70 protein-coding genes, 1 tRNA gene and 4 pseudogenes (1 of these 75 cut by a window edge) are annotated in these 53,335 nt (G+C 53.6%); 52 read left to right on the top strand and 23 right to left on the bottom strand.

Annotation, left to right across the window (positions count from 1 at the left end):
• A protein-coding gene (locus U8U68_RS14510; protein ID WP_322201994.1) for a response regulator crosses the window boundary here: on the top strand, positions 1-121 show its end. 2,351 nt of this gene lie to the left of the window's left edge; only the last 121 of its 2,472 coding nucleotides appear in the window; its start codon lies beyond the left edge, outside the window; its stop codon occupies positions 119-121.
• Between the two features lie 496 nt (positions 122-617).
• On the opposite strand, the gene U8U68_RS14505 is transcribed toward U8U68_RS14510, so the two are convergent.
• The 3 genes from U8U68_RS14505 to U8U68_RS14490 form a co-directional block, all read right to left on the bottom strand.
• Positions 618-2,147: a recombinase family protein gene (locus U8U68_RS14505; RefSeq protein ID WP_322201992.1), complete on the bottom strand. Its 1,530-nt coding sequence runs from the start codon at positions 2,145-2,147 to the stop codon at positions 618-620.
• Between the two features lie 287 nt (positions 2,148-2,434).
• Positions 2,435-2,590: a hypothetical protein gene (locus tag U8U68_RS14500; RefSeq protein WP_322201990.1), complete on the bottom strand. Its 156-nt coding sequence runs from the start codon at positions 2,588-2,590 to the stop codon at positions 2,435-2,437.
• A 799-nt stretch (positions 2,591-3,389) separates the two neighbouring features.
• A complete protein-coding gene (locus tag U8U68_RS14490; protein WP_322201989.1) occupies positions 3,390-5,729 on the bottom strand; it encodes a SpoIIE family protein phosphatase in 2,340 nt (779 codons plus the stop codon).
• Between the two features lie 714 nt (positions 5,730-6,443).
• Here U8U68_RS14490 and rpsJ point away from each other — a divergent pair.
• The 42 genes from rpsJ (at position 6,444) to U8U68_RS14280 (ending at position 30,559) form a co-directional block, all read left to right on the top strand.
• Positions 6,444-6,755, top strand: coding sequence for a 30S ribosomal protein S10 (gene rpsJ / locus U8U68_RS14485; RefSeq protein WP_016405529.1), 312 nt, complete (start codon positions 6,444-6,446; stop codon positions 6,753-6,755).
• A 110-nt stretch (positions 6,756-6,865) separates the two neighbouring features.
• Complete coding sequence (rplC, locus tag U8U68_RS14480; protein ID WP_322201984.1) at positions 6,866-7,498, top strand: 50S ribosomal protein L3; 633 nt, start codon at positions 6,866-6,868, stop codon at positions 7,496-7,498.
• A gap of 17 nt (positions 7,499-7,515) precedes the next feature.
• Positions 7,516-8,139 (top strand): 50S ribosomal protein L4, encoded by a 624-nt coding sequence (gene rplD, locus U8U68_RS14475; protein WP_322201982.1) that lies wholly within the window; start codon positions 7,516-7,518, stop codon positions 8,137-8,139.
• Entirely contained in the window at positions 8,139-8,429 is a 291-nt protein-coding gene (gene rplW, locus U8U68_RS14470; RefSeq protein ID WP_322201980.1) for a 50S ribosomal protein L23, read from the top strand. Before rplD ends, rplW begins: the two co-directional genes overlap by 1 nt.
• Before the next feature lie 49 nt (positions 8,430-8,478).
• The gene (gene rplB, locus U8U68_RS14465) at positions 8,479-9,312 is read left to right on the top strand and encodes a 50S ribosomal protein L2 (RefSeq protein WP_322201978.1); all 834 of its coding nucleotides are present in this window, start codon (positions 8,479-8,481) and stop codon (positions 9,310-9,312) included.
• Between the two features lie 24 nt (positions 9,313-9,336).
• Positions 9,337-9,609, top strand: a complete 273-nt coding sequence (gene rpsS / locus U8U68_RS14460) for a 30S ribosomal protein S19 (RefSeq protein WP_120426061.1) — start codon at positions 9,337-9,339, stop codon at positions 9,607-9,609.
• A gap of 21 nt (positions 9,610-9,630) precedes the next feature.
• A complete protein-coding gene (gene rplV, locus U8U68_RS14455) occupies positions 9,631-9,966 on the top strand; it encodes a 50S ribosomal protein L22 (protein ID WP_322201975.1) in 336 nt (111 codons plus the stop codon).
• 13 nt (positions 9,967-9,979) lie between these two features.
• Complete coding sequence (gene rpsC, locus U8U68_RS14450) at positions 9,980-10,735, top strand: 30S ribosomal protein S3 (RefSeq protein WP_322201973.1); 756 nt, start codon at positions 9,980-9,982, stop codon at positions 10,733-10,735.
• The gene (gene rplP / locus U8U68_RS14445; RefSeq protein ID WP_322201971.1) at positions 10,736-11,158 is read left to right on the top strand and encodes a 50S ribosomal protein L16; all 423 of its coding nucleotides are present in this window, start codon (positions 10,736-10,738) and stop codon (positions 11,156-11,158) included.
• On the top strand, positions 11,155-11,358 hold the full coding sequence (rpmC, locus tag U8U68_RS14440; RefSeq protein WP_322201969.1) for a 50S ribosomal protein L29: 204 nt from the start codon (positions 11,155-11,157) through the stop codon (positions 11,356-11,358). Before rplP ends, rpmC begins: the two co-directional genes overlap by 4 nt.
• 20 nt (positions 11,359-11,378) lie before the next feature.
• Positions 11,379-11,636: a 30S ribosomal protein S17 gene (gene rpsQ / locus U8U68_RS14435; RefSeq protein WP_367575833.1), complete on the top strand. Its 258-nt coding sequence runs from the start codon at positions 11,379-11,381 to the stop codon at positions 11,634-11,636.
• A 46-nt stretch (positions 11,637-11,682) separates the two neighbouring features.
• Positions 11,683-12,051, top strand: coding sequence for a 50S ribosomal protein L14 (gene rplN, locus U8U68_RS14430; RefSeq protein WP_066861783.1), 369 nt, complete (start codon positions 11,683-11,685; stop codon positions 12,049-12,051).
• Between the two features lie 16 nt (positions 12,052-12,067).
• Complete coding sequence (gene rplX / locus U8U68_RS14425; protein WP_322201966.1) at positions 12,068-12,388, top strand: 50S ribosomal protein L24; 321 nt, start codon at positions 12,068-12,070, stop codon at positions 12,386-12,388.
• Positions 12,389-12,401: 13 nt separating this feature from the next.
• Positions 12,402-12,941 carry a 50S ribosomal protein L5 gene (rplE, locus tag U8U68_RS14420; protein WP_322201964.1) on the top strand — a complete coding sequence of 180 codons (540 nt, stop codon included), beginning with the start codon at positions 12,402-12,404 and terminating at the stop codon, positions 12,939-12,941.
• Between the two features lie 16 nt (positions 12,942-12,957).
• Positions 12,958-13,143: a type Z 30S ribosomal protein S14 gene (locus U8U68_RS14415; RefSeq protein WP_066537781.1), complete on the top strand. Its 186-nt coding sequence runs from the start codon at positions 12,958-12,960 to the stop codon at positions 13,141-13,143.
• 69 nt (positions 13,144-13,212) lie between these two features.
• Complete coding sequence (gene rpsH, locus U8U68_RS14410; RefSeq protein WP_322201960.1) at positions 13,213-13,611, top strand: 30S ribosomal protein S8; 399 nt, start codon at positions 13,213-13,215, stop codon at positions 13,609-13,611.
• Positions 13,612-13,630: 19 nt separating this feature from the next.
• Positions 13,631-14,176 (top strand): 50S ribosomal protein L6, encoded by a 546-nt coding sequence (rplF, locus tag U8U68_RS14405; RefSeq protein ID WP_322201958.1) that lies wholly within the window; start codon positions 13,631-13,633, stop codon positions 14,174-14,176.
• A 376-nt stretch (positions 14,177-14,552) separates the two neighbouring features.
• The gene (gene rplR, locus U8U68_RS14400; protein WP_322201956.1) at positions 14,553-14,912 is read left to right on the top strand and encodes a 50S ribosomal protein L18; all 360 of its coding nucleotides are present in this window, start codon (positions 14,553-14,555) and stop codon (positions 14,910-14,912) included.
• Positions 14,913-14,969: 57 nt separating this feature from the next.
• Positions 14,970-15,437 (top strand): 30S ribosomal protein S5, encoded by a 468-nt coding sequence (gene rpsE, locus U8U68_RS14395; protein WP_322202009.1) that lies wholly within the window; start codon positions 14,970-14,972, stop codon positions 15,435-15,437.
• Between the two features lie 13 nt (positions 15,438-15,450).
• Entirely contained in the window at positions 15,451-15,618 is a 168-nt protein-coding gene (gene rpmD / locus U8U68_RS14390) for a 50S ribosomal protein L30 (protein ID WP_322201954.1), read from the top strand.
• 20 nt (positions 15,619-15,638) lie between these two features.
• Positions 15,639-16,079: a 50S ribosomal protein L15 gene (rplO, locus tag U8U68_RS14385; RefSeq protein ID WP_322201952.1), complete on the top strand. Its 441-nt coding sequence runs from the start codon at positions 15,639-15,641 to the stop codon at positions 16,077-16,079.
• A gap of 1 nt (position 16,080) precedes the next feature.
• Positions 16,081-17,394, top strand: coding sequence for a preprotein translocase subunit SecY (gene secY, locus U8U68_RS14380; RefSeq protein WP_322201950.1), 1,314 nt, complete (start codon positions 16,081-16,083; stop codon positions 17,392-17,394).
• Positions 17,395-17,492: 98 nt separating this feature from the next.
• A complete protein-coding gene (locus U8U68_RS14375) occupies positions 17,493-18,131 on the top strand; it encodes an adenylate kinase (RefSeq protein WP_322201948.1) in 639 nt (212 codons plus the stop codon).
• Entirely contained in the window at positions 18,128-18,880 is a 753-nt protein-coding gene (map, locus tag U8U68_RS14370) for a type I methionyl aminopeptidase (RefSeq protein ID WP_322201946.1), read from the top strand. The genes U8U68_RS14375 and map overlap by 4 nt, the downstream gene beginning before the upstream one ends.
• Positions 18,881-18,890: 10 nt before the next feature.
• The gene (locus U8U68_RS14365; RefSeq protein ID WP_322201944.1) at positions 18,891-19,193 is read left to right on the top strand and encodes a KOW domain-containing RNA-binding protein; all 303 of its coding nucleotides are present in this window, start codon (positions 18,891-18,893) and stop codon (positions 19,191-19,193) included.
• Positions 19,194-19,212: 19 nt separating this feature from the next.
• On the top strand, positions 19,213-19,431 hold the full coding sequence (infA, locus tag U8U68_RS14360) for a translation initiation factor IF-1 (protein WP_066862280.1): 219 nt from the start codon (positions 19,213-19,215) through the stop codon (positions 19,429-19,431).
• 325 nt (positions 19,432-19,756) lie between these two features.
• On the top strand, positions 19,757-19,870 hold the full coding sequence (rpmJ, locus tag U8U68_RS14355; RefSeq protein ID WP_016404088.1) for a 50S ribosomal protein L36: 114 nt from the start codon (positions 19,757-19,759) through the stop codon (positions 19,868-19,870).
• Positions 19,871-19,933: 63 nt separating this feature from the next.
• Positions 19,934-20,302 carry a 30S ribosomal protein S13 gene (rpsM, locus tag U8U68_RS14350; RefSeq protein ID WP_322201942.1) on the top strand — a complete coding sequence of 123 codons (369 nt, stop codon included), beginning with the start codon at positions 19,934-19,936 and terminating at the stop codon, positions 20,300-20,302.
• An 18-nt stretch (positions 20,303-20,320) separates the two neighbouring features.
• Positions 20,321-20,719 (top strand): 30S ribosomal protein S11, encoded by a 399-nt coding sequence (gene rpsK, locus U8U68_RS14345; protein ID WP_322201940.1) that lies wholly within the window; start codon positions 20,321-20,323, stop codon positions 20,717-20,719.
• Between the two features lie 30 nt (positions 20,720-20,749).
• Entirely contained in the window at positions 20,750-21,376 is a 627-nt protein-coding gene (gene rpsD / locus U8U68_RS14340) for a 30S ribosomal protein S4 (RefSeq protein ID WP_322201938.1), read from the top strand.
• 108 nt (positions 21,377-21,484) lie between these two features.
• Positions 21,485-22,438, top strand: coding sequence for a DNA-directed RNA polymerase subunit alpha (locus tag U8U68_RS14335; RefSeq protein WP_322201936.1), 954 nt, complete (start codon positions 21,485-21,487; stop codon positions 22,436-22,438).
• 22 nt (positions 22,439-22,460) lie between these two features.
• The gene (rplQ, locus tag U8U68_RS14330; RefSeq protein ID WP_322201934.1) at positions 22,461-22,802 is read left to right on the top strand and encodes a 50S ribosomal protein L17; all 342 of its coding nucleotides are present in this window, start codon (positions 22,461-22,463) and stop codon (positions 22,800-22,802) included.
• Positions 22,803-22,923: 121 nt separating this feature from the next.
• A complete protein-coding gene (locus tag U8U68_RS14325) occupies positions 22,924-23,685 on the top strand; it encodes an SDR family NAD(P)-dependent oxidoreductase (protein ID WP_322201932.1) in 762 nt (253 codons plus the stop codon).
• A gap of 9 nt (positions 23,686-23,694) precedes the next feature.
• Positions 23,695-24,243, top strand: a complete 549-nt coding sequence (locus U8U68_RS14320; RefSeq protein WP_322201930.1) for a GNAT family N-acetyltransferase — start codon at positions 23,695-23,697, stop codon at positions 24,241-24,243.
• Between the two features lie 257 nt (positions 24,244-24,500).
• Positions 24,501-25,793, top strand: a complete 1,293-nt coding sequence (locus U8U68_RS14315) for a YcxB family protein (RefSeq protein WP_322201928.1) — start codon at positions 24,501-24,503, stop codon at positions 25,791-25,793.
• Between the two features lie 262 nt (positions 25,794-26,055).
• The gene (locus U8U68_RS14310) at positions 26,056-26,766 is read left to right on the top strand and encodes a 5'-methylthioadenosine/adenosylhomocysteine nucleosidase (protein ID WP_322201926.1); all 711 of its coding nucleotides are present in this window, start codon (positions 26,056-26,058) and stop codon (positions 26,764-26,766) included.
• 218 nt (positions 26,767-26,984) lie between these two features.
• On the top strand, positions 26,985-27,482 hold the full coding sequence (locus U8U68_RS14305) for a hypothetical protein (RefSeq protein WP_322201925.1): 498 nt from the start codon (positions 26,985-26,987) through the stop codon (positions 27,480-27,482).
• 23 nt (positions 27,483-27,505) lie between these two features.
• A complete protein-coding gene (locus U8U68_RS14300; RefSeq protein ID WP_322201923.1) occupies positions 27,506-27,646 on the top strand; it encodes a hypothetical protein in 141 nt (46 codons plus the stop codon).
• Complete coding sequence (locus U8U68_RS14295; protein ID WP_322201921.1) at positions 27,633-28,211, top strand: cyclase family protein; 579 nt, start codon at positions 27,633-27,635, stop codon at positions 28,209-28,211. The genes U8U68_RS14300 and U8U68_RS14295 overlap by 14 nt, the downstream gene beginning before the upstream one ends.
• 9 nt (positions 28,212-28,220) lie before the next feature.
• Positions 28,221-28,931, top strand: a complete 711-nt coding sequence (locus U8U68_RS14290; RefSeq protein WP_322201919.1) for a hypothetical protein — start codon at positions 28,221-28,223, stop codon at positions 28,929-28,931.
• Positions 28,932-29,158: 227 nt separating this feature from the next.
• Complete coding sequence (locus U8U68_RS14285; protein WP_437124437.1) at positions 29,159-29,722, top strand: HD domain-containing protein; 564 nt, start codon at positions 29,159-29,161, stop codon at positions 29,720-29,722.
• Between the two features lie 12 nt (positions 29,723-29,734).
• Positions 29,735-30,559, top strand: a complete 825-nt coding sequence (locus tag U8U68_RS14280; RefSeq protein WP_322202007.1) for an NYN domain-containing protein — start codon at positions 29,735-29,737, stop codon at positions 30,557-30,559.
• A gap of 437 nt (positions 30,560-30,996) precedes the next feature.
• Here the strand turns inward: U8U68_RS14280 and U8U68_RS14275 are convergent, their stop codons facing one another.
• A complete protein-coding gene (locus tag U8U68_RS14275; protein ID WP_322201915.1) occupies positions 30,997-31,752 on the bottom strand; it encodes a zf-HC2 domain-containing protein in 756 nt (251 codons plus the stop codon).
• A gap of 15 nt (positions 31,753-31,767) precedes the next feature.
• Entirely contained in the window at positions 31,768-32,256 is a 489-nt protein-coding gene (locus U8U68_RS14270; protein WP_322201912.1) for an RNA polymerase sigma factor, read from the bottom strand.
• Positions 32,257-32,625: 369 nt separating this feature from the next.
• Between U8U68_RS14270 and U8U68_RS14265 the strand changes: the two genes are divergently transcribed.
• On the top strand, positions 32,626-33,111 hold the full coding sequence (locus tag U8U68_RS14265; protein WP_322201910.1) for a sporulation initiation factor Spo0A C-terminal domain-containing protein: 486 nt from the start codon (positions 32,626-32,628) through the stop codon (positions 33,109-33,111).
• 593 nt (positions 33,112-33,704) lie between these two features.
• Here U8U68_RS14265 and U8U68_RS14260 read toward each other — a convergent pair.
• The 9 genes from U8U68_RS14260 to U8U68_RS14220 form a co-directional block, all read right to left on the bottom strand.
• Positions 33,705-34,139: a methyltransferase domain-containing protein gene (locus tag U8U68_RS14260; protein ID WP_322201908.1), complete on the bottom strand. Its 435-nt coding sequence runs from the start codon at positions 34,137-34,139 to the stop codon at positions 33,705-33,707.
• Positions 34,140-34,147: 8 nt separating this feature from the next.
• Positions 34,148-34,405: a hypothetical protein gene (locus tag U8U68_RS14255; protein ID WP_322201906.1), complete on the bottom strand. Its 258-nt coding sequence runs from the start codon at positions 34,403-34,405 to the stop codon at positions 34,148-34,150.
• 31 nt (positions 34,406-34,436) lie between these two features.
• A complete protein-coding gene (locus U8U68_RS14250) occupies positions 34,437-34,622 on the bottom strand; it encodes a hypothetical protein (protein WP_322201904.1) in 186 nt (61 codons plus the stop codon).
• Between the two features lie 169 nt (positions 34,623-34,791).
• Entirely contained in the window at positions 34,792-35,787 is a 996-nt protein-coding gene (locus tag U8U68_RS14245; protein WP_322201902.1) for a cyclophilin-like fold protein, read from the bottom strand.
• 22 nt (positions 35,788-35,809) lie between these two features.
• The gene (locus U8U68_RS14240; protein ID WP_322201900.1) at positions 35,810-38,164 is read right to left on the bottom strand and encodes an ABC transporter permease; all 2,355 of its coding nucleotides are present in this window, start codon (positions 38,162-38,164) and stop codon (positions 35,810-35,812) included.
• The gene (locus U8U68_RS14235; RefSeq protein ID WP_322201898.1) at positions 38,158-38,895 is read right to left on the bottom strand and encodes an ABC transporter ATP-binding protein; all 738 of its coding nucleotides are present in this window, start codon (positions 38,893-38,895) and stop codon (positions 38,158-38,160) included. The genes U8U68_RS14240 and U8U68_RS14235 overlap by 7 nt, the downstream gene beginning before the upstream one ends.
• A complete protein-coding gene (locus tag U8U68_RS14230; protein ID WP_322201896.1) occupies positions 38,892-39,743 on the bottom strand; it encodes a hypothetical protein in 852 nt (283 codons plus the stop codon). Before U8U68_RS14230 ends, U8U68_RS14235 begins: the two co-directional genes overlap by 4 nt.
• Positions 39,703-40,557 (bottom strand): DUF3737 family protein, encoded by an 855-nt coding sequence (locus U8U68_RS14225; protein WP_322201894.1) that lies wholly within the window; start codon positions 40,555-40,557, stop codon positions 39,703-39,705. Before U8U68_RS14225 ends, U8U68_RS14230 begins: the two co-directional genes overlap by 41 nt.
• A 21-nt stretch (positions 40,558-40,578) precedes the next feature.
• Positions 40,579-40,809, bottom strand: coding sequence for a hypothetical protein (locus U8U68_RS14220; RefSeq protein WP_322201893.1), 231 nt, complete (start codon positions 40,807-40,809; stop codon positions 40,579-40,581).
• Positions 40,810-41,034: 225 nt separating this feature from the next.
• On the opposite strand from U8U68_RS14220, the gene U8U68_RS14215 reads away from it, so the two are divergent.
• On the top strand, positions 41,035-41,913 hold the full coding sequence (locus U8U68_RS14215; RefSeq protein WP_322201891.1) for a LysR family transcriptional regulator: 879 nt from the start codon (positions 41,035-41,037) through the stop codon (positions 41,911-41,913).
• 179 nt (positions 41,914-42,092) lie between these two features.
• Positions 42,093-42,833 carry an alpha/beta hydrolase family protein gene (locus U8U68_RS14210; protein ID WP_322201889.1) on the top strand — a complete coding sequence of 247 codons (741 nt, stop codon included), beginning with the start codon at positions 42,093-42,095 and terminating at the stop codon, positions 42,831-42,833.
• A 483-nt stretch (positions 42,834-43,316) separates the two neighbouring features.
• Here U8U68_RS14210 and U8U68_RS14205 read toward each other — a convergent pair whose 3' ends face one another.
• The 3 genes from U8U68_RS14205 to U8U68_RS14195 form a co-directional block, all read right to left on the bottom strand.
• Entirely contained in the window at positions 43,317-43,790 is a 474-nt protein-coding gene (locus tag U8U68_RS14205; protein ID WP_322201887.1) for a hypothetical protein, read from the bottom strand.
• A gap of 325 nt (positions 43,791-44,115) precedes the next feature.
• A tRNA-Gly gene (locus tag U8U68_RS14200) sits at positions 44,116-44,189 on the bottom strand.
• A 152-nt stretch (positions 44,190-44,341) separates the two neighbouring features.
• Positions 44,342-44,947, bottom strand: a complete 606-nt coding sequence (locus tag U8U68_RS14195; protein WP_367575832.1) for a DUF4368 domain-containing protein — start codon at positions 44,945-44,947, stop codon at positions 44,342-44,344.
• On the opposite strand from U8U68_RS14195, the pseudogene U8U68_RS14190 reads away from it, so the two are divergent.
• Positions 44,886-45,113, top strand: a pseudogene (locus U8U68_RS14190) (DNA cytosine methyltransferase); the annotation flags it as partial. The gene U8U68_RS14195 and the pseudogene U8U68_RS14190 overlap by 62 nt on opposite strands.
• Positions 45,114-45,187: 74 nt before the next feature.
• Positions 45,188-45,940, top strand: a complete 753-nt coding sequence (locus U8U68_RS14185; protein ID WP_322201885.1) for a DNA cytosine methyltransferase — start codon at positions 45,188-45,190, stop codon at positions 45,938-45,940.
• A 227-nt stretch (positions 45,941-46,167) separates the two neighbouring features.
• Here the strand turns inward: U8U68_RS14185 and U8U68_RS14180 are convergent, their stop codons facing one another.
• From U8U68_RS14180 to U8U68_RS14165, 4 genes are all read right to left on the bottom strand, one after another.
• A complete protein-coding gene (locus U8U68_RS14180; RefSeq protein ID WP_322201883.1) occupies positions 46,168-46,974 on the bottom strand; it encodes an alpha/beta fold hydrolase in 807 nt (268 codons plus the stop codon).
• Between the two features lie 11 nt (positions 46,975-46,985).
• Positions 46,986-47,612: a TetR/AcrR family transcriptional regulator gene (locus U8U68_RS14175; RefSeq protein ID WP_322201881.1), complete on the bottom strand. Its 627-nt coding sequence runs from the start codon at positions 47,610-47,612 to the stop codon at positions 46,986-46,988.
• Positions 47,613-48,371: 759 nt separating this feature from the next.
• Positions 48,372-48,608 (bottom strand): hypothetical protein, encoded by a 237-nt coding sequence (locus tag U8U68_RS22660; protein WP_437124436.1) that lies wholly within the window; start codon positions 48,606-48,608, stop codon positions 48,372-48,374.
• A gap of 971 nt (positions 48,609-49,579) precedes the next feature.
• Positions 49,580-49,762, bottom strand: a complete 183-nt coding sequence (locus U8U68_RS14165) for a hypothetical protein (RefSeq protein ID WP_322201879.1) — start codon at positions 49,760-49,762, stop codon at positions 49,580-49,582.
• Positions 49,763-49,846: 84 nt separating this feature from the next.
• Here U8U68_RS14165 and U8U68_RS14160 point away from each other — a divergent pair, with 84 nt between their 5' ends.
• The 4 genes and pseudogenes from U8U68_RS14160 to U8U68_RS14145 all read left to right on the top strand — a co-directional run bounded on the left by U8U68_RS14160 (position 49,847) and on the right by U8U68_RS14145 (position 52,181).
• Positions 49,847-50,677 carry a helix-turn-helix domain-containing protein gene (locus tag U8U68_RS14160; protein ID WP_322201877.1) on the top strand — a complete coding sequence of 277 codons (831 nt, stop codon included), beginning with the start codon at positions 49,847-49,849 and terminating at the stop codon, positions 50,675-50,677.
• Positions 50,670-51,582 (top strand): annotated as a pseudogene (locus tag U8U68_RS14155) (DMT family transporter). Before U8U68_RS14160 ends, U8U68_RS14155 begins: the two are co-directional and overlap by 8 nt.
• Positions 51,572-51,994: a DUF2000 domain-containing protein gene (locus U8U68_RS14150; RefSeq protein ID WP_322201875.1), complete on the top strand. Its 423-nt coding sequence runs from the start codon at positions 51,572-51,574 to the stop codon at positions 51,992-51,994. The pseudogene U8U68_RS14155 and the gene U8U68_RS14150 overlap by 11 nt, the downstream one beginning before the upstream one ends.
• A gap of 16 nt (positions 51,995-52,010) precedes the next feature.
• Complete coding sequence (locus tag U8U68_RS14145) at positions 52,011-52,181, top strand: cysteine-rich KTR domain-containing protein (RefSeq protein ID WP_322201871.1); 171 nt, start codon at positions 52,011-52,013, stop codon at positions 52,179-52,181.
• A 605-nt stretch (positions 52,182-52,786) separates the two neighbouring features.
• Here U8U68_RS14145 and U8U68_RS22225 read toward each other — a convergent pair.
• Both U8U68_RS22225 and U8U68_RS22220 read right to left on the bottom strand, forming a co-directional pair.
• Positions 52,787-52,981, bottom strand: a pseudogene (locus U8U68_RS22225) (transposase); the annotation flags it as partial.
• 42 nt (positions 52,982-53,023) lie between these two features.
• Positions 53,024-53,335: pseudogene (locus U8U68_RS22220) on the bottom strand (hypothetical protein); the annotation flags it as partial.

Below are 53,335 nucleotides of genomic sequence, written 5' to 3'. Positions count from 1 at the left end.
GACGGCTGACGCGTTTTCAGAGGATATTCAAAAATGTTTAGAGTGCGGTATGAACGATCATTTGGCAAAACCCATTGATGTGCAGGCCGTTGCCTACAAGTTAAAAAAGTATCTAAAATAGGAACGATTGGGCAGGCGCTAACAAAGGAAGCGGGTATAGCGGGCCGCTTGCTGGTGGCTGAACGCCCCAAGTTCCTGTAAATCCGGGCGCGGCTTGCGCCCGGATTTTTAGTAGCCTCGGGCGTTTGTTGCTGCCCGTAGGGAGAGAAAAACGTCCTTGTGTTCTTTCTTGGCCCCATAGTTCATGTGGACGCTGGGTTTCATAGTGTTTTGCCATAAAAAAGGCGATTTCAGTTTGTTCGATACCTCGCTATCGGTTGATTTACTACAAAATCAACGGAAACGCTAAGGTAATACCGCACAATTCTAAGTACCGTATTGGGCAGTCAGATTTTTCGTGAGAGAGTACAGATCGAGCGCCGTCCATCTCACCATTGACAAGCGAAAGCTGTGCGCTATCACGGAAAATCTGCAAGCAAGACGGTGCTTAGAATGGTGCGGTGTTGCCCTAAATCATCACGAAAGAAAGAACGCTAGGAATTTCCCAGGCGTTCTTTTTATATATTCCATAATATCTTCACTCCGCCGTCTTGGGCGAACACGATTTTATGGATCATGATCCCCGCCACCGCTTTCTTGCGGTTGTAATCAACAGACCGCCAAGATTTTGCCAAATTCGCCACCGCGCCCGTCTGATCCTCCCGGCTTTTCCAATCTTTCAGCCGGTCATATAGAGCCTGTTTCTCTTTTTTCAGCTGAGCGGACCTTTGATTCGCCAATGACAGAAGAGCATCGTTAAACGGACTGGTTAGCAGGGCGTCTACCAGCTTATGCTCCAATTTTTCAATGGCCTTAATCTGTAGCTTCAGTGCGTTTACCTCAGGGCAATCGGCCTTCTTAACCGTTGGGCCCACGTCCTTCAGATCGGCCAGCTTTTCGAGGATGCAGTCATAGACCATGTTCTCTAGATCCTCGGCATAGATGGTCACTTTCGGTCCAGTGCAGGTGCGCTTGTGGGTCTTTCCAGTGCAGTTGAAGTACCGCCGGGCCTGGCCGTTCTTGTTAGGCCTCCCCTTGACGGTGGTCATGGTATGCCCGCATTTCTCGCAGACCACCTTCCCGGCCAGCCAACTGGTGCGGTTGCTGAAGCTGTTTCCAATCTGGCGGTTCTTCTCCAGCTTCCGCTGGCATTTCAGCCAGATATGGGAATCCACCAGGCCCGGATGGGACAGTAGAACCAGCTTCATGTCCGACCAATCCGGGCTTTCTGGGTCATGCTTGGTATGGCCGTAGAGCTGCGCCCCATACTTGCCGGTGAACAGGGATAAGTCCGCCGTTATTTGCGCGCCGTGGCGGTCGTAGTAGTCATACACATCGGCATCCGCTTTGACATAGATGGGGTTCTTAAGCATTGCGGACAGCTTCGCAGTGGTCCAGCTGCTGCCGTTTAATGGCTCTTTGCCCTCTGCCAGCAAGATTTTCAGCAGCTGCCGTAGAGATATGTTTTCCTGGGCATAGTTCTCAAAAATGTAGCGAACCTGCTCTGCCTCTCCGGGGCTAGGCTCCAGCTTCTTGGTCTTGACGCTGTGGATCATGGTTGGCACCAGGAGAAAACCATAGGGCTGGCGGCCACCCATGTAGAATCCCATTTCGCTGCGGTGGGCATATGCCTGAGTGACCCGGCTGATAATGGATGTCCGCTCAAACTCGGCGAACACCATCAGCAGTTTTACCAGCATTTCCCCATAAGGCGAGGATGTATCAAAGGATTCCTGGGAGGACAGGAACTCTACACCGTATTCCTTAAACTCCTGTAAGATGTTTACAAAGTCGGACAGAGAACGGCTAATCCTGTCCAGCTTGTAGACAATCACCTTGCCAACCGTACCCTGTCGGATCAGCTTCATCATTTTCTGAAAACCATCCCGGTTGACGTTGCCGCCGGAAAAGCCGTTGTCCACAATGGAAATTATTTTCTCGTCCCGCTCGTCAGGCCTGAGCATAGATTTGCAGTACTCTAGCTGAGTATCGCAGCTAATACTATTTTCCCGCTCTACGGACTTACGGGCATAGAGTACAATGGCCATTTTGACACCCTTCCCTTCTTTATGGTAAAGTGCCAGCAAAGTGGACGTCCTACTTTTTCTTTATGGGAAGGGTCCATTTTGCTCCGCAAAAATCCAGCAAGAACTCTTGGGACTAGGGCTTGTTGGAACATAGAGGAAATGACGGATTTTTGACCAGAAGTGGTCCGCTTCCAGGAGAAAACCGCAAGGAATCCTTGCGGTATTACGAGGATTTCCGGCGCGGAAGAGGGCCGCTTCTGGGTAAAAAGACGGCGTTTTCCATGTTTCAAACCAGCCCTAAGTCGGCCTTAGGTAGGAAGTTTCTTAGTGGATTTGGTGAGCAGAATAATCAATTCCCGCACAAGCTGTTCCCGGTCAGAGTTCTCCTGCTCCGGGATTGTAAGATGCTCCACGTGGTGTTTCACATCTTTTATGTCAATGTATTCTTGCTTCAAATTTGCCATGGTAATGCCTCCTAAAATTGACCCGCAGAGGGGCGTGGCGGTAGAATCCAGGTCCATTCCGCTTATTATGATGATATGCGTAAAGCCGCTGCGTATTTCCTGGTCGAGCAGATTTATGGCAAACCGTATATTGGGCTGTCAAGAATAACCTGGAAAAGGACAACTGGATAATTTCTTTTTATTTCCGCCGGGTTGAATCTTCACAAGCCCTAGAAAGTATAAGGAAAATTCGCACCTACTTAAATGGCCCATTTCGGCGAGGGACTGCGTATTCTCACCGACCGGCTGGACAGCAAAAATTTCTACGCCTTCAACCCTTCCTTCGACAAAGGATAATCCAGAAAAGAGCCATGCCCCACAAAAGGGCATGGCTCCTTTTTTTGTAAACCTACTTAAGACAACACCGCACAATTCTAAGCACCGTCTTGCTTGGACATTTTCCGTGATAGCGCACAGCTTTCGCTTGTCAATGGTGAGATGGACGGCGCTCAATCTGTACACTCTGAAGAAAAATCTGACTGTGCAATACGGTACTTAGAATTGTGCGGTATTGCCTTAAAAATGTTCTGGCTGGGGTTTGGTTAAAAATAGGGGAAATGAGGTGTTTTTGCCCAGAAGAGGTGAACTTCAAGGAGAAAACCACAAGGGGTACTGTCATTTTCGACACAGAAAGCGGCCGCTTATAAGCAAAAAACGGTAATTTCAATTTTTCAAACGAGCCCTCGTTTTGAAGCAAATAGTTTTGCTGTTGGTCCAAAAGAGGCGCAGTCCCTTTTTGAACCGCAGGAATGGATACCTCTTATTGCAGTGTCAAAACCAGCACCGTCACATCGTCCTCGTGGCCGTCGCTTCGCCGCTTTTTGGCCTCATCCGCCACCCGCTGGGCCAGCAGGTTGGGGTTTTCGTCTTCCTCCCAGGCCATCACCTGGTCGACCAGCCATTCATATCCTGTGGCTACTACGCCGTCAGACACCATCACGATCAAGTCCCCGGCGGAAAGATCCCGCTGACAGCGGACGAACTCCACCCCTGGCATAATGCCCACCGGCACGCTGCTGGCCTCGATTACCTCGCTGCGCCTTCCTCTGCGCACCACTGTGCAGGCGGCCCCCGCTTTGCGGAACTCGGTCCGGCCTGTAAACAGATCAATGCTGGTCACGTCCATAGTGGCTAAAGACTCATCCCCGGACTTGGCGATCAGGGCCGAGTTCACGGTTTGCAGCATACTGTCAAAACCAATGCCGGCCTTCAAAAGGCTCTCTGCCATAGCCGAGGTCATAGCCCCGTCCACAGCGGCCCGTCCCCCGGTGCCCATGCCGTCGCTAAGTACCGCAATCAGCCGGCCGCAGCCATCATAGAACACATTGGTACTGTCCCCGCAAAAGGCTCCTCCCCCAGCGCAATATTGGGCAAATCCCCGGCCTACCTCTAAAAGGGGCCGCTGGCACATCTGGATGCGGCAGGCGTCCGCTGTATTGCTGACACAGGGGGGCGAGAATACCCGCCCGCAGGCAGCGGAAATCTCCCGGGTAAAAGCGGAGCGGTTCAGGCGCTTTTGGCGCTCCCGGCTGATTTCCGCCTCTATCGACATACGGCCGAACTTGTCTACCCGGCAGCAGACCTCCAGGGGCGTCACCCCGTTTTCCCGCAGGATGGTGGCCACCCGGCTGGCAGCCTCCTCGTCAAAATGCTGGTACATGGAAAATTCCCCCGCCATCTCTTCCAAAATACCGGCTGTGGTGTGGAAATGCCCTTCCACCACCTCCCGCACCTGGGCGGAACGCAGCTCGGCGGATTCTTTCATTAAGTAACGGGCATAGTTTTTGTTCAGCTCGTCCCGCATCTCTCCCACCCGGCAGCAGCGGCCAGAAAATTCCTTGGTAAAGTCGCAGGTCTCCAGGCGCTCCTTTTCCTTCAGGGGCCGGGAGAGCTGGGCAAAATTTTGCAGGGTTTCGTCCTTGTACTTCCGCCAACAGACCGTGCTCATGCCGCAGCCAGCGCAGATGGTCTCGGTAGAGCGGTTGTAGACCCCCTGTAGGTTGGGGGCGCAGATATTGCTAAGCTTTTTAGAGATCTCTTCCACCGAGGCGGATACGCTGGTCAGGGCCTGAGCGGCGTACTTCAGCCGCATGACAATGTTCCCCCGCAGGGCCCCGCCGGAAAGAGAATCTGCCCGCAGGCCGAAGAGTTCTCCAATCCGGCGGCTTTTGGGTAGAAACATGTACAGCACCGTGGCCACGGCTACCTCAATGGCGCCGGTGAAAATTTGGGCGTCCCCGGCCCCCACTTGCAAAGACGCCACTCCATGAGATATAATAAAGGCCACAGCCGCGGCCACTTTGCCCATGGGCGCGAACACCCCGGCCATAAGCCCGCCCAGGCCATAGGCCCCCGAAAGGTAAGAGAGGCCGGCGGTGGAGAGCCCCTGTATGGCCCCGGCGGAGACCCCGGCCACGGCGCCCCCGGCAATCCCCCCAGCCCGGGCGCAGTATACGACCAAAAGCACCATTAAAATGCGGCCCACCGAAACCCCAAAAACGTTCACCTGAGAAAAAGCCAGCACCACAATACCCAAGCTGACGGTTAGGCAGGCCACATCGCCGCTGTCGAATACTCCCCTGCGGGCCCGGCCCTCTGCGGAAAAGCCCAAAAGCAGATTTCCCGCCCGGGTAAGAAAATAGGCGCTGCCTGCCCCCAGGAAGGACTCCGCCAGGTACAGGGCCGCGGTGTAGGTCACAGAGCCGTTAAGGAACACCATGGTCATACCCGTCAACAGTAGTGGAAGAAAGGCTGCCAGGGGCGCAAAGAGGGGGTGGGTGTTGATATTTTTCAGCTCCGAAAGGGACCAGCGGATGGCCGAAACCGCCACCAGGGCGGCCACATAGCGCACGGGTACATACACCGGCGAGGGCAGCAAGTAGCCCAAAAAAGCCCCCAGCGCTGCCGCCCATAGGCCCTCTCGGGGCACACTGGCAGCCACAGCTACCCCAAAAGGGGCGTATTTGCCAAACATCAGCCCCCGGGAGCAAACCATCCCTGCCGCAAAACTGCCTGCCGAAATCATAGCCTTGTGGGCATAGCCTGTCCGCAGCTGCCCGCCCAGGTTTAGCAGGTTTTCCTTAATTTTTGTCAATTCCATCAATGACACCGCCTCACATTAAAATAGGGTTATGGGAAACCACCTATGCTGGTAGCCTAGAAATTATACCTCTATAAAAGAGAAATAAATGTCGCTTGCCGGGTGAGAGAAATCCACAGTTTCTCAGGAAAAATGCGGGTTGTGGGAAAAGAGGCGCGGGGAAAGGAGTGGTTCTGGCGAAAGAAGAAGATGAAAATTTATGTTAAGTTGGGAACCTGGCGGCTCTGCCCCGGGCAAGAGCTCTGGAGAGAACCCCACAGGATAAAGGAAAAAATTCAAAAAAACACTTGCAAAACACCGCCGGTTGTGGTAATATACACTGGTACGACTGCTAAAGGGCGATTTCCATCTAAAAAGTGGGGAGGTCCTTACAAAAATCCCAAGAATTGGGTACGGCGGCATGCCGTGGCGTTGAAGCGGGAGGTTGCGGCTTCATGGGTTTGCTAAGCAAACCCGGCCGGTTTTTCCGTGGAGTATGTCCGATTTTAAACCGGGCGAAGGGAATCTGAATAGCGGGAACCGCTGGGACTGCTCCCAGTAGGCCGGGTTGTGCTGTTTGGAGGATCATGTGGTTTTTGAACTCTGTCCCCGGGTTCCGTGCTTTGGCGCGGTTCGCCGGTTTTTCTATGTCAAAGGGTGAAACACCCGGGACAGTGGTGAAAAACTTAATCTTACAGAACGCCCAAAAGTACTATTTTAGGAGGCGGTAATAAAGTGGCAGTCAAAGAAAAAATCCGGATCAGAATTAAGGGGTACGACCACCAGCTGGTGGACCAATCGTCAGAGAAGATCGTAGCTACCGCAAAGCGCACGGGCGCCAGGGTTTCGGGCCCGGTGCCGCTGCCCACGGAAAAGCAGATCATTACCATTCTGCGGGCTGTTCATAAGTATAAGGACAGTCGTGAGCAGTTTGAGATGCGTACCCACAAAAGGCTGATCGACATCCTAAGGCCCAGCAACAAGACCGTGGAAGCCCTGATGGGCCTGGAACTCCCCGCCGGCGTTGAGATTGAGATTAAGCTCTGATCCCAACCAACCGAGAAAGCGGAGGGTCACGTCGGTAGGCGCGGGAAAGCTTATCGACCAATAACCTAGCGGGGCAAACTGCCCCGGGAGCAGAAAGGAAAGAATAGGCAATGAAAAAAGGCATCATTGGCAAGAAGATCGGCATGACCCAGATCTTCGACGACAAGGGAAAGGTGATCCCCGTCACGGTGGTAGAGGCCGGCCCCTGTGTGGTCACCCAGAAGAAAACGGTGGAAAACGATGGCTATGACGCGGTGCAGGTGGGCTTTGGCGATCAGAAGCCCCAGCGGGTGAACAAACCCATGACCGGGCATTTTAAAAAGAGCGATGTAGCCCCCAAAAAGACCCTGAAGGAGCTGCGGCTGGAGGACACCAGCGCCCTGAATGTGGGCGACCTGATTAAGGCGGACGCTTTTGCCGCGGGTGAGCGGGTGGACGTGACGGGCCAAAGCAAGGGCAAGGGCTACGCGGGCGTGATTAAGCGGTGGAACTTCCACCGGCTGAAGGAGACCCACGGCAGCGGCCCTGTGGCCCGCCACGGCGGCTCTAACGGCGCGTGCTCGTCCCCTTCCAGGGTGTTTAAGGGCCTGAAGATGGCCGGCCACCTGGGCGCCGAGACGGTCACCGTGCAGAATCTGACGGTGGCCAAAGTGGACGCCGAAAACAATTTGATCGCCATCAAGGGCGCGATCCCCGGCCCCAACGGCGGTATCGTCATTGTGCGCGACAGCGTGAAAGCATAAGGGGAGGAGGAAGTAGAATGGCAAGCGTAGCAGTTTTAAATATGCAGGGCAAGGAAGTGGGCCGGCAGGAGCTTTCTGACGCGGTCTTTGGCATTGAGCCGAATGTCCCTGTGATGAACGATATGGTCAAGAACTATTTGGCCAACCAGCGCCAGGGCACCCAAAGCGCCCTGACCCGCAGCGAGGTCTCCGGCGGCGGCCGCAAGCCTTGGCGTCAGAAGGGCACCGGACGGGCCCGCCAGGGCAGCACCCGGTCCCCCCAGTGGACCCACGGCGGCATTGTCTTTGCCCCGAAGCCCCGGGAGTACCGCTATACCCTAAACAAAAAGGTGCGGCGGCTGGCAATGAAATCCGCCCTTTCCTCCAAGGTGCAAGACGGCGAGATGGTGGTCATCGATAAGATCGCCCTGGACGCCTACAAGACCAAGGAGATCGCGGCCATGCTCAAGGCCATTGGCAGCGAGAAAAAGGCCCTGATCGTGCTGGACAGCGTGGACGAAAAGGTGATCGCCTCCGCCAGGAACATTCCCGGGGTAAAAACCGCCCAGGTGAATACCCTGAACGTATACGATATTTTGGGCGCCGATAAGTTCATTGTAGTACAGGGCGCCGTAGCGAAGATAGAGGAGGTGTACGCGTAATGGAGGCCCATGACATCATTATCCGCCCCATCATCACCGAAAAGACCATGGACGGCAACACCCAGAAGAAATACACCTTCGAGGTAGATAAAACCGCCACCAAGATCGATGTAAAGCGGGCCGTAGAGGCCGCCTTTGGCGTAAAGGTGGGCAAGGTGAACACCCTCCATGTGCGCGGCAGGCTGCGCAGGCAGGGCCGCAACCAGGGCTATACCAAGAGCTGGAAAAAGGCTGTGGTAACCCTGACCGAGGACAGCAAGACCATCGAGTTCTTTGAGAGCATGGTCTGATAAAAGGCCGCGCCAGTTATCTTAATTACCAGGAGAGTGAACAGTAGACATGGCAATTAAAAATTATAAGCCTACTACCGCGGCCAGGCGGAACATGTCCGTCACGGACTACACCGTCCTCTCTAAGGACGGGCCGGAGAAGAGCCTTTTGGCCCCTCTGAGCAACAAGTCCGGCCGCAACAGCTATGGCAGAATCACCGTGCGCCACCGGGGCGGCGGCAACCGGAAAAAGTACCGGATTATCGACTTTAAGCGCCAGAAGCATGATGTGCCCGCCACTGTGCTGACCATTGAGTATGACCCCAACCGTTCGGCGTTTATCGCCTTGGTGCAGTATGAGGATGGCGAGAAGCGCTACATCATTGCCCCCAACGGCATTAAGGTAGGGGACAAGGTGGTTTCCGGCGCCGAGGCGGACATTAAGCCCGGCAATGCCCTGCCCCTAAAGAATATCCCCACAGGCACCTTTATCCACAATGTGGAGCTGTATCCCGGCAAAGGCGCCCAGCTGGCCCGGGCCGCGGGCATTATGGCCCAGCTGATGGCCAAAGAGAACGGCATGGCCCTGCTGCGCCTGCCCAGCGGCGAGCTGCGCAATGTGCCGGAAACCTGCATGGCCTCTATCGGCCAGGTGAGCAATATTGACCACGAGAATGTGAAAATTGGCAAGGCTGGCCGTAAGCGCCACATGGGCTGGCGGCCCACCGTGCGCGGCAGCGTGATGAACCCCAACGACCACCCCCACGGCGGCGGCGAGGGCAAGAGCCCCGTGGGACGCCCGGGCCCCGTGACTCCCTGGGGCAAGCCGGCCCTGGGTTACAAGACCCGCAAGCACCATAAGGCCAGCGATAAGTTTATCGTTCGCCGCAGAAACGGCAAGTAAGCACGGGAAAGGAGCATGGAATAAATGAGCAGAAGTCTGAAAAAAGGACCTTTCGTACAGCCCGTGCTGCTGAAAAGGATCCAGGCTATGAACGAGGCTGGGGAGAAGAAGATTGTAAAGACCTGGAGCAGGGCCTCCATGATCTTCCCGGACTTTGTGGGCCATACCATTGCGGTGCACGATGGACGCAAGCATGTGCCGGTATATATTACCGAGGACATGGTGGGCCACAAGCTGGGCGAGTTCGCCCCCACCAGAACCTTTAAGGGCCACACTGGCAGCAAGACCGGCAAGTAAGAGAAAGGAGAGTGCAAGATAATGGAAGCGAAAGCAACGCTGAACTATGCCCGCATCTCTCCCCGCAAGGTGGGCCTGGTGCTGGACCTGATCCGCAATAAACCGGTAGATTTGGCGGAAGCGATTTTGGCAAACACCCCTAAGGCCGCCTGCGAGGACCTGCAAAAGCTTTTGAAGTCCGCTGTTTCCAACGCGGAGATTAATAACCAGATGGACAAAGGCAGCCTGTATGTCTCCAAGTGCTTCGTCACCCCGGGGCCTATTCTTAAGAGAATCCGCCCTGTGCGCAAGGGCCAGGCCAACAGGATTTTGAAGCGGACCAGCCACATTACCATTGTGGTGGCGGAGAAAGAGTAAGAGGAGGAAAATCATGGGTCAAAAAGTCAATCCCCACGGCCTTCGCGTGGGTGTTATCAAAGACTGGGATTCCCGCTGGTTTGCCAAGGACAACGTGTTTGGAGACACGCTGGTGGAGGACTACAACCTGCGCAAGACCTTGAAAAAGCAGCTGTACCAGGCGGGTATTCCGAAAATAGAGATTGAGCGCGACGCCTCTAAGGTGCGCATCCACATTCACTGTGCAAAGCCCGGCATGGTCATTGGCAAGGGCGGCACAGAGATTGAGAAGCTGCGCCAGCAGTGTGAAAAGATGCTGAAGAAGCCCGTGGTCATCAACATTGTAGAGGTGCGCCAGCCCGACATGAACGCCCAGCTGGTGGCAGAGAACATCGCCTCTCAGTTAGAGCGCCGCATCTCCTTCCGCCGGGCCATGAAAGGCTGCATTGGCCGCAGCATGCGCCTGGGCGCCAAGGGTATTAAGACCAAGGTTTCCGGCCGTTTGGGCGGCGCGGAAATTGCCCGCAGCGAAGAGTACCACGACGGCACCATCCCCCTGCAAACCCTGCGGGCGGACATTGACTATGGCTTTGCCGAGGCAAACACCACCTATGGCCGCATTGGCGTAAAGGTGTGGCTGTATAAGGGCGAGGTGCTGAATGACAACCGGGGCGAACGTGCACCCCGCAGCGAGCGGCCCGAGCGTCCCCGTAGGGATCGGGACGACCGCGGCCCCCGGCGCGACCGGGGCGACCGCCGCCAGAACAACAGGGAAGGGGGGCGCAGGTAAATGCTGATGCCCAAGCGCGTGAAATACCGCAGAGTGCAGAGAGGCCGCATGAAGGGCAAGGCCATGCGCGGCAACAAAGTGACCTATGGTGATTTTGGCTTGCAGGCCCTGGAGCCCGGCTGGATTACCAGCAACCAGATAGAGGCAGCCCGTGTGGCTATGACCCGTTACTGCAAGCGTTTTGGTAAGGTCTGGATCAAGATCTTCCCCGATAAGCCTGTAACCCAGAAGCCCGCCGAAACCCGCATGGGTTCTGGTAAAGGCTCGCCCGAGTACTGGGTAGCTGTGGTAAAGCCCGGCCGGGTGATGTTTGAGCTGGGCGAGGTGCCCGAGGCCACCGCCCGGGAGGCCCTGCGGCTGGCCAGCGCAAAGCTGCCCGTAAAGTGCAAATTCGTAACAAAAGAAACGGAGGCGCAGTCATGAAGGCTACAGAGATCAGAGAACTTACAGCCGACGAGCTGAACAGCAAGCTCCGGGACCTTAAGGCTGAGCTTTTCAACCTTCGTTTTCAGCTCGCTATCAATCAGCTCGACAACCCCATGCGTATTTCGGCAGTGAAAAAAGATATAGCCCGGGTCAAGACGGTTATCCGCGAGAACGAGCTGCATGCCGGCAACGCCTAAGGGAAGGGAGGATATAAGAAGTGAGCGAACGGAATATGCGAAAGACAGCCGTGGGCCGGGTGGTCAGCGACAAAATGGATAAAACCGTGGTGGTGGCCATTCAGGATAGCGTGAAACACGGCAAGTATGGCAAGGTCATTAAGCGCACCGTAAAGCGCAAGGCCCACGACGAAGAGAACACCTGCGGCGTAGGCGACCGCGTGCGCATTATGGAGACCCGTCCCATTTCCAAAGACAAGAGATGGCGGCTGGTAGAGATTATCGAAAAGGCAAAATAAAGCCGGGCCGATCTATGTTTGGTCTTAGATAAAGGAGGAACACACTGTGATTCAACAGCAGTCTTACCTCAAGGTGGCCGACAACACCGGCGCGAAAGAGCTGATGTGCATTCGCGTTTTGGGCGGCACTGGCAGGAGGTATGCCAATATAGGCGACGTGGTGGTGGCTTCCGTAAAGAAGGCCGCCCCCGGCGGTGTGGTGAAGAAGGGCGATGTGGTGAAGGCCGTCATCGTGCGGTCCGCCTCCGGCGTGCGCCGGGACGACGGAACCTACATCCGCTTTGATGAGAACGCCGCCGTTATCATCCGCGACGATAAAAACCCCAGGGGCACCCGCATTTTTGGGCCCGTGGCCCGCGAGCTGCGCGACAAGGAATACCTGAAGATCCTGTCGCTGGCCCCGGAAGTTCTATGATGGAGGTAAACGGGCAATGAGCAACAAGATGCACGTGAAAACCGGCGACACCGTAATGGTGATCAGCGGTAGGGACCGGGGCAAGAAAGGCAAGGTTATGCAGGTGAGCCCCAAAGAGGGGAAGGTTATTGTAGAAAACGCCAACTTTGTGCAGAAGCACGTGAAGCCCCGCAGAATGGGCGAGCCCGGCGGCATTATTAAGGCCGAGAGCGCCATTTACGCCTGCAAGGTGCAGGTGGTCTGCCCCCGTTGCGGCAAGCCCACCCGGGTGGGCCACAAGCTGCTGGAGGACGGCACCAAAGAGCGCGTTTGCCGCAAATGCGGCGAGGCGCTGTAAGGGAGGAAAGAAAATGGCGAGACTGAAAGATATGTATAAGGCCGACGTGGCCCCCGCGCTGATGAAGAAGTTCGGCTATAAGAGCGTAATGGAGATTCCGAAGCTGGACAAGATTGTCATTAACGTGGGCGCGGGCGAGGCCAAGGAAAATGCCAAGGCCATTGACGCGATCAGCGGCGACCTGATGAAGATTACCGGCCAGAAGCCGGTGGTATGCAAGGCCAAAAAGAGCGTGGCCAACTTTAAGGTGCGCGAGGGCATGCCCATTGGCGTAAAGGTGACCCTGCGCGGGGAGCGGATGTACGAGTTTTTGGACCGCCTGTTTAACGCGGCCCTGCCCCGTGTCCGCGATTTCCGGGGCATTAACCCCAACTCTTTTGACGGACGCGGAAACTACAACATGGGTATCCGCGAGCAGCTGATTTTCCCCGAGATCGACTACGACAAGATAGACAAGGTGCGGGGCATGGACATCTGCTTTGTAACCACTGCCAAGACCGACGAAGAGGCCCGGGAGTTTCTGACCCTGATGGGCGCTCCGTTCACACGATAATAGGGAGGGATATTTTGTGGCAAAGACATCTATGAAGATCAAGCAGCAAAGGCCCGCGAAGTTTTCCACCCGGCAGTATAACCGCTGCAAGATATGCGGCAGGCCCCACGCCTACCTGCGTAAGTACGGCATCTGCCGTATCTGCTTTAGGGAGCTGGCCTACAAAGGCGAAATCCCCGGCGTAAAAAAGGCCTCTTGGTAAATAGCGGCAAAAAGTTTGGAAAACCTGCTAGATCTGAAAGATTAAGCGAGAAAGGAAAGTGGCATACTCATGCAAGTTACTGATACAATCGCCGACCTGCTGACGCGCATCCGCAACGCACAGTCTGCGAAGCATGATACCGTAGAGGTGCCGGCCAGCAACATGAAAAAGGCCATCTGCCAGATTCTGGTGGACGAGGGCTATGTGCGGCACTACTCTGTTAAAGAGGACGGCAAGCAGGGTATTATCACCATTACCCTGAAATATGCCGAGGGCAAGACCCCTGTTATCAAGGGTCTCAAGCGCGTGTCCAAGCCGGGCCTGCGCATCTATTCCGGCGCGGCGGAGCTGCCCAAAGTAATGAAGGGCCTGGGCGTGGCCATTGTGTCCACCTCCAAGGGCATTATGACAGACCGCGCCGCAAGGCAGGAAAACGTCGGCGGCGAAGTGCTGGCGTTCATTTGGTAAAAGAAGGGGTGCGGCGTAAATGTCGAGAATTGGAAGAAAACCCATAAATATTCCCGCGGGCGTCGAGGTAAAAATCGACGGCAGCGAAGTGATGGTAAAGGGCCCCAAGGGCACTTTGACCCAGAAGTTTAACCCAAAGATGAACATTACCCAGGAGGGCGCCGAGGTGATTGTCACCCGGCCCGACGACCAGAAGGAGAACCGCTCTCTCCATGGTTTGACCCGAACCCTGATTCACAACATGGTAGTGGGTGTTACCGAGGGCTTCTCTAAAACCCTGGAGGTACAGGGCGTGGGCTACCGTGTGCAGAAGCAGGGTAAAGACCTGGTGATGAACCTGGGCTACTCCCATCAGGTGGTGGTCAGCGATAACGAGGACATCAAGATTGAGGCGCCCAACGCCAATACCATCGTGATTTCCGGTATCGACAAACAGAAGGTGGGCCAGTTTGCCGCCGAAGTGCGGGAGAAGCGTCCCCCCGAGCCGTATAAGGGCAAGGGCATCCGCTACCAGGGCGAGTTTGTGCGCCACAAGGAAGGCAAAGCGGGCAAAGGCTCCAAGTAAGAATTCTTCGCGCGGCTTCGGATTTCTACTCCAAGTTTTTCTTTGCGACGCAAGCCGCGCTGCAAAACTGGAAAACTTTATGCGTGGGCAAGCGGTTAAGAAGGTTTATAGCGAACCCAGGCATAGGTTCCGCCAAGCCGACTGCCTCGAGCTGAAAGCTTTCTGTCCGCACAAAGGCCGGACGGCGTAAAAGTTTTTGAAGATTCCTAAGAAACTTTTTACAAAAAGTTTCTTAGGCCGCCGGAGTCCGTTACTTGCGCCACTGTGTTATGCAAGTAGCTTAGTTTTACAAGGCAAAACTTTTGCTTAAACAAACACCAACTGACCACAAGGACCTTAAACGTATCAAGCGTTTAATAGGAAAGAAGGTAAATTCATGGTAAATAAACCCGATACAAACAAGGCGCGGCTGCGCCGCCATAAGAGGGTGCGGGGGAAGATCTCCGGCACCGCCCAGCGGCCCAGGCTGAATGTGTTCCGCTCCAGCGCCAATATCTACGCCCAGGTTATCGATGACGTGACCGGGCATACCCTGTGCGCCGCCTCCACCCTGGAAAAGGGATTTGAGGGCCCCGGCGGAAACAAGGAAGCCGCCCGCAAGGTAGGCAAGCTGATTGCCGAAAGAGCGGCCGAAAAGGGCATTAGCACTGTGGTCTTTGACCGCGGGGGCTATATCTTCCACGGCCGTGTGAAAGAACTGGCCGAAGGCGCCCGTGAGGGCGGGCTCAACTTCTAAGCGAGGAGGAATAAAGTTTTGGCTAGTGATAGGAATTTTGATCCCAACGGCGTGGAAATGCAAGAGCGCGTGGTAGCTATTAACCGCGTTTCTAAAACTGTCAAGGGTGGACGCGTAATGAAATTTTCCGCCCTGGTAGTGGTAGGCGACGGAAATGGCACAGTGGGCTTTGGCATTGGTAAAGCCGCCGAGGTGCCCGACGCCATCCGGAAGGGCATTGAGGACGCCAAGAAAAACCTGTATAAAGTGGCCCTGCGGGGCAGCACCATCCCCCACGAGATCGTGGGCGAGTTTGGCGCGGGCAAGGTGATCCTAAAGCCCGCCGCCCCCGGTACCGGCGTTATCGCCGGCGGTCCGGTGCGTGCCGTGGTGGAAAGCGCGGGGATTAAGGATATTCGTACCAAGGCCCTGCGCTCCAACAACCCCTGCAATGTGGTGCGCGCCACCCTGGCCGGCCTGACCCAGCTGCGTACCGCCGAACAGGTGGCCGCTATCCGGGGCAAGCAGGTCAAGGAAATTCTGTAAGGGAGGACTCACGGTGAAAATCACACTGAAAAAGAGCCTGATCGGCAGCCAGAAGGACCAGATCGCCACGGCCCACGCCCTGGGGCTCTTCAAGGTTGGGGACTCTACCCAGCAGCCCGACAACGCCCAGACACAGGGCAAGGTGAAAAAGATCGGCCATTTGGTCGAGGTAAGTGAATAAGCGTAAGGAGGTGCGTTACAATGAAGCTAAACCAGCTTACGGCTGTGCCCGGCTCTACCAAAGAGGCCAAGCGCATTGGCCGCGGCCATGGGTCTGGCAACGGCAAAACCGCCGGTAAGGGCCACAAGGGCCAAAAGGCAAGAGCCGGCCGGGGCCAGCGGCCCGGGTTTGAAGGCGGCCAGATGCCACTGCAGCGGCGTATACCGAAGAGGGGCTTTAACAACATCTTCGCCAAAGAGACCGTCTCTGTGAACGTGGGCAGCTTGAACAAGTTTGAGGATGGCGCCCAGGTGGACGTGCAGGCCCTGATGGAGGCCGGCATTCTGAAAAAGAGCGGCGACGCCTTGAAAATTTTGGCCAATGGCGAGCTTACAAAGAAACTGACGGTGAAGGCTAACGCTTTTTCCGAAGCGGCTAAAGCCAAGATAGAGGCCGCAGGCGGGAAAGCCGAGGTGGTCTGATTTGCTAAACACGATCAAGAACGCCTGGCGCATCCCAGACCTACGCAAAAAAATGCTTTACACCCTGCTCATCATTGTGGTGTTCCGGTTTGGTTCGGTGATTCCCGTGCCATTTTTGGACGCCTCCGCCCTTTCTAACCTGATGAGTTCGGCTGGCGAGAATTCCGCTTTAGGCTATATCAATATGCTCACAGGCGGCGCGTTCTCCTATGCTTCTTTGTTTGCCATGGGCATTACGCCCTATATTAACAGTTCCATCATCATGCAGCTGCTGACCATTGCCATTCCAGCCCTGGAGCGCCTCTCTAAGGAAGGGGAGGAGGGCCGAAAGAAGATTGCCACCATTACCCGCTACGCTACTGTGGGCCTGGGCCTCATTCAAGGCATTGCCTATTATTTCTACCTGCGCTCTAACGCGGGCATTGTGAAGTATACCGAGGGCTTTGTGGGCTTCTTTGTGGGCGTGGTCATTGTGCTGACCTTTACCGCCGGCACCGCGCTGATTATGTGGATGGGTGAGCAGATCAACGAAAAGGGCGTGGGTAACGGGATATCCATGATCCTGTTCGCGGGCATTGTGGCCCGGCTGCCCGTTACCTTTGGCGGCGTGTGGCAGTATTTCCAGCTAGGGTTAACCAGCCCCAGCACAGCTGGCCAGTACTTGGTCCTGGCCCCGCTGTTTATTGCCCTGTTCCTGGTGGTGATCTGGGTCATCGTTTTCATGAACGAGGCCGAGCGCCGCATCCCGGTACAGTATGCCAAAAAAGTAGTGGGCCGCAAGATGTACGGCGGGCAGAGCACTTTTCTGCCTATCAAAGTGGCTATGAGCGGCGTTATGCCGGTTATTTTTGCCAGCAGTATTCTTGCGATTCCCCAGTTCATCCAAGTCTTTGTAAACCCCACTACCGGCTTTTGGAAGAGCTTTTTCGATGCTTTCTCCCAGACCGGCTGGGTGTATATCATTCTCTACTTCTTACTGATCCTCATGTTCGCGTACTTCTATATGTCTGTGCAGTATAACCCGCTGGAAATGGCCAACAACCTGCGCCAGAACAACGGAACCGTGCCTGGGCTGCGCCCCGGCCGGCCTACTGCGGAGTTTATTGCCAAGATCCTGTCTAAAGTGACCCTCATCGGCGCGCTGTTTTTGGCCTTTGTGGCCCTGGTCCCCATTATTTACACCAACCTAACTGGCATGGCCGGGCTGTCTTTGGGCGGCACGTCTGTGATCATTATTGTGGGTGTGGCCCTGGAGACTGTGAAGCAGCTGGAGTCTCAGATGATGATGCGGCACTACAAGGGCTTCCTGGATTAACGAAGCGGCCCTAAAAAAAGCGCGTGTTTTGCCTGGGGGCGCGTAGCCCCCGGAAAGCGCTTTTGGGCGCAATGAGAAGAAAGGATGAGATGATTGGTATGAAGCTGATTCTGTTAGGGGCCCCGGGCGCTGGTAAAGGCACCCAGGCCGAGGTTATTTGCAACAAGAAGAATATCCCTACCATTTCTACGGGAAACATCCTGCGCGAGGCGCTGAAAAGCGGCACGGAGATGGGCCTGAAAGCCAAAACCTATATGGAAAGCGGCCAGCTGGTGCCCGATGAAATTCTTATCGGCATTATCAAGGACCGCATGAAAGAGCCAGACTGCCAGAATGGCTTTATTCTAGACGGCTTTCCCCGCACCATTCCCCAGGCCGAGGCCCTGGACCAGATGGGAGCCGGTATTGACGTTGTGCTGGACATTGAAGTAGCCGACGAAGATATTGTAACCCGCATGTCCGGGCGCCGTGTCTGCGAAGCCTGCGGCTCCTCCTACCATGTGCTGTATAAACAGCCCAAGGCCGAGGGGGTTTGCGACGCATGCGGCGGCACCCTGGTTCAGCGCAAGGATGACCACCCAGACACCGTGAAGGAACGGCTGAACGTGTACCACAACCAGACCGAGCCCCTGAAGGAGTACTACAGCAAACAGGGCAAGCTGCGGGTGGTGCACGGCCAGGACAAGGTGGAGGACACCACCAAAATGGTGCTGGAGGCACTGGAGGACCTGGCATGATCGTGCTGAAAACCAGCCGGGAGCTGGCTATTATGCGCAAGGCGGGGAAAATCTCCCAAAAAGCCCTGCGTCTGGCTGGCGAGGCGGTGGAGCCCGGCGTATCGGCCTGGGAGATAGACAAGATGGTAAGGAACTATATCGAGTCTATGGGGGCCGCGCCCAGTTTTCTCCACTATAACGGCTACCCGGCAAGCACATGTATTTCCATTAACGACGTGGTCATCCACGGCATACCGCAAAAGAGCACCATCTTAAAAAAAGGCGATATTGTCAGTATTGACGTGGGGGCCTGCTACCAGGGCTTTCACGGGGATAACGCCTGGACCTTTGCCTGTGGAGAGATCGATCCCCGGGCCCAGGCCCTGATGGACGCCACCGAGAAGTCGTTGTTTTTAGGGATTGAGCAGGCCCGCCCGGGCAAGCGCCTGGGGGACATCGGCCATGCGGTGCAGGAGTATGTCGAAGCTCGCGGTTACTCGGTGGTACGGGAGTTCACCGGCCACGGAGTAGGCGCGAAGATGCACGAGGACCCAAGCGTCCCCAATTACGGTACGCCCGGTAGAGGCGTAAGATTAACGGCAGGTATGGTAATTGCCATAGAGCCCATGATCAACCAGGGCCGCAAGGAGATCAAGATTATGGACGACGGCTGGACCGTGCGCACAGTAGATGGGGCTCTTTCGGCCCATTTTGAGCACATGGTAGCCATCACCCCCGAGGGTCCGGTCATTTTGACCCTACCCGAATGAGGTGGCCCTTATGGAGCTAAGGCGAGGCCAGGTGGTGCGCAGCAAGGCCGGCCGCGATAAAGGCGGTTTTTTGGCAGTGCTTGCGCTGGAGCCCCCCTACGCCGTATTAGGCGACGGTAAAAAGCGGCCCCTGGAGCGGCCCAAGCGCAAAAAGCTAGCGCACTTGGCGCCCACAGGCGCGCTGCTGCCGGAAGAGGCCCTAACCACCAACCGAAAACTGCGGGCCGCCCTGGGTGCGGCCGCCCCAGGGGCACGCCCGGGGGAAGCTGATGAAACCGGCGATGACGCCCAAAAAAGCAAGGCGCTGCCGTAAACTGCGGAGGTTTTTCACTATGTCAAAGCAGGACGTAATTGAAGTTCAGGGAGTGGTGAAAGAAGCCCTTCCCAACGCGACGTTTCAGGTCGAGCTGCAAAATGGGCATACGGTTTTAGCCCATATTTCCGGCAAGCTGCGCATGAATTTCATCCGCATTTTGCCTGGCGATAAAGTTACTATGGAGATGTCGCCCTATGACCTAACCAAAGGCCGCATCACCTGGCGCTCAAAATAACTAGCGTAAACGCTGGACTCACTTCGCGGGATCGTGCAAAGATTCTCGCCTGCTGGCTCGGTCGGGTCAGAAAGGTCCCCACTGGGGACCTTCCCCGCGCTACGTAAGTGGTGGCCGTTAGCTGAGCCAATAAGCTTAAAGGCGCGACCGGAAGGCTGGCTGACCCACAGGGCAGAGAGCAAAGCGAGCGGCCACGCGAAGAAAAGATTTGGTCAACTTTTTCAAAAGTTGCAGAGCGCGAGACGGCGTCTCGCGGCCTTGCCAAAGGCCGCTCCCCATGAACAAAAGATAAGCGCACATCCGCTGAGAAAGGAAAGTGATACACATGAAAGTACGCCCTTCTGTAAAGAAGATGTGTGAAAAGTGCAAGATCATTAAGCGCAAGGGCAAGGTCATGGTCATCTGTGACAACCCCAAGCACAAACAGCGGCAGGGTTAATTCGCCGCAAAAAAGGGGCCTGTGCCCCATAACCCAAAACTGTTGAAAGGAATGGTCATAAGAATGGCTCGAATTTCTGGCATTGACCTGCCCAGGGACAAGCGCATTGAGATCGCGCTGACCTATATTTTCGGCATTGGCCGCAAAACCGCCACAAACATCTGCGCCGCCACCGGTGTAGACCCCGATATTCGTGTGCGGGATCTCTCTGAGGACGACGCTTCGAAGCTGCGGGACTATATTGACAAGAACTGCCATGTGGAGGGCGACCTGCGCCGGGACGTGGCCTTTGATATCAAGCGTTTGGTAGAGATCGGCTGCTACCGGGGCGTGCGCCATCGCAAGGGCCTGCCTGTGCGCGGCCAGCGGACCAAGACCAACGCACGTACCCGCAAAGGCCCCCGCAAGACCATGGCTAACAAGAAGAAGTAACGAGGAGGGATTCACCAAATGGCACAAAAGACCAACAAGGGGACCGTCCGCCGCCGCCGCGAGCGCAAAAATATCGAGCGCGGCGCGGCGCATATTCAGTCTACCTTTAACAATACCATTGTAACCATTACCGATACCCAGGGCAACGCCATTTCCTGGGCCAGCTCGGGTGAGCTGGGCTTTAGGGGCAGCCGTAAATCGACTCCCTTCGCTGCCCAGACCGCAGCCGAGACCGCCGCGAAAATTGCTATGGAGCACGGCATGAAGTCGGTGGAGGTGTTCGTAAAGGGCCCCGGCGCAGGGCGTGAGGCTGCTATTCGCGCGTTGCAGGCCGCTGGGCTGGACGTGAGCATGATCAAGGACGTGACCCCCATCCCCCACAACGGATGCCGCCCGCCCAAGAGACGGCGCGTGTAAAAGACCCTATTATAGGAGGTTACTCAGAATATGGCAAGATATACAGAAGCCGTTTGCAAGCTGTGCCGCCGCGAGGGCCAGAAGCTCTTTTTAAAGGGTGAGCGCTGCTATACCGATAAGTGCGCCATCTCCCGCCGGGCCTATGCCCCTGGCCAGCACGGCCAGGGCCGCAAGAAGGCCAGCGAGTATGGCATGCAGCTGCGCGCTAAGCAGATGACCCGCCGGTTCTACGGTGTGCTGGAGGGGCAGTTCCACCACTATTATGAGATGGCTACCACCATGCCTGGCAAGGCTGGCGACAACCTGCTCATCCTGCTGGAAGAGCGCCTGGACAACGTGGTGTACCGCTGCGGCTGGGCCAGCTCTCGGGCAGAGGCCCGCCAGCTGGTGGTACATGGCCACTTCACCGTAAACGGCAAAAAGGTTGATATTCCCTCTTACCTTGTCAAGGCCGGCGAGGTAGTCGCTATTAAAGATAAGAGCCGCCAGAGCGACAAGTTTAAGGCGGTTCTCGAGGCTAACTCCGCCCGCCCCGCCCCTAAGTGGCTGGACGTGGACGCCGCCAATGCCCAGGCAACCGTATCCGCCCTGCCTACCCGTGAGGACATTGACCTTGAGGTTGACGAGACCCTCATCGTCGAGTTGTACTCTAAGTAATTCACTGATTGGGATTATTGCGGGAGCAGTTGGCAGCCGCGCTGGCGCGGCTTGAAGGATGCAGCGCCCCCAAAGCGGCGCGTTGCCTGTGTAAAAGGAGGATCGCGGATGATTGAGATAGAAAGACCCAAAATAGAAATAGCGGAAATTTTTGAAAACGGCACCTATGGAAAATTTGTGGTGGAGCCCCTGGAGCGGGGCTTTGGCACCACCCTGGGCAACTCTCTGAGAAGAGTGCTGCTTTCCAGCCTGCCGGGCGTCGCCGTGAAGTCTGTGAAGATAGACGGCGTGCTGCATGAATTTTCCACCATCCCAGGCGTGAAAGAGGACGTAACCGAGATTATCCTGAATATTAAGGGCATTGTGGCGCGGCTGCACTGCGACGGCCCGAAGACCGTGGAGATTTCGGCCGAGGGTCCTGCGCTGGTCACCGCCGCGTCCATTAAGGGCGACAGCGAAGTGGAAGTGCTAAACCCTGACCTGCACATCGCGACCCTGGGCGAGGGGGCAAAGCTCTTTATGGAGCTGACCCTGGATAAGGGAAGGGGCTATGTCTCGAACGAACGCAACAAGCAGAATATGCCCGAGGGCATCATCGGCGAAATTGCGGTCGATTCCATTTACACACCTGTCCTGAAGGTGAATTTTAATGTGGAAAGCACCCGCGTGGGCCAAAGCATCGACTACGACAAGCTTACCCTGGAGGTGTGGACCAACGGGGTCATTAACGCCCAAGAAGCGGTCTCGCTGGCCGCGAAGGTCCTGACAGACCACCTGAACCTGTTTGTGGATTTGTCCGACAAGGGCAAGAGCACGGAGATTATGGTGGAAAAGGACGAGGGCGGCAAGGAAAAAGTGCTGGAGATGACCATAGAAGAGCTGGACCTTTCTGTCCGCTCCTTCAACTGCCTCAAGCGTGCGGGCATCAATACTGTGGAGGACCTGATCAACAAGTCCGAGGACGATATGATGAAGGTGCGCAACCTGGGGCGCAAGTCGCTGGAAGAGGTCGTGTGGAAGCTGGCTTCCCTGGGCTTCAGCCTGCGCAAAGACGACGAATAAGCACAGATAGGAGGGATAACTCATGCCGGGAACCAGAAAGCTGGGCCGCAACACTGCCCACAGGACCGCCATGCTGCGGGGCCTGGTGACGTTCTTCTTTGAGAACGGCAAAATAGAGACCACCGCCACCCGCGCCAAAGAGGTGCAGGCCCTGGCCGAGAAGATGATAACCATTGCCAAGCAGGATACCCTGCACAACAGGCGTATGGTGATGAGCTTTGTTACCAAAGAGGCCGCTACCGCAAAACTGTTTAATACGATTGCTCCCAAGTATGCTGACCGTAACGGCGGCTATACACGGGTTACCAAGCTTGGCCCCCGTCGGGGCGACGCCGCAGAGATGGCGGTTTTAGAGCTGGTATAAGCTGAATGTCCATAAAGAGCGCACCCAAAAATCCGGGTGCGCTTTTTTATCCCACCCACTTGACTCTTGCCAGGGATTGGCGTAAAATTATAACATACCCTATGGAAGGAGGGCGAAAAACATGGTGACAGCTGTTATCACAGGCGCATCCAGTGGCCTGGGCAAAGAGTATATCAACGCCATTATCGCCCAATACCCCAGTATTGACGCCTTTTGGCTGGTGGCCAGGCGCAAGGACCTGCTGCGGGAGATTGCCGAGGCCCACCCGGATAAGACCATTGCTGCCATTTCCTTGGACCTTTCCAAGGAGGAAAGCCTGGACGTATTTGAACAGCTTTTAAAAGAAAATAATCCTGAGATTAAGGTGCTGGTGAACAATGCCGGCTATGGCAAATGCGAGGATTTCTTTTCCTCTAACCGAAAGACGCAAACCGGCATGATAGACCTAAACTGCCGGGCTCTGATGGGCGTTACCCGGCTATGTATGCCCTTTATGCTGGATGACAGCCTAGTGCTGAACATAGCCTCCATCGCGGCCTATGCGCCCAGCCCCCGCATGTCGGTGTATAGCGCCACAAAATCTTTTGTACTGGCCTTTTCCAAAGCCCTCCATGAGGAACTGCGCCCCCGGGGCATCAAGGTGCTGGCCGTGTGCCCAGGGCCCATGGACACGGAATTTTGGCAGGTGGCCAATGTGCCGGAAGGCAAGTCCCGGCTGATAGACAAGCTGCCCCGGGTGCTGCCCAAAGAGGTAGCGGAGGGTTCTTTGCGGGCAGCCAAGCGGGGCAAGCTGGTGTATACCCGCAGCTTTTTCTATAAACTATACCATCTGCTGGCAAAAATACTTCCCCATGGCTTTATTATGGAGTTTACCGAGGTCTAGGAGGCCGCTATGGGCAATGGAATAAACCTACAAGATGGCCCTGTGACCTTGCGTCCTCTGGAGCAGACAGACGCCCCGCTGCTGCTGGGCTGGCTCAGCGACCGGCGGAATTTGGAATATTGGGAGGGGCCCCACGAGATTTTTACGCCCAAGCGTATTCAGGAGGACTTTTATCAGGACCCAGACCCCACCGGCCGGTGCATGATACAATATAAGGGCCAGGATATTGGTTATGTTCAGTTCTATCAGCTGGATGAGGCAGGTTTGGGGGAATACCAGTACCCTCATGCCCGCGGGCCGGTATTTGGTATGGACCAGTTTATCGGCTGTCCGGAGCTATGGGGAAGGGGCATTGGCCGGCGGTTTATTCGGCTGTTGACAGGCTTTCTATTTCAGTGCCGCGGAGCGCGGGCCGTGGTGCTGGACCCCCACGTGGACAACGAACGAGCCATCCGCTGCTATGAAGCCTGCGGTTTTCATAAGGTGAAAAAGCTGCCAAAACATGAGCTTCATGACGGAGTCTGGGTGGACTGCTGGCTCATGGAACTTTTGCCATAAAGAAAAAAACAAAAGAAGCGTGCTCTTATCTAGTGAACGCGGTTCAACACAGGGAACCTCCTTTTTTGAACCGGCGGTACGGCCGCCCGCCTGGCGTTTACTATGAGGGCACGCTTTTTTACGCTGGGCGAGCAGATGGATTATGGGTGGCAGAAAATCAGAATATTTACAAAGAGTCTCTTCACTGGGGCGGAGATTTATGATATAATACTTTTTAAGAGCGCCGCTACGGCGCAAATCGAAAGGAAGCGGATGGTTTGAAGAAGCTCATTTCTGTTCTAGTGGTAATATTAATGGCAGTGGCCCTGCAAATACCGGTAGTGGCAGAGACCTGGACCTCGGAAGAATTTTCCTTCCAGGCGCCCCAGGACATGTACCAGCTTAGCCGAAACACCCCCATGGACGACCCCGCCTGGGCTCTGGCGGGTATTGCGGACGTAAGCGAAAAGATGAAAGAGTACAATGAGATGGACGTGGTGGTCAATTTTGTGTCCAAGGACGGCGGGTTCAATATTAACGTAATGCGTAAAGAGTCCGATATGGCCAAGAAGGTGTTTAATGTTCAGAACCTTAGCGAAGAGGAAAAGGCCGCCTTTATGGACCAGCTGCCCAAGGCCAACGAGGACGGCGAAATGAAAACCCAGGTGGAGAAAGAGTGGCTTTCTTTAGGGGACAACCTGTTCTACCAGGTACAGATTGACGCCGTTTTGAATGATACGGATGTTCATGAGCACCTGATCGGCACCATTGTAAACGGCTATGCCCTTACCTTTGATATGTTTATGACCGGTGGGGAGGGCTTTACAAGCCAGCAGGTGGAGACCCTGAAATCTTTGGCTGCTTCTCTGGAGTTTGCGGAGATTTTAGAAAAGTCCGAGCCCGATACAACCAGCACCCTAAGCACCCTGTTGCTTCTTCTGCTGCTAATCGGCGCCCTGGTATTGCCCCTAGTGTACATTCCGGTAAAGAGCAGAAAAGAGAAAAGGCGTAAGGCAAAGCTGGCTGAGGAGCTTTCTGAGTATCACAAGACCCACAGCGCGGACACGGTGGAGGGTGAGGCGGCCTTTATCAATTCCACAGACTGCACGAAAGAAGCCATTCATCATTTCAGCTACTTCCAGGCCTATCGGAAGAATATCGGCGAGTTGGTCTTTGGGGGAGTTATGTGTGTGGCTATGCTGGCAGCCGCCTTTTTGGTGGAGACCGAATGGTGGATGCGGCTGGTGGCAGTGGGCGTGGCGGGATACTACGTGTATAAAATCGCCGTGACCCCCAGCAATCTGGAGAAGATTCAGCGAAAGGTGTACGGCCGGGGGCCTTCCCAGACCGCCCACTATTCCTTTTACCCCAATGCCTTTCGGGTGTCGGGGATTCAGTCCGCCAGTGTAATTCCCTACTTTCAAATTACGGATGTGCGCCGCAGCGGCCAGTACTTATATCTGTACTATGGCCCAGAGAACGCCTATATGGTGGACCAGTACGGGTTTGTGCTGGGCGAGTTTGAGGACTTCTTAAAATTTATTGAGGAAAAGACCCGGCGGGAGAAATAAAGGCTATTATCTCTGTAAACAAACGATCGGAAAATTTGCGCGGTCCAGGGGGGCTAGGCCCCTGATAGGAGTGTTAGGGGCACAAAGCCCCTAAGCCGCCGGAAGCCATTCCTTGCTTCACTTCGTTACGAAAGGAACCGAGTTTTGCTTTGCAAAACTCTTGGCAAATCAATAGGCCGTTAGGCCCCTTCGGGACCTTGTCCCGACTTTCCTTTTCCTACCGTTTAGTGCAGGAGCAATACTAACAGAAAGGATGATAAAAATGCAAGGACCCATCGGAATTATCGGAGCAATGGCCGTAGAGGTGCAGGCGCTGATCGACCAGCTGGAGGACCTGCGCCAGGAGGAAATTGGCCGGATGTGCTTTTACCGGGGAAGGCTTAGCGGCGTAGACTGCGTGGTGGTGCAGTGCGGCGTGGGCAAAGTAAACGCGGCCCTGTGCGCCCAGACCCTGATTTTGAAGTACGCCCCCCGGCTGGTGATCAATGTAGGCGTGGCCGGCGGCGTGGGGGTTGGCATCGGCGACCTGGTGGTGGCCAGCGACTGTGTACAGCATGACTTCGACACTACCGCTATGGGCGACCCCTTGGGCACGCTATTCATCCGCAGGCAGGGGGGCGGGGATGAGGAGATTATCCATATCCCCAGCGACAGCCATGCGGCCCAGGTGCTGTTGGAGGAAGCCGCCAGCATTTACGGCGGGGCCCACAGCGGGGTGGTGGCCACAGGCGACGTGTTTGTGGCGGACCCGGAGAAGAACCGCTGGCTGAACGAGACCTTTGGGGCAAAAGCGGTGGAAATGGAGGGCGGCAGCATTGCCCAGGTGTGCTATATGAACCAGGTGCCCTACGCGGTACTGCGGGCTATCTCGGACAATGCCAACGACGAATCCCCCACAGACTTCCCCGCCTTTACCAAAGCCTGCTCGGAAAAAACCACCCAGCTCCTAAAACAGGCTTTGCCGAAGCTTTAAGGTCATGGGGCATTAGCGGTGTCCGCCAGCTTGGCCGGCTTGGAGCGGTAGCCTCACATTCCATTGTCTTTTGAAAAGGGTGGACAAAAACTTTATTTTGAAGTGTTTCGGGATTTTTCCCAGCTGGCTTCTGCCACAAAACGTGGGGCTGGGCAGGGGTAAAACCCTTTTAGGCGGCTGAAAGCTGGGCGCACCTGGGCATAGCTAGGAGGAAAACCATGGGAAGAAGCAGGCAGGTATCCTGCCATGGGGATGAGCGGCGCTTCGCTGTGCTGGCGGAGTTCATCTCCGACTATTTTGGCAAGTCCATTCAGTACATCGCGGATATTGCCGGCGGTCAGGGAATGCTGTCCCGGCTGCTGACGAAAAAGTATAACTACACGGCAGAGGTGGTGGACCCCCGGCACTATACCCTAAAAGGAGTGAACCACCGGGAGGCCCTATACACGCCGGATATGGCCGCTTACTATGACCTTGTGGTAGGCCTGCACCCCGACGCGGCCACCCGGCCCGTGGCCGAGAGTGCCTTGACCCGCCCGGTGGTTATTGTTCCCTGCTGCAATTACTGGGACAAAAGCCGCAAGCTGAATTCCATCGCCATAGCCGATGAGATCGGCAAGTATTATACCGAAAACAGCATAAGCTATGAACAGTTCCAGCTGGACTTCAGCTATCCCAATATATGCCTGGTCTCGCGTCCGCCTAAAAAAGTTTGATAAAGTCCAGAGGAGATAAACGGGTGCTCCATTTTGATGACTGGGCCTGGGGAAAGACAAAGGCTGCGCAGGCCGCCAGTGAAACAGAGTGCAAGGAGGACCGGTCCTTCTTCGGGATGCGGGATAAAGTCCTTGGGAAGGAGAATGGATATGAAGATTTATGATATTTCAAAAGAGTTGTTCTCAGCCAGCGTGTACCCCGGCGATCCTGTGCCGGAGAAGCGGCCTTTCTGCACCTGGGAACAGTGCGGCTGCAACGTGACTGTGCTGACCTTGGGAAGCCACAACGGTACCCATATGGACGCACCCCGGCATTTTATGAAAGATGGCCGGACCATGGACCAGCTGGAGCTAGAAAAATGCGTGGGTCCCTGTCGAGTAGTCCGGGCCCAGGGTGGGCTGGATGGCTTGTGGGTGGAAGAGGCCTTGGCAGGGGGTGTAAAGCGGCTGCTGATTGCTGGAGAGATCCAGCTGACCCTGGAGGCCGCGGAAAAGATGACAGCCCTGGGACTGGAATTTTTGGGGGTAGAGAGCATGAGCGTGGGCCCGGTGGGCGGCGATACGGGGCCCATCCACCGGGAGCTGCTGGGCCATGAAGTGGTGCTTTTAGAGGCCTGCGTCCTGGACCAGGTGCCAGAGGGAAGATATTTTTTGGTGTGCCAGCCCCTAAAAATGGCTGGCCTAGATGGCTCGCCGGCACGGCCCCTGCTTCTGGAGGATATAAAATAGGAGGAAGCCATGAGAGAGCTTGAACAGCGGGCATACTGCTATTTAGGCAGGAATCCCGTTCTTTACATGGATATGATCGAGGCCCTGCGCCGGGGAACCGGCAGTGTGTATGCGGTGCGAGAGGACGGGGCAGTGATTTATGAGCGGAACAGCCAGGCCTATTTTTTGGCGGCGGAAAGCGGCCAAAGCTGCGCGGCCCTTTGCCTGGGCCTGCAAAAACCCCGTCAGCTGGTGGTCCACGACATGGACAGCGCCCAGGCGCTAAAAGAGATGTACCACTATGAGAGCATGATGGAGTGCCTGGCCGCCGCCTACCTGGCCCCAGACCCGCCGCCGGTGCGGGGCGGCTTTCAGCTGCATACCCTGGAGGGGCGCGAGGCGGAGATGGCTCGGGAGCTTTTTGGCGAAGAGGTGGGCAGCGAGGACCTGGAGCTTCGGCTGGAGGCTGGGGCTGTGCTGGGCGCCTTTACTACCGCCAACGAACTGGCCGGGGTGGTAGGCCTGTATCCAGAAGGGGGCATTGGGCTGCTGGCCAGCAGGCCGGAACCGAAAGAGAAGGGCGCTCAGCGGGCGCTGCTGGCTGGGGTGACCAGCTGGTGTTTACAGCAGTGTCTAGCCCCCTATGCCCATGTGCCCAGCTGGGAGGAGGGGATGATCGCGGACATGACCAGGCTGGGCTATAGCTTTTCGGAGCGGGCCCTGTACTGGCTGGCGGACTGATGGGGCGCGGGCCCCATCCTCTGTTCAAAGAAACTCCAAGATCTGTTCCTCCGGCTTTTTTGGCCCCACCAGTTACCCTCTGCCTCGAAGCAATAAAAGACAGGCGGGAAAAGAGACCCGGCAAGAACACAGGGGTCCTGGGCGGTCAGTGAGAGAGGGGGCCAGAAGGCCCTGTTGTTCTGACAAGGCGAAAGCCATGGATAAACAAAAAGGAAAGGAAGATGCTTATGCGCCAGAAAGCGCTGGCTCTTTTGCGGGAATATAACGAAAACGAGGCCCTGGTCCGCCATGGGATGCAGGTAGAGGCCATTATGCGCCATTATGCCCAGGCTGCCGGAGAGGAGAAAGCCCCCGAGGGCCAGGAATATTGGGGATGCGTGGGCCTGCTGCATGACGTGGATTATGAGAAGTACCCAGACGAACACTGCAAGAAGGCGGTGGAGATCCTGCAAAAAGCCGGGTATGACGAGGCTTTCATCCATGCGGTGGTCAGCCATGGCTATGGCTTGGTTAGCGATGTGGAGCCGCAGCTCTATATGGAAAAAGTGCTGTACACCATTGACGAGCTCAGCGGACTTATTAATGCCACGGCCATTATGCGGCCCTCTAAGTCTGTGGTGGACCTGGAAGTGAAGAGCGTGAAAAAGAAGTTCAAAGATAAAAAGTTTGCCGCTGGGGTAGATAGACAGCTGATCCTGGACGGCTGTGCCCGCCTGGGGGCAGAGCTGGACCAGGTTATTGAAGAGTGCATCCAGGGGATGCGGGAAAATCATGAAGAAATCGGCCTATAAAGGGGGAGTATGATGGCTAGCGATAGCCGCTTTGCTGTTTTGATCGACGCGGACAACGTGTCGGTGCGGTATATCAAGTTGATTTTAGACGAGATCTCTAAGGACGGGGTGGCTACTTATAAGCGCATTTATGGCGACTGGACCAACCCCGCCCTGGTCTCTTGGAAAAGTGCCCTGCTGGACAATTCCGTGCTGCCCATACAGCAGTACAGCTATACCACAGGCAAGAACGCCACAGACTCTGCCATGATCATTGACGCGATGGACATCCTCTACTCCGGCCAGGTGGAGGGCTTTTGTCTGGTCTCTTCTGACAGCGACTTTACCCGGCTGGCCGCCCGCCTGCGGGAGAGCGGCATGACCGTGATTGGCATGGGTGAAAGTAAGACGCCAAATTCTTTCATTTCCGCCTGCAATAAGTTTAAATATTTAGACATCCTATCAGCCGCGGACGACGAGGAACCTGAAGAACCGGTTAGGGCCGAGCCCGCAAAGAAAGCCTCGGCCCAGAAAAAGACTACCCGCAAGACTTCGGCCAAACCAACAAAAGCGAAAGAGGAGGCCCAAAAGGACCAGGAGGACCGGGAGGAGCCAAAGACCAGCCTGCGCACCATCCGGCGGGCCCTGCGCAGCATTGTACGGGAAAATTCCGACGAGGACAACTGGATTTTTATTGGCAAAGTGGGGAACATCCTGGGCAAGCGCTACCCAGACTTTGACGTGCGGAACTTTGGCTTTTCCAAGCTAACGCCCTTTTTGGACTCGCTGGATATGTTTGAAATTAAGTCTCAGCGGAAAGAGGGGGGCTCGCCCCAGATGTACGTGAGGCTGAAGTGAGCATAGGCCAAAAGTAGATAGGGAACAGTAAAGCGAGAGAAATGGTTTTATCCACCCGCTCAAAGGACGCGGGGGTTGGGACCGCACTTGCCAAAAGATGTCGGCTCTGGAAAGGGGCCCGGTACGTGCCGTTAAAAACCCCGTGTGTTTCCGTAGACCCGAAACAGTGGCTGCTACCAGAGAGGTTCCCAGAAGGACGGTTCTTATCAGGAAAAAATGATACCAAAGATAATAGGTATAAAAAGAGCCTCCCGTGCTCGGGAAGGCTCTTTTTGCTTACCAGTGGTTCCTCCAAACAGTGGAAGGGGAACGCGCTGCTATCAAGCGATGGGGGAGTTTGGGTTCTTCCCTGTTTTGTGGGCAGGTTTGTGATTCTTAGTTCACGGAAAGGGGCCGGTCCACGTGCCCCCTTTTTACCGGCGTTTCCCGGGGCCAGGTTATTTTTCCCACAGCAGGATGGCGTTTTCCTGGATGAACCGCTCCAGCTCCTCCGGCGACAGCCCCTCCATGCCGTTCACAGCTTCCGTGCCCTTCCACGTTCTTTCGGGCAGGCGGCTGTACTCGGGCACAAAGTAGAACCGGGTGGTCTCTACCGACTCCTCCTTCGTGCCCGATGGGAGATATACGTAAAAGTCATCGATAAGGGGCAGCGTAAAGTCAAATTTCAGGTCCACTGTGGGGTGCTGCTCCTCCTGGAAGTTCCGGATAAAGGCGTCCCATAGGGTAATGCGCACAAAGAAGAAGGTATAGGCCTCCCCTTCCCGGCCGGGCGCGGTGCGGGAGGTGGCCCCCAGCCCGGTGTAGGCATAGTCCTGGTCCAGCACCACCTGAACACAGGGGCCGTCCTCCCCTTCTATCAGCTGGGCGGTCACGGCGTCCTCTGGCACCGAAATGGTGGCCACGTTCAGCCACATGCCCACGCCCACGGCCAGGCCCGCCACCAGAAGGACCAGGGCGCAGCCCCCCAGCACCCGGCGGTTGACCCTCTTTTTTACTTTTTTTAGGGAGTCGGCCAGGGGTTCCATGGGTAGGGCAGGGGCCACCTGTTCCGCTTGCAGCAGCCCCTGGTGAACAGCCTGGCAGCCCTGGCAGGCGGCCAGGTGCTCTTCAACCGCAGTGGTAGAGGCAGGGGAACACACGCCGTCGTGGTAAAGGGGCAGCAGATCACGGATGAGCTCACAGGGATAATTCATAAAAAGGCTCCTTTCTTAAAAAAATTCTTGGTCCTTCAGCTTTTCCAGCAGTTTTAGCCGTGCCCGGTGGTAAGTGACCCGGGCCCAGCTCTCGGATTTGCCAAAGAGCCCGGCAATTTGGGCAAAGGGCAGCTCCCCCAGGGCCCTCAGCCAGAATACCTCCCGAAAAGGCTCTTCCAGCTGGTGCAGGACCCTGTGCACCGCCAGGGCAGTCTCTCGGTCGGCAAAGCGTTCTTCCAGGCTCATGGGGTCGGGCCAGTCCTTTGGGGGCTCTTGGCTGGAGAAGTCCCGCTTTTCCAGTAGAGAGTAATAGGTGTTTTTGGCAATCTGGCACAGCCACACCCGCAGCTGGCAGTCGCCGCGAAAGCGGTCGATGCTTTTTAGGGCCTTAAAGAAGGTCTCCTGGGTCACCTCTTCAGCCAGGGCGGGGTCACGGGTTAGCCGCAGGGCGTAGCTGTATACAGTGTGAAAGTATTCGGCGTATACCTGGTCGAAGCTGGTCATTTGGGGTCGCCTCCTTTGCTTATAGAGTAAGCGCATTCAAAAATCGGTACCTGCCGATTTTGAACTGCTTCAACTATAGGACAGGGGAAAAAGGGAAACGTTACAGCAGGGGGAATATTATTTGATCATACACCCTTTGGGAGCAGGGGTCAATAGGACGCCAGGCATTCAGGGCGGGGAAGAGGGGAGGCAGGGGCGCTGGATATAATGCATAAGCGGTACACCCCACGTGTTTCTGCTCAAACATTCTGGCAAATTGTCTTTTTTTATCCAAAAACTGTCAATTTTTGTCAAAACACTCCTTTTTTCCAAATTTTAGTTTATGATAATAAATGATCTACGGTAAAATTTGTAGAAAGGACGAGATCTATGTTGGCCGAAGAATTTATTATGTCCAATTTCGCTATGCGCAGAAGCAGCAAGGGGTATCAGCTTCTTTGTCTGGCCATTCAAGAAGCGTCTGTGCTGCACCCGAATTTCCCCACCTTCGATGTGTTCTGCCAGACTCTCTTAAAATCCGCTCAAGAAACCAATAGCCAGGCGATTCAGCGCACTTTGGCACGGGCGGTAGAGACGCTGTGGGACAGGCCGGAAAACCAGCGGCTGTTTGACCAGTTTTACGGCTACCCAGTGGTAGAAAAGCCATCTGCAAAGGACTTTGTATACACCATGGGCGGTTATATCAACCGGCGGGCAGGGTACCAGGCAGACGCGACCCTGCTGCGTGTGCTGCCCGGTACCCTTGAACCATTTGTAGTGGCAATGCCAGACGGCAGACCCTGCCTGGCCATTCCGCTGGACAACCTTGCCCGCCTAAGCCAGACATTTTTGGAAGAAAGCGTGAATGCTGTATGACCGCGGAGGAAGTGTACAGCTCTTACTTATTTTGGCTGGACGGAGCGGAGCCCTGTAGCCAGCATAAAATGTTCCGGTTTTCCGTTGCCAATATAGATGTGCTGGAAGACCAATTTCAGGTGGTTAATCGTCTGATTTATGGAATCCCCAGTGTGAAGGAGGACAGGCTGCGGTATTTCTTATTTTTTGAGGAAAACCTATTTCACAAGGATGGGCAGGGAGACCTATATTTGGTCCGGTCGGAATATTCCTTGTGGTAAGCGGTCTTCCACAGCAGCCCGTGTGACCCCACCAGCACCCTGCTGCCGCTATCCGGCTCCGGGGGCGGTTCTTGGCCGGGAGATAGGTTCCGACGCCGGTTCTGGCGTTGCTGAAGGGGCTGGTGGGGCAGTTGGTTCCCGTGTGCTGGCTGTGAGGAAACCGCGCTGCCGGGGTTCTGTGCTGTCAGGGACGGGTATGGAGCTGCTGGGCGCACTGCCCCCGGCGCAGGCGTTCAGCAGGAGCAGGGCCAATACAACAAGAAAAAGAGCTGTTATTTTCTTTATGATCGTTCATTCCGTTCTTGGATATCGTTTATCAGCAATGCCTGAAAACTATTTGGGGTAGTGATAGATTCGGGCGGTGGTATCCCGTGTGCTGTCACAAATTTCGTTGTGCAGAGCAAACCCGGCCTTACGAAAAAGATGGCCATAAACAGGGTGGTAATAAATAATCCAGATATCCCGGTTCCGCCTGCCTTTGCTGATCAGGATTTTTTCGATTACTTGTTGAAATACCTTCTCTCCAAAGGGATTATAAAAGTAGAATACATCATAGTCCGCATAGTTGAGAAAATTCTCGGCGCTGGCATAATAGCAATCTGCCTTAATGTTCAACTTTTCCAAGTTTTGATGGGCAATATCCAGCAGATGCCTGTCTAACTCAATCCCCGCGACCTTTTTATAGCCAACCTCCGCCGCACATTTTAAGCACATACCTTTTTCACAGCCAATATCCAAAAAGGCGCTTTCTCGGGGATCGACCGGCATGGTACGGTCTATCTGGGTTGTGGCGAACTGTCCCCGGTGCAGACTGTGGCGGCGCTTTGCGGCTCCCTCTGGGAGAAGTAATTCTCTGTAAGGCGGGAACCGCCGCTGACCGGAAAAGTTATAGAGCCCGCCTCGTCCAAAATCTGGAAGTCCGCAATATCCGTAAAGCCATGGTCTTTTGCCACTTGGTAGTGCATGGCAGTCTGGGTGCGGGAACCACCGTAAGCGGTGTTGCACTCCACGATGGCGCCCGGAACCTCATCCACTACATCTTTTATCAGTTCGGGCCGCAGTTAGTTACTGGCGGGCGGTTCGCCAGTGGAAAGTTTCACGGCTACCTTGCCGGTGGGCGGCCACCCCAACGCCGCATAAACTGCCAACATTCCGGCAGGGCTGATATCCGTGGTCAGGAGCAGCGGAGACCACGGTGTTGGTATCCGCTGTTGGCGTTTCGCTGGAAAAGGGCTCCACAGAGCTTGGCACAGCAGATTCCTCCGGGGCGGCGGGGCCTGGCAGTGAAGATTCCGGCGCTATGGTCACAACTGGCGTAGGCGTGCTGCTGTTGGGTTAAGCAGACTGCCCGCAACCTGTAAGCAACAAACCAATTAGCGAAAATAGTGTAAAACAGTTTTTGCAAAAGAATCCCATCTTGTTATGAATTGGAAAGGGTAAACGTGATCTCCACATCCCCTTTGCCCAAAATGTCCTTAAGCTCCTGCTGAGTAACCCCCTGCACCCTCCCCAGCCGGGTAAAATTCCAAGTATTCACGTCATAGTACACAGTAATGGAGTTGCCCTGATACAAAATAATATCCCCCGGCTCGGTAGTGATCTGCCGGTTGTTCTCCGGTAGGCTGGTGGGCAGCGGGCCGACTTTTTCAAAGCTGCCATAGTCACTCATCTGGATGGTAATGGGCCCTCGGGCCAGTAAGTCGGCAAAAGCCTGCGCCGAGGAATTGTCCGCCAGCTCTGCCGTCAAATTCTGTTCCCCAATCTGCAAGTTAATCATGTTGCTTTCCTCCTGTTCTTCTGTTGTAATCACGGATGTTTGCGATACCTCCGGCTCGTCCGAACCGGGCGCGATCTGCACGATCTTGTTCCCCCAGCCCTCCAGCACCGGGTTTTCCTCCACCGCCCGGACAAAATCCTCCGTGGCGTCAAAATAGCCTACCGGGGTATATTCCCCGCTCACCTGTGCGTCGCCGTAAAACAGCACGATGCGGTTGGGCTCGGAGTAGTAGACCTCCCCGGCCTTTTCGCTGGTGATGTTTTCGGGGTTCGAGGGGATCTCATAGCGGCTGGGGATGTCGTAATACTGCATGACCTCGCTGTTTTCAAAGTCATCGTAGTGGTAGATGGGCAGCCGCCAGTCGGCAGTACCCACGTGCCGGGCGATGGCCGCGGCGGTGTCGTTGTCGTAGAGGTGCATGGTAAAGGGAGCGCCCTGGTCGCCAAAGCGGACGGTAAGCGTGGTGGCGCTTGCGGTTTCCGGGGCAGATTCTGGGGCGCTCTCTGGCTGGCTCTCCATGACGGAAGAATCCGGAGCCGCTGTTGAAACCGGAGCAGAGCTTGTGTCCCCTGTTTGTGAACACCCTGCCGCAATTAAAGCACAGAGGGTCAGGCAAATAAAGACAAGAACTTTTTTCATGTTGATTTTCCTTTCCAATAAATTATTCGTTTATCAGGCTTGTTATGGCCACACGCTTGATTTTCCCCGCCGCCAGCCATGCAAACCCGGCGAACAGCAGGGTCACGGCCAGAACCGGCAGCAGGGTGCCGCCAAAGCTTACGCCGGAGGCAAAATTATTGATGCCCGCCAACTTCATCACTGCGGAGACAAGACGGTCGCTCAGCGCCGCCGAGAGTACCGTCCCTGCCAATGAGCCGATCAGCGCCGTCACCCCGAAACGTAGGGCAAAGGCCAGCCGCTGGACAGAATCGGCAAAGCCTATGGCTTTATAGATGGCAATGTCCCTCTGTTCTGCCGACAGGACGCGCCCGCCGGTCAGCGCCGTGACCACAAGAATAAACACCGCTGTGGTAATGTACATCGCCGCCACCAGCGCCCGCATAGCCGCGATAATGCCGAACAGCCCCGGCCAGGTATTCTCATGGACATGGACGTCCCCGCCGAACCGCACCTCCAGCGCTTGAGTGATGGCGGCCTTCTGGCTGGGGTCGCTGAGAAAGTAGTGCCAGCACCAGATGCGCGGGTCGTCCCGGCCTATTTGCAGGTAGCCCGCCTGGCTTATCCCCACATTGGCTCCCATATCGTTAGCACAGGAATAGATGCCGCTGACGGTGTACTCTCCGCTCGATTTGTCGCCCCGGACGGTAACTGTATCGCCAATACCCACACCCAGGTCACTTGCCACAAACTCGGTCAGAACGATTTCGTTACCGCCCGTGCAGGCGCGGCCCTCCAAAATATGAAAGCGCTCCGGCTCCGAGATGGCATTGGCGGTGTAGTCCACGCCGTTCACGCTGACGCTGGGCATAGCCAGCAGGTAGGTGTCGGTGATACCGCTGAACTGCCGCACGATCTCCTCGGCGCTGTCTATGGTGGATTCGCTGAACATCTGCACCCCCAGGTCGTGGTCGGCGGGGTTGAAAGCGTCCATCATGCCCTTGCCGTCCGGGCCGAGCCAGGCGTCCATGCGGCCAATCATGGCGGCGAAAAAGGAGAGCAGGGCCGCCACAGCCAGCGCACCCAGATACATTTTGCGTCCGGTCAAAAGCTGCCGGAGGGCCAGCCTCAAGGGGAGGGTTTTTTCAGTAATTTGCACGGCTGGCTTTCCGCTTGAGTCTGATGTTTCCATTTCCCCACGAATCGCCCTCATGGGGCTGACTTTGCCGATCTTCCCGGCCCGCCAGTAGAGGAACCCGCCCAGCAGGAGCAGGATCCCGCCAAAGCTGACCGCCAGCCAGCCTCCGGGGAGAGCAGCAGGTATCTTCAAGCCGGTGGTAGTCACAATCGCCCCGCTGACGGCAGAACTGATGGGGACCGTCAGAATCAAACCCAGCGCCAATCCCGCCAAAATTGCCGCGCCGTATTGCGCCAGCAGTACTAGGCGTAGGTCTGTGGTGGTAAGTCCAACCGTTTTGAGGATGCCCATGTTCTTGTACTCAGCGCGTATGGCGGTAGAAATACTGTGCCCTGCCACCGCCAATACCGCCATAAGCAGCACGGCGGCAAAGGCCAGAAACAGCGCGGAAAAGGCGTTTTGCAGCACCAGCATGAAACCGGAGATTGCTTCCCGGCTGTGAGTGAACTCCACAAAATTCGCAAGGCCGGTGCGCTCATTCAAAATGGCGTTCAGCTGGGCGGTGGGCAGATCATCCCAGGGGAAAATGTGGAGCATGGCGCCCTGGCGGGCCAGCGCATCAATGCCCGAACTTGCGATGGTATCCAGCGCAGCCTGATAGTCGCTCTCACAGACGAGAAAGCCCTTCATGCCGATCATGCTGCTTCCCATCACCGGGGCTTCAAAAAAGCCTGCTACCTTCAGAACCATATCCCGCCCGGAGCGGGCGATGGGGAAGGTGACCTCATCTCCGATACCCAGCCCGAACATGGACACCAGCGAGGGGGAAACGTATACTTCTCCAGGCCGGATATCTGCGGGCACTGGCTGGTAGCCGGACAGATCATCGGTGAAAAAGCGGTAGCGTTCACGTTCCGGCTCATAGAGGATGAGCTGCCCCTCGCTGTCAGACTCCTGCCCCAGGGCGGTGTAATTCGTGAATACTAACCGCTGGGTTTCCACTCTGTCTATCTCGTCCAGAGCGGTTATCTCTGCCGCCAGGCTTTCCGTATCTGCCCCGCCGGATATCCAGGCGGTCAATTCACCAAAGCCCGCCTGGGTCAATCCGGCTTCCTCATGGGCAGCGGCATTGGCCCACAGGGTCAGCACCGTGCCGGTGACGGCGGCAATCAATGCTATCAGCAGGAATATACCCCAAAGTGTACCCTGGTGGCGTTTCAGCCCGGCACGTATCAGAATCTGTTTCTCTATGCTTACCACCCCAACTCCGTAAGCCAACTGCTGACTTGGTTTTCGCGTCCTTTTTCTTCTGTGCGGTAGCGGGGAAGCACTAATTCGTCCAAGATTTTCCCATCCTCCAAATAGAGCAGTCGGTTCCCGCGCAGCGCCGCCCGCAGGCCGTGGGTGACCATGAGGACGCTCTGTCCCTGGGCGTTCAATTCGGTCAGCTGGTTCATGACCTCCTGGCTGTTCGCCTTGTTCAGCGCCCCGGTGGGCTCGTCGGCAAAGAGCAGGCTGGGGCTGTTTATCATAGCCCGGGCTATGGCGGCCCGCTGAGCCTCGCCGCCGGAGACCTGGTTGGGCAGGCGGCTTTCCGCGTCCCCAACGTGCATCTGCTCCAGCAGGGCATGGGTGCGGGTGTTTACATCAGCAGATTTTCCTGCGTACCCGGCAACCGCCACATTCTCAAAGAGGGTCAGATTGCTTACCAGGTGGGTCTGCTGGAACACGAAGCCGAACTCCTTGGCCCGCAGCTCCGCCATCTTCTTCTCGCTCAGACCGGTAATGGGCTGATTCCTGAAGAACACTTCGCCGCCGCTCAGGCTGTCCATACCGCTTAAACCGTACAGCAGGGTAGATTTTCCAGTGCCGGAACTGCCCATGATTACGGTGAAATCTCCGGCGTAAATGTCCACGTCGATTCCTTGCAAAACCGAAGTGCCGCCAAAATTTTTTGTCAGGCTCTTGCCCCTGAGAATCGTATCCTTCATCCTGCTGCCCGCCACCTTTCTGCGTCATTTTTCATGATAAGCTGTTTCTTGCCGGTGCGCGGGTCAGGGAGAATCTCCTCCACAAACGTCACTTGGAACCGCACATAACCCAGCCCTTTTTCTTCCAGAATTTCCCGCATTTGCGCGGTGATTTCCGCCTGAATCACGCTTTCCCGCCCCTGAGAGGTTTTCTCCGCAATCATAACAAAGCTGTCCCTGCCGGTCTGCCGGAACTGGTAATCCCGCAGGCCCTCCACGCAAAAGCCCTCAATGGCGAGAGGGTGGAGGAAATCCCGGTGGCCGAAGCCATCTTCAAACCAGAGCATATCCTCACAGCGGCCCAGGAGCCCGGCGGCGCGGGTAAAAGGACTATCTTTTGTTGGTTCAGTTAAGGTTAGGGAATCGGAAATCCTATAGCGAATAAGCGGCTGGGCGAAGTTGTAGAGGCTGGTCAGGTACATTTCGCCGTCCACTGCCTCCACCACGTTCAGGTCGTCGAAGAGGAGCATCCCGCTGCCATCGTCCACCCCCAGAGCCAGGGATTCGCTTGCGCCGTAGACGTTAATAACCTCCCCGCCCAGCAGATTGATAATAGTCTGATGAGCCAACAGGAAATCTGAAATGAGGGACAGCCCAAAGGCCCCCACACAAGCATACAGACAGTCCGCCACCGAAGAGCCCAGCCCGGTCAGCAGCCCCGCCCACAGGCCGAAACTGTACGCCCGCTGGGCGGTCATGGCCCCCACGGCCCCGGCGGGTACGCCGAACAGCAGGCCGATCAAAACACCGCGAAACAGGTAACCCATATCAGGCGCAATGGCATTGGCACTGCACGATGATCTCCCCATGGGAGTTCTCATCATCCCGAATGATCTCGCCCACCCCCGGCGCATGGATGTGTCCGGACAGCGGGTTCTTGATGCTGACGATAGGCGCGGTCAGGGTGGCCTCCACTTGGGACTTTTCAAAGCTTAGGTCAGTGTCGATCATCTCGCAGTCGATGAGCTTGAGGCCCTTGCAGTAACAAAGGGGCTGGGTGCCGATGATTTTGCAGTTGATAAACGTGATATTTTCACTGTACCAGGCCAGGTACTCGCCCTTGACGGTGCTGTTGCGCACAGTGATATTCTTGGCGTGCCAGAAAGCGTCTTTGGTGTCAAAATTGCAGTTGTCGAACTCCGAGTTTTCGATGTACTGGAAGGAGTATTTGCCTTTGAGGGTCACGTTGTCAAAGTGCAGATCATCGGAACGCATCATAAAATACTCACCCTGCACGGTGGTGTCCAGCATCTCCATGCCGTGGACAGACCAGCCAAATTCTGGGGAAATCACGTCGCACCCCCGCATTTTGATGTTCGCGCACTCCCGCAGAGCCTTGATGCCGTGGAGCTTCGAGTGGGCAATCTCCATGTTCCGGGAGTACCAGATAGCGGCGCGGCACATTTCGGTCATTTCAGCATCGGTGATCTTCACATTGTCATCATGCCAGAAAGGGTATCGCAGGTTAAAGAAGCAGTTCTCCAGCTCCACATTGCGGCTCTCCTTCAGAGCGCTTTCCCCGTCAGCAGGGCCGTCAAAGCGGCAGTTTTTCAGCAGCAGGCCGTCAGAATTGTAAAGGGCGCGTTCCATATCAAAAGTTTTGTTTTCAATGATTTCTTTCATGGCAGGTTCTTCCTTTCTGAATCAAATATTGTTCTTCCTGATTTGATAGAGCAGATAGTCCAGGCAGTCAATTCGTTTCTGCTCCCGGTGTATGGCGTCCAGCAGCGACCGGCGGTGCTGGTTCAAAAGCCGCAGCCCAGCCTGCATCCTGTCCTGCTCCAAGTCTTGCATGAATTCCCGGATACAGCCCTCCTCACAGCCAGCGTCCCGCAGGTTCTGCTCGATGGCTTCTTTCGTCTGGTAGGTTCCCATTTTGCCACCCCCTTGTTTGATGGGCCTATTATAACCCGCTGAAACCGGAAAAACAAATACTTTGATGCTATACCATGGTATGCTTGACAGCTATACCACTTTTTGCTATGATAAAATACACACCGGGTATGTATTCCAAGTTTTTTCCCGAACTGCGAAACGGTTCGCTTTTCTCCAAAAAGTTCGGGAAAACTCTTATGAATCAGTTTAAAGGAGGAAAATTCCATGGAATTGCGGGTTCTGCAATACTTTTTAGCCGTTACCCGGGAGCAGAACATCCTGCGGGCGGCGGAGTCCCTGAACCTTTCCCAGCCCACTTTGTCCCGGCAGATCCGGGACATGGAGGAGGAACTGGGCAAGCAGCTTTTTATCCGGGGAAGCAGGAGCATCACCCTCACGGAAGAGGGCATGATCTTACGCAAGCGAGCCGAGGAGATTATGGAACTGGTGAAAAAGGCCGAGGATGAGATTGCCCTGGCGGAGGAGCCGGTTTCCGGAGACATCACCGTGGGGGCCGGGGAGACGGACGGCTTGCGGGTGCTGGTGCGGGCGGTGCAGGCTTTGCGGGAAGAATGGCCGGATGTGCACCTCCATGTGGTCAGCGGAGACAAGTGCTCCGTGATCGAACAGCTGGACGGCGGGCTGATCGACTTCGGGGTGGTGTTCGGGGAGTTTGATACATCGAAATATGAATCTATCCAGATACCTTGTCCGGAGCATTACGGCGTGCTGATGCGCCGGGACGACCCCCTGGCGGAGAAAGAGAGCATCGACCCTAAAGAGCTTTGGAACAAGCCCCTCATCCTCTCCCGCCAGGCCATGTGCGACCAGGATACGAAAGAGTGGCTGGGCCGCGACCAGAAGAAGCTGAACGTGGTGGGCACCTTCAACCTGCTCTATAACGGCTCGCTGATGGTGGAGGAGGGCATGGGCTATGCGCTGTCCTTTGACAAGATCGTCAACACCAGCGGGGACAGCAAGCTGTGTTTCCGGCCGCTGTCCAAGCAAAACGAGTCGCCCATGTTTGTGCTGTGGAAGAAGTATCAGGTGTTTACGAAGGCGGCGGAGAAGTTTTTGGTGAAGCTGCGGGGGTTGGAGGAATGAGGCGAGTCTTTGCTGTGCTGGCAACGTTTTGCCTAATTAGTCTGGGCGGTTGTGCCGCGCAAAAGCCCCCGTCCGAATCACAGCCAGAGTCTAGCCAAGCTCCTGTTTCCTCCATGGAAGCGCCTGGAATGATCGAATCAACCGAGCCAGAAAAAGCACAAACCGAAGGAGAGTGCAAAATGGAAATTATGACTTTTGAGCGTGGCGGCAAGAAGATCTATGGTGAATTGTATCTGCCAGCGGGCGAGGGGCCGTTCCCGGCAGTCATTATGGCCCACGGCTTCGGCGGGCATTGCGCCCACAACCGGCCCTATGCGGAAGTCTTTGCCCAGAACGGCGTTGCCGCCTACATTTTTGATTTCATCGGCGGGGGCAATGATATCCAGAGTGATGGCAAAACCACGGAGATGTCAGTGCTCACCGAAGCGGCGGACATGGCGGTGGTGCTGGAGGGCCTGGCGGCTATGGAGCAGATCGACAGCCAAAACATCTTCCTTGCCGGGCAGAGCCAAGGCGGTTTTGTAGCGTCTTATATTGCGGGCACTCAGCCGGAGAGGGTGCGGGGGCTGGTAGCAATCTTCCCAGCTTACGTTTTGCAGGACGACGCGAGAAAGCGCATGGAGGGCCGGGAACTGCCAGAAACAGAGGAGATCATGGGCCTGCTGCTGGGGCGTATCTATGCCGAGGACGCCATGTCCTTTGACATCTATGATGTGATAAAAAATTACCCTGGCCCGGTATTGCTTATCCACGGCACCGCCGACCAGCTGGTGCCCATCGAGTACTCCCGCCGGGCGGTGGAGGTGTTCCCTTCGGCGGAGCTGATGGAGATCGAGGGCGCGGGGCATGGGTTTTCCGGCGTGGACGAGGAGAGGGCAATCCAGTTGTCGTTGGATTTTGTAAAAAAGAGCATACAGTAGGGAAAACAGATATATGCCTTTTGAGTATACCATGGTATAGTGCATAGGTATTTGATTGATTCCCTCTCTGGTGATAAAATGGCTTTATGCCATACCAGGGAGGGATTATTCATGAGGAGTTTGATTCTGAACGGCAGCCCGCGGCCCAAGGGCCGAGGGCGTCTGCGTCTACTGCAACCACTGCCAGCCCTGTCCAAAGAGCGGGGCTTATCAACAAATATTATGACCTGGCCTTAGCCGGGGACGAGCTGACGAGGGCCACTATGAGAAGCTGCCCCTGTGCGCCAGTGACTGCGTGAAGTGCGGGCACTGTGAGAGTGGATGCCCCTTCCATGTGAAGTGGAGAAACGCATGGAGGAGTTTGCCAGATATTTTGGAACATAGTCCGTAAAAAGAAAACCTTCCGTATCCCAGTTTCGGGGGCCGGAGGGATTTTTCATTTTGGCTTTTGCCTTGCTAAGAGTCATTGCAATGGTGAAAGCTTTAATAGGTGGTAGGAGTCTCATCCCCGCTGGTTAGCAGGTCATGGCCTGCCTGCTCGAAATCGAGGTTGTCAATTTGGGAAGCGGGCAGAACGCCCAGCTTATTGAGCAGATATTTCCTGCCCACAGCGGCCAGGTCGTTGACATTTTGTACCAGCGTGTACCTTTCCATATTAAAGGCGAGGTTGATGAGGGCTTTGAGGTCTGATGGCTGCTCCACCTGCACCGCTGCCAGAAACTGCTCTTGCTCATATGGGGTAAACCGATCCAGGCTTTTGGCGAGGAAGTTCAGTTCGTCCAGATCGATTTCTTTTCCATTCAGCAGGGCCAGTTCCTTTGGGGATACATCGTCTGCCACGACTTTGAATGGCGCGGTGCGGAACGCCTGGACGAGCGCTTTCTGCATCTCCGCTTCGCCCAGGGGGAGGGTCAGCGTAGTCCTCATGGGGCCATGCCAGATTTTTAGGGTTATCATAGGTTCATCTCCTTCCTGAAATAAAAAAAGTCGGTCGCTTGTTTTGGAGATTGCTCTCCAGCGACCGGCTATGTATGCAACGGGCTATCGCCCTTATGCAAGCAAAAGACTACCGTCTTTTGCGGAAAAAGGCCAGCAAATCATCTCCGCTGGCCCTCTCGTTTTTCTTTAGTCTGTTGTTGTGAGGGTTCACTTCCTGCTGGAAAGCCAACACACCAAATTTTCATCTACGTTTTTGACTTTTCAAATCCAGGCTTTCGGGCAGCAAAAAAGCCCGGAGTTCCGGGCCTTTTTTGGGGCGAATATCTTTTTTGTCGCCTCTTGATGGAGCGGGCGAAGGGAATCGAACCCTCGTATTCAGCTTGGGAAGCTGATGTTCTGCCATTGAACTACGCCCGCATCGTATTACTTTTTTATTATATTGCATTTCCGAAAGAATGTCAAGCTCTGTTTCGAAATTTTTTCCATAACCGGTTTCTATTACAAAAAAGGGCGGCTCCAGAATGGGGCGATAACGTAAGAAAACATTTTAAGCGAGGGCCGGCGTAGCATCAAGCTGCGCCGACTTTCGCATTATTTTTGTCTTGGGCCGTTTGGGATTGCTCCCGCGCTTCCTCAAAATCAAACGCACCCATGAAGTTATAGACGATCTCAATTTCCCGGATTTTCACCCGCTTCTGCTGTTCGTCGCTCGTGTAGGTGTCAGACACCCTGATCTGTTCTACGAACTCACGCAGGATGGTGGCGTCAAGCTGGGTCATGTCCGTGTACTTATTCACCGCAGAAATGAACTTCCTGACGTTGGCTTTCTTCTGCTCCTGCTGTTTCACTTCCCGTTCCAGGGTTTCCACGATGGCCTTTAACTGCTCCTGTTCATAGCCACGGGACAGCTTGCCGGAAATGTTATCCTCGTAAATCCTCTTGAAGATCACATCCAACTCCACGATGCGCTTTTCAGACTGTGCCAGCGCCTTATCACGCGCCCGCAGGCTCTGCTCTACCGCCCGCTGGATAAAGTCGTCCTCATACTGTGTCACATAGGAGATCGCTTCCCGCAGGTTCCGCAGTACGATTTCTTTCAGCACTACACGGCGGATGGAGTGCGTCTCCGTGACGAAGAAGCACTTCCCGGACATGGAACACTTTGGCGACATCATCACCTTTGGCTCCCCCTGCCAGGACCTGAGCGTGGCATCAGGCAAGCGGCTCGGCCTTGCCGGGGAGCAGAGCGGCCTCTTTCTGGAGGCCATCAGGATCATCAGAGAGATGCAGGAGGCAACAAATGAAGAATACCCGAAATTCGCGCTCTGGGAAAATGTCTCCGGAGCCTTGTCAAGTTCTTCCAGGCGTGACTTTAAGGCTGTGCTGGAAGCGTTCACAGAGACCGAAGTTCCAATGTGGTGCTGTGCGCTTCAAGCGGCCAGAGCCATGCGGAAATTTTGCGGGAGCTGCCGCCCACGCTCAACTGTGCCAGTAAACAGCCCTATGTTGTCCGGCCCGGTGACACAGAGCAGGAGCAGCCCATCGTGACCCACCCCCAGATCGCCGGGACGTTCTGTGCCTCCGGCGCGGGTCTTTCCCGCCCTGGCGGACAGGGGAACGAGCTGGACTTCTGCGTGGTGAGCGCGGGCTTCAAGCACAAGGCCGGCAGCCAGTTTGGGAGTATCGGTTTCCAGGAGGAGACCGCCCCCACCCTTCTGGCGGGCCAGCAGAGCGCCGTGATGAAAGCCCGTGTGATCGGCGCCTACCATTCCGGCGGGATGCTCTCGGACAATCCCAAAAGCGGCTTCTATGAGGCGGACACATCCCGGACGCTGGACCTGAACGGCGGGAACCCCTGCTGCAATCAGGGCGGCGTGGCCGTGGTGGAGGGTGCTGACGGGCCGGAGGCCGTCGCCGTGGACTGCCGCAACCTCCGGGAGACGGATGGGGTCAGCGGCACACTGCTGGCAAAGGCGGCCTCCGGCGGCTACTCGCTGAACTACCAGAACCCCGTCCGCACCGGGCTTTGCGTGAGGAGGCTCACCCCCACCGAGGCGGAGCGTTTGCAGGGCTACCCGGGCGGCAGGACCATCAGCGACACAAAGCGTTACCAGATGCTCGGCAACTCCATCACCGTCCCCTGCGTGGATCATGCAGGGCATCCGTGACGCCGTGGGCGGTGAGTGATAGGCTGTCGCGGGTCCCCGGTCTCGCCTGTCGGCTCGGTCGGCGACCCGCGCCCCTGCGGGAGGCGAACGAGTTCGTGCGCCAACACCACCGCCACCATAAGCCCACGGTGGGACACAGGTTCTCCATATGCTATTGTCCCTTGATTATCTACAAGCAAGGTTGTCAACACCAATGTAAAACTGTATTTATTGTTACTGGACTTTCCTTATCTCGTTAGAAAATTCAAAATCCGTTCATTAAAATCTTTGGCCTCTTCATACGTCGCATGTCCAAGACCATTATAAATAAACAATTCGCTATGACTAATTTTTTCAGCGATTGCAGAGGCCGCAGTTGTTCCAACAATTTTATCGCAATCCCCGCCAATCACTAATGTAGGGCATACTATGTTACTTAATTCCTCATAAGCATTGTGGCTGATACAGGAAGCTGCCTGTATGAGAAAACGCTTAAAACTTTTAGGTTTTCCTATTTTTCCAATGAACGGATAAATTCGACGATACTTTTTCAAGTATTTCTCTGAATAGGATTTTTCCGATGTATCTATCATTAAATCCTTATAATTTCCTTGCTTTGCCATTTCAATCCAGGCACCAACTACTCTTTTAATTATTTCATTAGAGTTTGCGCTTGTTACCGCCAAAATGAGCTTATTGACCAAATCCGGATAATCAATGGCAAGATACTGCGCTATCATACCACCTTGGGATATGCCTAAAACATCTGCTTTTGAAATCCCAAGAACGGTCATAGCTTCTGCATGATCTTTGGCCATTTCCCTTGTAGAATATCCCTCTTGCATATAATTTTTCCGGCTGAAAACATACACGGTAAATTCTTTGGCATATATCCTATACATTATTGAAAAAACAAAAGCCATTCCCTTTACTGTAGACAGTCCATCTCCCAAACCGGGCAGCATAATAAGATTTTTATTTCCATTTCCAAAAGATACATAATCCATTTCAGAATTTCTAACACAGACACTTCTATTATGAGCATTATAAAGCATAACAACCTTCCTTATTTTACGATTCCCACCTTTAGAATTTCTATATATTCTGATAAATCTTTTACATATTCTTTTTCTATCATTTCAAAGTCCGCATAGGCTTGTTTTTGTATTTTTGTCAAAAAATCATCATTAAAACCTTTAAGAAACCACTTCACCACATCAAGCGTTTTATGTCTGCCCCACCGAAATTGAGTTGTATCAATACCCTGTAAAAACCAATAATAGATCTCTTGTTCTCTATTGCCATATTTTAATGCGGTTTTCATATAAATGTCGGTGTCGTTTTTGGTGAATGCCTTGACAATCATTTTGGATTTTTCGGGGTACAAAATATACCATGAAAACTCCAAAACAGAATACTCTACTATCCGTTGAAATAAATCAGCGGAAAGGGTATTCATTTTTTCTTCTAAGCTGGAATTGAGCTCCGCAGTGATTTCGTCAAGAATATAAAAATAGAAATCCTCTTTTGTCGGAAAATATTTGAATAAACTTCCTTTACTGATACCAGCTTTTTTTACAATTCGATTGGTAGAACTGTTTTCATAACCATACTCGGCAAATTCAGAAACTCCTGCCATAAAAACATTTTGCTGTTTTTCAGTATCCAGTCCCAAAAATGAAGATGTTGGCACTATAATCTCCTCTCTTCAATGACCATGCGGTCACTTTGTGTCTTTAATTTTAGTGACCATGTGGTCACCGGAATTACTATACTCGATTTTAGCCTATTTGTCAATGAAATTTCAACATTCCTTTTAGTTCTTCATGGTAAGTTTTCCTTTAGCCTCCCCGTCAACAAAACTATGTAGACCAAATGAAAAGTAGGAGTAGAGGGATTACGCTGTGGTCGGCATTTGCGGAAATGTGTATAACTGGCTGTCTTATGGAATTGTGGGTAACTTTGTTTGCAGGACGTGGGAAAGCTGCATTTTAGCTTTTCCATGTGTTGTGAATAGAGCTATCCATGATTCCATAACCTGTTATGCACATTTCCACAATGCTTGTCTTTTGGTCTTTGGTTTTTTGTTCGCAATAGTGTGGTGCTGGTGGTCTATCCGTTGTTTTCGGTTGCTTGCTTCTTTACCGTACATGAGCGTTTCTTCTTGGCATGAAGCGCCGACTTGACTTTGCTGGACAGGTCCTTGAGGTGGTAGTCATTCATCAGACTGCGGAAGTGCAGCATCTATAGGTTATTTCATTTTCAATCTTCCAATTCCCACACGGGTATTTTAGAATATCATAGCGGCTGTACCCATGTCCATGTCAAGAAATTTGGCAAAACTTTTAGTATTCTCTGTGGACAAACTTTTTATACATCCGTTTTCAAAATTGGGCGGGGAAATTTTATCCCTTACCCAATAGTCCATAGAAAAGCGGGAAATATTAGACGCTTATAAAATCTTTCGCAGCTTTCTCCGCAGATGATCTAACCGTGCATAGATAGCCCCTGTTGTCAATCCAACAAGCGGGGCAATTTCTTTTGTGGAATAGTCCCGCATTTTTAGCAGGATGAGTTGCAGGGTACGCCTGTCCACCGCAAGAAATGTCCAATATAGAATTTCATCCTCAATCTCGTCCAGTAAATTAGCAGCCGTCTTTAGCTCGGTATTCTGTTCCCTGTCCGCCATTTCCTCAAGGTATTCGCCGAAGTCGCTTGCCCACTAGTAAAACCTCCTGTTGGAATTGAAGTCTGCCCTGTCGTCTGTGCGAATTTGTTCAATGGTGGTTTTGTCAACTCTGTGTTCCCTCAATATTTTTTCCTCTGCTTCTTTCTAGATAAGCCATTTCTTGTTCCCCGTCCGTTGTTGTATGCCATTCCTTATTTCCTCCAACCTGAATTTTTGAAAATGTAAAAATCAGATTGGATAGGCGGCGAACGACAGCCAAGAGCGGAAACAGCCCTGCGGCACATTCCGACAAAAAACGCCAAAAGAAAAACCGCAAAGGTTGTCACCACATAAGGAGATAATTTAAGGCAACACCGCACAATTCTAAACACCGTCTTGCTTGCAGATTTTCCGTGATAGCGCACAGCTTTCGCTGGTCAATGGTGAGATGGACGGCGCTCAATCTGTACACGCTGACGAAAAATCTGACTGCCCAATACGGTACTTAGATTTCTGCGGTATTGCCTTAAAAACATTATTGGAATACAGCTTATGGACGATAGCAAAGGTAAAAGCCAGCGTAAGAAGCGTTTCTGCTTCTTATGCTGACTTTCTTTATACCAAAAAGAGAATAGCACATTCGCAAAATGAAAAATCCTTTGCTACACTTTGGTCAAAGGATGCCGAGAAATGTGTGATATAAAGAATATTGCATAGTAATTGATGAAAATGAACGGCGAATTATCATCAACAGCTTAAATGATCTACGAAACAAACAGATTGAGAACAACAGATACACCGATGCGGTTGATGAAATTCTAATCAAAAAATTCAAAAGAAATAGATGACTTATCAGTAAAAACAGAAATGCTGGAAAAACAGCAGCAGAATATACTTATTAGAGAACAAAAGCAGCAGCAGGTTTTAAGTTGGATTATGTACTCTATTGCGGTCTATATGATATTTTTTGCGGTATACTTTATTGGACATTTTCATTTTTGGTCTTGGGCAGCAAATCCCTTGGCTTTTTTGCAGGCTTTCTTATCGCTACTGCTATTATAATCTTTATATGCGTAAAGAAAATTAATAAAAACAATAAGTAAGCATTCAATATTTATATTGTGATGAAAAGAACGGGCAAGGGGCTTTATTCCTTTTCCTGTTCTTTTCATCACAGCCATGTTTTTGGAAAATGAAGATATCTTACAAGAAATCAACAAACATTTTGAGTATAATATAGGGTGCTAGGAGGTGATACCATGCAAAAAGAAATACGGACAGTCTGCTATGATGACGATTTACACCTTGAAGCATATCGTTTTCAAGGAATCGTACAGCCATTCCCGAACCACTTTCACGATTACTATGTGATTGGTTTTATGGAAGCAGGGACACGCTGTTTATCCTGCAAAAATAAAGAATATACGATAGGTCAGGGGAACATACTTTTATTCAATCCAAACGATAACCACAGTTGCGTGCAATGTGACGGCGGAACGCTTGATTACAGAGGGTTGAATATTCCAAAAGAAACGATGCTTTCATTAACAGAGGAAATAACAGGGCAAAGGATAATGCTTGGGTTTTCTGAAAATGTCATTAAGAATGATGAGCTGAATCTTTATCTTCGTTCTTTACATCAAATGATTATGGACGGCGGGGAAGAGTTTGAAAAAGAAGAAATGCTTCTGCTCCTCATTACATTACTTATAGAGCAATACGGACAACCCTTTGAGAACTGTATTCCAGAGTGCAGCGAAGAAATAGAAAAGACTTGCGTATTTATGGCAGAATATTTCGCAGAGCATATTACATTGGAAAACCTCTGCAAATGCAGTGGTCTTAGCAAATCAACATTGCTCCGTGCGTTTACCAAGTCAAAGGGAGTTACGCCATATAGGTATCTTCAAACAATACGGATAGGCAAGGCAAAAGAACTGTTGGAGAAAGGCGTATCCTCGGTTGACGCCGCTATACAGACAGGCTTTTCAGACCAAAGCCACTTTTCAAATTTTTTTAATATGTTTATCGGACTGTCGCCTGCCGCATACGGACGCATTTTCAAGGAGGGCGGCAAGAATCATGGATAAAAAAGCTACCGCAGGGCATATCACGGCTCTGATTACAATTGTGATATGGGGAACGACTTTCATATCCACCAAAATACTGCTTGCAGATTTCACACCGATAGAAATACTATTTTTCAGATTTCTGCTTGGATTACTTGTGCTGATAGCTGTTTATCCGAAACGATTGAGAATAAAGGATAAAAAACAGGAGCTTACATTCGCTGCGGCGGGGCTATGCGGGATATGCTTATACTACCTGCTTGAAAACATAGCCTTTAACCCATACGATGGCTTCTAATGTTGGTGTTATTATTTCTGTCGCTCCATTTTTTACCGCCGTTTTATCTCATGTGTTTCTAAGTACAGAAGAAAAACTAAAAGCACAATTCTTTGTTGGTTTTATTGTTGCTATGGCAGGAATATGTCTTATCAGTTTTAGCGGCTCAAAATGGAAGCTGAATCCTGTCGGTGATATTCTGTCAATTGTTGCGGCATTCGTATGGGCAGTTTATTCCCTACTGACACGAAAAATCGGCAGCTATAGATATAGTACCATCCAAACGACAAGGCGGATATTTACATACGGAATACTTTTCATGCTCCCGTGCCTTTTTATTTTTGATTTCAAATTAGATATGCAGAAGTTTGTAAAACCAGAGTATGCTCTAAACCTTATCTATTTAGGTCTGGGTGCGTCAGCCCTTTGCTTTGTTACTTGGAATTATGCCGTCAAGGTGCTTGGAGCTGTTAAGACAAGCGTATATATCTATATAGTTCCTGTTATTACTGTTGTCACATCCGTTATTGTGTTAAAGGAAGAAATCACATGGATGGCTGCGATAGGAATAGGGCTTACCTTAATTGGCTTGTTTCTTTCGGAAAGTAAATTAATTTTTAAGAATAGAGGAAAACAGAATGAATGTTGAGAATGAAAAATGTATCATTGTAGTTGACGAAAATTTACCGCTTGGGATTATCGCTAATACCGCTGCTATCCTCGGCATTACTATGGGAATGAAAATGCCCGATGTTGTTGGAAATGATGTGCTTGATTTAGAGGGTAATTCCCACATGGGAATTATACAGTTTCCCGTACCAATATTAAAGGGAAATACGGAGGTACTTAAAAACCTCAGAACAAAACTGTTTGAGCCGCAATTTGCAGAACTTACGGTTGTTGATTTTTCTGATTTGGCAAAAGGGTGTAAAACTTACGATGAGTTCATCGGTAAAATGGCGAACACCTCAGAGGTTAAATTGAATTATATTGGCATCGCAATTTGCGGCAATAAAAAGCAGATTAACAAGTTGACAGGAAATATGCCTTTGTTAAGATAAAGAGGAGAAATGGTTTATGAGAACTGAATGGGTACGTTGTCCTGTTTGCGGAGCTAGAACCCGTGATAGGATTGAAGAGGAGACTATTTTGAAGAACGCCCCTCTCTATTGTCCGAAGTATAAACAAGAAACATTGATAGAAGCAAAAAAATTCCAAGTAACCGTCATCAGAAAGGAAAACACATAATACGCAGAGCCAATAAACGAGTTGGATGAACCGTTCGTTGCCTCTTTCTTATGCCTAAACTATATAGTATGCCCACCTTCTGAAAAAATTATTCAAAAAACTTTTTGGAAAGTATTATCAAACGCTTATTTCATTCAGTATAATAAAATACTCTTTTAAGAGAACCACAAACCAATTACATATCTTCACAGAATTTGCGAGTATGGCTTTGCACCGTACACGTCTGCGGTATGCGAAAAGGAAATACCGCCGCTTTTGAAACTGCTTTGAACTGTCAGCAACAGATAGGCGTAACAGACAGTTTCGACTTTGAATCTCAAAGCCGGTTACATCATTGTGAAACCAAAACCGCAAGGGATAAGTCTATCCTTTTGTATTGGTCGATACACATTGATGTGCCGGCTTTTTTTGCAGCCCAAATGCCGGTTACAAACTGAATGAGCGGCTGAACGGGATATGATCTTACGATAACCTCTAAAATGAAAATGGATGCAATGAAAGCGCAGGGCAGTATCCGACTTTGTCTCAGGCTGGAGCTGTTGACAAAGTGCCTGAAATATAGAGACGCGGGAGATTTCAAGCAAGAAAAAAGATGCCTTTCGGCATCACACTGAGAATTTAATCATTCTTTTGAGGTTCAAGGCCGCGGCGGAAAGGAGACAGTGGTCCTCCGCTGCCTCTAAACCTCGCCGCAGGAGACGCGTCAGGTTGTGTCCCCATTTCTGTGCGGCAAAAGTACCCTCACACCAGATCTGCCGCTGCTTCAGCGCCTCCCGGTAATCCGGCTCCCATCGCCTGGAGAAATGTTTTTGAACAACAGTCTTGAAATAACTGTCCTGGAGCTATCTGGCGCCGGCCTTGTCCGTCTCATTCAAACATTTCTGCCGCAAAGGACAGCTGCCGCAGTCTTTCTTTTCCGCCCAGTATTCCCAGAACAGCCCGCTGCCACTTCGATACAGCCGCTTGCGCCGCAGTTCTTTCCCGTTAGGACACAAGTATACGTCCCGCTGTTCGTTATAGGTGAATGCATCCCGCTTCAGTTCAGCTTTCGTGCGGTCATGGGCGGGCTGTGGCACGACAAAGAAGTCGATGCCCAGTTCTTCCAGCGCTCGGTGTGCCAGGGGGAAGTCATAGGCGGAGTCCGCCGCAGCGGC

It is taken from the genome of Acutalibacter intestini, assembly GCF_034334985.1.
In the GTDB taxonomy this organism is placed as follows: domain Bacteria; phylum Bacillota; class Clostridia; order Oscillospirales; family Acutalibacteraceae; genus Acutalibacter; species Acutalibacter intestini.
Note: the sequence above shows the minus strand (reverse complement) of the source record. Positions and strands in the feature narration are given on the sequence as shown.

Bases quoted from the DNA above. Each gene is read 5' to 3' on its own strand.
- U8U68_RS14505 (WP_322201992.1), bottom strand. From the start codon at position 2,147: ATGGCCATTGTACTCTATGCCCGTAAGTCCGTAGAGCGGGAAAATAGT.
- U8U68_RS14500 (WP_322201990.1), bottom strand. From the start codon at position 2,590: ATGGCAAATTTGAAGCAAGAATACATTGACATAAAAGATGTGAAACAC.
- U8U68_RS14490 (WP_322201989.1), bottom strand. From the start codon at position 5,729: ATGGAATTGACAAAAATTAAGGAAAACCTGCTAAACCTGGGCGGGCAG.
- rplC (WP_322201984.1), top strand. From the start codon at position 6,866: ATGAAAAAAGGCATCATTGGCAAGAAGATCGGCATGACCCAGATCTTC.
- rplD (WP_322201982.1), top strand. From the start codon at position 7,516: ATGGCAAGCGTAGCAGTTTTAAATATGCAGGGCAAGGAAGTGGGCCGG.
- rplW (WP_322201980.1), top strand. From the start codon at position 8,139: ATGGAGGCCCATGACATCATTATCCGCCCCATCATCACCGAAAAGACC.
- rplB (WP_322201978.1), top strand. From the start codon at position 8,479: ATGGCAATTAAAAATTATAAGCCTACTACCGCGGCCAGGCGGAACATG.
- rpsS (WP_120426061.1), top strand. From the start codon at position 9,337: ATGAGCAGAAGTCTGAAAAAAGGACCTTTCGTACAGCCCGTGCTGCTG.
- rplV (WP_322201975.1), top strand. From the start codon at position 9,631: ATGGAAGCGAAAGCAACGCTGAACTATGCCCGCATCTCTCCCCGCAAG.
- rpsC (WP_322201973.1), top strand. From the start codon at position 9,980: ATGGGTCAAAAAGTCAATCCCCACGGCCTTCGCGTGGGTGTTATCAAA.
- rplP (WP_322201971.1), top strand. From the start codon at position 10,736: ATGCTGATGCCCAAGCGCGTGAAATACCGCAGAGTGCAGAGAGGCCGC.
- rpmC (WP_322201969.1), top strand. From the start codon at position 11,155: ATGAAGGCTACAGAGATCAGAGAACTTACAGCCGACGAGCTGAACAGC.
- rplX (WP_322201966.1), top strand. From the start codon at position 12,068: ATGAGCAACAAGATGCACGTGAAAACCGGCGACACCGTAATGGTGATC.
- rplE (WP_322201964.1), top strand. From the start codon at position 12,402: ATGGCGAGACTGAAAGATATGTATAAGGCCGACGTGGCCCCCGCGCTG.
- rpsH (WP_322201960.1), top strand. From the start codon at position 13,213: ATGCAAGTTACTGATACAATCGCCGACCTGCTGACGCGCATCCGCAAC.
- rplF (WP_322201958.1), top strand. From the start codon at position 13,631: ATGTCGAGAATTGGAAGAAAACCCATAAATATTCCCGCGGGCGTCGAG.
- rplR (WP_322201956.1), top strand. From the start codon at position 14,553: ATGGTAAATAAACCCGATACAAACAAGGCGCGGCTGCGCCGCCATAAG.
- rpsE (WP_322202009.1), top strand. From the start codon at position 14,970: ATGCAAGAGCGCGTGGTAGCTATTAACCGCGTTTCTAAAACTGTCAAG.
- rplO (WP_322201952.1), top strand. From the start codon at position 15,639: ATGAAGCTAAACCAGCTTACGGCTGTGCCCGGCTCTACCAAAGAGGCC.
- U8U68_RS14375 (WP_322201948.1), top strand. From the start codon at position 17,493: ATGAAGCTGATTCTGTTAGGGGCCCCGGGCGCTGGTAAAGGCACCCAG.
- map (WP_322201946.1), top strand. From the start codon at position 18,128: ATGATCGTGCTGAAAACCAGCCGGGAGCTGGCTATTATGCGCAAGGCG.
- U8U68_RS14365 (WP_322201944.1), top strand. From the start codon at position 18,891: ATGGAGCTAAGGCGAGGCCAGGTGGTGCGCAGCAAGGCCGGCCGCGAT.
- infA (WP_066862280.1), top strand. From the start codon at position 19,213: ATGTCAAAGCAGGACGTAATTGAAGTTCAGGGAGTGGTGAAAGAAGCC.
- rpmJ (WP_016404088.1), top strand. From the start codon at position 19,757: ATGAAAGTACGCCCTTCTGTAAAGAAGATGTGTGAAAAGTGCAAGATC.
- rpsM (WP_322201942.1), top strand. From the start codon at position 19,934: ATGGCTCGAATTTCTGGCATTGACCTGCCCAGGGACAAGCGCATTGAG.
- rpsK (WP_322201940.1), top strand. From the start codon at position 20,321: ATGGCACAAAAGACCAACAAGGGGACCGTCCGCCGCCGCCGCGAGCGC.
- rpsD (WP_322201938.1), top strand. From the start codon at position 20,750: ATGGCAAGATATACAGAAGCCGTTTGCAAGCTGTGCCGCCGCGAGGGC.
- U8U68_RS14335 (WP_322201936.1), top strand. From the start codon at position 21,485: ATGATTGAGATAGAAAGACCCAAAATAGAAATAGCGGAAATTTTTGAA.
- rplQ (WP_322201934.1), top strand. From the start codon at position 22,461: ATGCCGGGAACCAGAAAGCTGGGCCGCAACACTGCCCACAGGACCGCC.
- U8U68_RS14325 (WP_322201932.1), top strand. From the start codon at position 22,924: ATGGTGACAGCTGTTATCACAGGCGCATCCAGTGGCCTGGGCAAAGAG.
- U8U68_RS14320 (WP_322201930.1), top strand. From the start codon at position 23,695: ATGGGCAATGGAATAAACCTACAAGATGGCCCTGTGACCTTGCGTCCT.
- U8U68_RS14310 (WP_322201926.1), top strand. From the start codon at position 26,056: ATGCAAGGACCCATCGGAATTATCGGAGCAATGGCCGTAGAGGTGCAG.
- U8U68_RS14305 (WP_322201925.1), top strand. From the start codon at position 26,985: ATGGGAAGAAGCAGGCAGGTATCCTGCCATGGGGATGAGCGGCGCTTC.
- U8U68_RS14295 (WP_322201921.1), top strand. From the start codon at position 27,633: ATGAAGATTTATGATATTTCAAAAGAGTTGTTCTCAGCCAGCGTGTAC.
- U8U68_RS14290 (WP_322201919.1), top strand. From the start codon at position 28,221: ATGAGAGAGCTTGAACAGCGGGCATACTGCTATTTAGGCAGGAATCCC.
- U8U68_RS14285 (WP_437124437.1), top strand. From the start codon at position 29,159: ATGCGCCAGAAAGCGCTGGCTCTTTTGCGGGAATATAACGAAAACGAG.
- U8U68_RS14280 (WP_322202007.1), top strand. From the start codon at position 29,735: ATGGCTAGCGATAGCCGCTTTGCTGTTTTGATCGACGCGGACAACGTG.
- U8U68_RS14275 (WP_322201915.1), bottom strand. From the start codon at position 31,752: ATGAATTATCCCTGTGAGCTCATCCGTGATCTGCTGCCCCTTTACCAC.
- U8U68_RS14270 (WP_322201912.1), bottom strand. From the start codon at position 32,256: ATGACCAGCTTCGACCAGGTATACGCCGAATACTTTCACACTGTATAC.
- U8U68_RS14265 (WP_322201910.1), top strand. From the start codon at position 32,626: ATGTTGGCCGAAGAATTTATTATGTCCAATTTCGCTATGCGCAGAAGC.
- U8U68_RS14260 (WP_322201908.1), bottom strand. From the start codon at position 34,139: ATGCCGGTCGATCCCCGAGAAAGCGCCTTTTTGGATATTGGCTGTGAA.
- U8U68_RS14245 (WP_322201902.1), bottom strand. From the start codon at position 35,787: ATGAAAAAAGTTCTTGTCTTTATTTGCCTGACCCTCTGTGCTTTAATT.
- U8U68_RS14235 (WP_322201898.1), bottom strand. From the start codon at position 38,895: ATGAAGGATACGATTCTCAGGGGCAAGAGCCTGACAAAAAATTTTGGC.
- U8U68_RS14230 (WP_322201896.1), bottom strand. From the start codon at position 39,743: ATGGGGAGATCATCGTGCAGTGCCAATGCCATTGCGCCTGATATGGGT.
- U8U68_RS14225 (WP_322201894.1), bottom strand. From the start codon at position 40,557: ATGAAAGAAATCATTGAAAACAAAACTTTTGATATGGAACGCGCCCTT.
- U8U68_RS14220 (WP_322201893.1), bottom strand. From the start codon at position 40,809: ATGGGAACCTACCAGACGAAAGAAGCCATCGAGCAGAACCTGCGGGAC.
- U8U68_RS14215 (WP_322201891.1), top strand. From the start codon at position 41,035: ATGGAATTGCGGGTTCTGCAATACTTTTTAGCCGTTACCCGGGAGCAG.
- U8U68_RS14210 (WP_322201889.1), top strand. From the start codon at position 42,093: ATGGAAATTATGACTTTTGAGCGTGGCGGCAAGAAGATCTATGGTGAA.
- U8U68_RS14205 (WP_322201887.1), bottom strand. From the start codon at position 43,790: ATGATAACCCTAAAAATCTGGCATGGCCCCATGAGGACTACGCTGACC.
- U8U68_RS14195 (WP_367575832.1), bottom strand. From the start codon at position 44,947: ATGATGTCGCCAAAGTGTTCCATGTCCGGGAAGTGCTTCTTCGTCACG.
- U8U68_RS14180 (WP_322201883.1), bottom strand. From the start codon at position 46,974: ATGCTTTATAATGCTCATAATAGAAGTGTCTGTGTTAGAAATTCTGAA.
- U8U68_RS22660 (WP_437124436.1), bottom strand. From the start codon at position 48,608: ATGGCGGACAGGGAACAGAATACCGAGCTAAAGACGGCTGCTAATTTA.
- U8U68_RS14160 (WP_322201877.1), top strand. From the start codon at position 49,847: ATGCAAAAAGAAATACGGACAGTCTGCTATGATGACGATTTACACCTT.
- U8U68_RS14150 (WP_322201875.1), top strand. From the start codon at position 51,572: ATGAATGTTGAGAATGAAAAATGTATCATTGTAGTTGACGAAAATTTA.
- U8U68_RS14145 (WP_322201871.1), top strand. From the start codon at position 52,011: ATGAGAACTGAATGGGTACGTTGTCCTGTTTGCGGAGCTAGAACCCGT.